This is a genomic window from Microbispora sp. CA-102843, assembly GCF_050936215.1.
Classification (GTDB): Bacteria; Actinomycetota; Actinomycetes; order Streptosporangiales; family Streptosporangiaceae; genus Microbispora.
In genome coordinates, this window is the sequence record NZ_JBNJNF010000001.1 from 8,988,018 (window position 1) to 9,042,017 (window position 54,000).

Here is a 54,000-nt window from a genome sequence, read left to right on the forward strand (position 1 = left end):
TCGGCGGGATCACCAAGATCATCGTCTATCGCAGGAGCCTTCCGGAGTGGTGAAGCCCACACGCGTGACGAACCGCATCCGCGCGCTGCGGTTCGCCCACGACGAGATGACCCAGGCCGAGCTGGCCGAACGCATCGGCGTGACCAGGCAGACCCTCATCGCCATCGAACAGGGGCGATACTCGCCGTCCCTGGAGATGGCGTTCCGGATCGCCCGCGTGTTCGGCGTTCCGCTCGACGACGTGTTCCAGTACCCCGACCTCCCGGAAGGAACGCCATGAAAGCCATCGCCCAGGACGCGTACGGCCCGGCGGACGTGCTCCGCCTGCGCGACGTCGACCGACCCTCCATCGGTGACGAGGAGGTGCTCGTCGAGGTCCGCGCCGCCGCGGTGGACCCCGGCGTGTGGGTCCTCATGACCGGCCGTCCCTACCTCATGCGCCTCGCGGGCTTCGGGCTGCGCCGGCCCAAGGTCGCGGTCCGGGGCCGTGACGTGGCCGGGGTGGTGGCGGCCGTCGGCGCCCGCGTGACCCGATTCCAGCCGGGCCAGGAGGTGTACGGCACTTGCGAGAGCGGCTCGTACGCCGAGTTCGCTAGCGCGCGGCAGAGCAGGCTAGCGCCGAAGCCGGCCGGCCTCACGTTCGAGCAGGCCGCCGCGGTGCCGGTCTCCGGCATGACGGCGTTGCAGGCCGTCCGCGACGCCCACGTGCAGCCGGAACACCGTGTGCTGGTGATCGGCGCGTCGGGGGGCGTGGGGTCGTTCGCCGTGCAGATCGCCAAGGCGTCCGGCGCGAGCGTCACCGGCGTGTGCTCGGCGGCGAAGGCCGGGCTCGTCCGCTCGCTCGGCGCCGACGAGGTCATCGACTACGCCCGCGAGGAGATCGACCGCGACGGCGCACGCTACGACGTCGTCATCGACACAGCGGGAAACCGGCCGCTGTCCCTGCTGCGGCGCGCCCTGACATCGCGCGGGACGCTGGTCATCGTCGGCGGCGGGCACACGGCATACCGCTTCACCGGGGGCATGGGACGCACGTTCCGGGCGCCACTGCTGTCGATGTTCGTCGGTCAGCGGCTGCGCCCGGTGATGAGCAGGGAGCGCGCCGAGCACCTGGAGGAACTCACGCGGCTCATCGAGTCGGGCGCCGTCACCCCCGCGATCGACCGCGCCTATCCCCTGAGCGGGGCGCCCGACGCGATCCGTCACCTCATCGAAGGACACCCCGCCGGCAAGGTCGTCGTCACAATGTGACCAGCCTCAGCGAGTCAGGGGGATCCGGCGGGCGCGGACCGTGCGGTGGCTGATCCGCCAGCCGTCGTCGCCACGCACGAGCGTGTCCTCGTAGGTCACACTGCCCGTGGTCCCGGCTGCGTCGACTCCGATGCCCTTCGAGATCGCCCGCGCCCGACCGTCGGCCGCCTCGGTCACGACGATGTTGGTGACGTGATGGGCGACGGGGTTGGCCTCGCCCAGGGCGAGCGCGGCGTCGCGCAGCGCCGCGAGCCCGACGATCACCCCGCCGCCGAGATCGCTGACGTCGTAGGCCACGTCGCACACGAACACCTCGTGCAGGCCGTCGAAATCGCCGCTGTCCGTGAGGTGGCCGTGCAAATTGATCAGGTCCGTGATGGCCGTGCGGTCATCGGCAGTCAGGGTCATGCGTCCTCCGCCGTTCCTCGAAATGGGGAGCTCCCCGATTCGAGCTGTTACCGTAAACGGGGAACTCCCCAGATAGCAAGGGACCGGATAGCAAGGGAAGGAGCGGCGGATGCCCCCGAAGGGTCCCGAGCCCGCACCGCCCGGCCGCACGCGCAGGGCGGACGCCTCACGCAACGCCGCGCTGCTGCTCGCCGCCGCGCGCGAGCTCATCGCCGGTTCAGGGCCCGACGTCGCGCTGGACGAGGTGGCGCGGCGAGCCGGGGTCGGCAACGCGACCCTGTATCGGCACTTCCCCACCCGGGCCGACCTGCTCGTCGCCGTGTACGCGGACGAGGTGGTGGAGTTGTGCCGCCAGGGCGCCGGCCTGCTGACCGACCCGTCCCCGGCCGACGCGCTCTTCTCCTGGCTGGACGCGTTCGTCGTGCACGTCGCGACGAAGCGGCCGCTCGCCCTCACGGCCACGGAAGGTCCCACCGGCCGTCGTAGCGCGTTGTTCGACCAGTGGCACACCTCGATCCGCGCCACCGCGTCGGACCTGCTGGAACGGGCGCAGGACGCCGGTGCCGTACGGCCCGAGCTCACCGTGGCCGACATGCTGGCCCTCGTCGGCGGCGCGGCGCTCACCGGAACCGACGTGGCCCACGCCCGGCGGCTCACCGCGCTCCTGCGCGGCGGCATGGAGACCGGCACCGGCATCTGAGAGCAACACCGTGTGCCGGATGCCCCGATCCGGCACACGGCGTGCGGTCAGCTCCAGGTCGCGCCCTTGAGCACTTCCGGCAGCCCCGGCGTGTTCCAGACATCGATGATCAGGATCTTGGACGAGGGCAGGAACCATTCCCGCGCGGTGAAGCTCTTCGTCCGGTGGGCGCCGTTGTTCGTCACGCACTCGTTGGGCCAGGCGACGTACTTCGCCTTGTGGCCCTTGCCGATCTGGAACAGGCCTCTCGAGCCGGCCTTGTCGCCGGGGTTCCAGCCGGTCTTGGAGTCGAACGGACAGGGCACCAGGGCGCTGAAGGGATACCACTGGTACTTGCCCGTATAGGTGAAGGAGCCGCCCCCGACCGGCACGCCGGTGAACTTCTTGGGGCCGAGCAGCCAGAACGACCGGCAGTTCGCGGCGAAGGCTTCCGGCCGCTTGCACGCGCCGGTCGCCACCACGACCTCGTCCCCCTTGCGGTGCACCTTCCAGCTCGCGGGGATCCTCAGGTTCATCCCGCGGAAGGCGAAGGTCTTCGTGCCCGAAGCCGACGAGCCGGAGAGGGTGGTCAGGGCTTCCGCCGAGGCCGCGGCGGGAGCGGCGAGGATGGCCAGCCCCGCGAGCGCGGCCACGGCGATAGATCGTTTCGTCATGGCGGGAAAGCTACCGATCTCCACTTGGGAACGACTGAGGGTTCGGTTGAGGCCGGGCGACCAGGTTGGGCCTGGCGAAAAGTGATATCACTTTGCTAGTGTCGTGCTAGACACCGAGGAGAAGACATGACAGACCTGCAGATCGCCGTCGACATGCCGGCCCCCCAGACCCACGAGCGGACGGCGCGAGCGGCCTCAGGGTGGCCGATGCTGATCCTGGCCCTGCTGTGCCTGCTGAGCCCGGCCGCGCTGATCCCGATCGGAGCCGCCCTCGCGGCCGACGGCAGCGGCGGCGCGGGAGCCGCCCTGATCGCCGCCGGGGTGCTGCTCTTCCTGGCGGCCCTCGTCGTCCTGACCGGGCTCACCGCGGTCGCGCCGGGTGAGGCGCGGGTGATCCAGCTGCTCGGCCGCTACGTGGGCACGGTCCGCACGCCCGGCCTCCGGTTCGTGGTGCCCTTCACGCAGAAGCGCCGGGTGTCGACCCGGATCCGCAATCACGAGACCGACGTCACCAAGGTCAACGACGCCGACGGCAACCCGATCGAGATGGCCGCCGTGGTGGTGTGGCAGGTCGAGGACACGGCGAAGGCCGTCTTCGAAGTCGACGACTTCGTGGAGTTCGTCGCCTTCCAGACCGAGACCGCGGTCCGTCACATCGCCGGCAGCTACCCGTACGACGGGCACGACGACATGCTGTCCCTGCGTCAGAACGCGGACGAGATCACCGGCCGCCTGTCGGCCGAGATCCAGGCCCGGGTGGCGTCGGCGGGCGTCAAGGTCATCGAGTCGCGCATCACCCGCCTGGCGTACGCTCCCGAGATCGCGCAGGCGATGCTGCGCCGCCAGCAGGCCGGAGCGGTCGTCGCGGCCCGCCAGCGGATCGTCGACGGCGCCGTCGGCATGGTCGAGGCCGCCCTGGCCCGCCTCGACGAGCACGACGTGATCGAACTCGACGAGGAGCGCAAGGCCACCATGGTCAGCAACCTGCTCGTCGTCCTGTGCGGCGACCGCGACGTGCAGCCCGTGGTGAACACCGGCTCCCTGTACCACTAGACCGTAGGCGACCGAGCAGATTGTGGCGACCGAAAGAAAGAGCATCTTGCTGCGGCTGGATCCCGCGGTGCACGACGCGCTGGCCCGCTGGGCCGGCGACGAACTGCGCAGCACCAACGCCCAGATCGAGTTCCTGCTGCGTCGGGCGCTGTCGGAGGCGGGACGGCTCCCGGGCAACGCCGGCCGCATCCCCCGGCGCGGCCGGCCCGCCAAGAAGGAGGCCCCGCCTCCGGGAGCTCCCACCACCGAGCCACCCGACGACTGAGAGGAAGGGCAGCCCCGTGGACATCCCCGGCTCGCTGACGGCTCAGCTCTACCTGCTGGCCTACGACCCCCGCAAGGAGCGGGTGGTGACGAACTACCGCTTCCCCTACCTGCTGCGCGCGGCCGCCCTCACCGACCTGCTGCTCATCGGCCGGATCACCGACGACGGAGGCAAGGTGCGCGTGGTGTCGGAGGACCCGCTCGCCGACCCGGTCCTCGACGGCCTGCTGCACCAGATCGCCCAGTCGGGACCCCGGCCATGGCGGCACTGGATCAGCAAGGACGGCCGCGCGACGGTCCGGGCGGTCCGCGACGAACTGGAGACGGGCCGCTGGGTCAGAGTCGAGCTGCGCCAGCCGTTCCTGATCTTCAACAGGAGCTGCGTCCGCGTCCGCGACACGCGCGTGGTGAAACGACTCACGACACAGGTCGCCACCGCTCTCACCGGCCCGGTCTCCCGGGTCGGGGCTCGCGAGGCGGCCCTTGTCGGCCTGGCCGCCGCGGGAGAGCTCGGGACGGTCCTCCCGAGAGCCAGACGGCGGGCGCACAAGCAGCGCATCGCCCTGCTGTCCGAACGCGGCGGCCCCACGGCGCCGGCCCTCCGCAAGGTCATCCAGCAGGCCCGCGCCGGGAGCGGCGGCTGACCTCGGGACAGACCCGCGTACGTGGCCCCGGCGCGCGTTCACCTGCCGCAGGTGCGGAGCATGTTGAGCAGGGCGACCTTCTCCGCACGGGTCACGAAGAGCCGGTAGTGGTGCTTCACGGTGATCCATGAGGTCGCGTAGCGGCACCAGTAGCCGCGGCGCGGCGGACGCCAGCTCTGCGGTCCCTGGCCTCCCTTGGCCATGTTGACGGAGTGGCTCACCACGACCAGCTCGGGACGGCTGAGGTCGTTGGCGAACGCGCGCCGCTTCGCCTGGCTCCATCTCTTGGCGCCGGAGCGCCAGGCGTACGCCAGGGGAACGACGTGGTCGACGTCGACCTGCTTCACACTCTTCAGCACCTTGCCGTCATACGGGCTGTGCCAGACGCCCTTCACGGCCTGGCACGCCCCGTTCCTCCGTACGCCCCGCCCCTGGCGGGCGAGAACCACCTCCCGTGCGTCGCACTCCCCCTTGTGGTGCGCCCATCGCGGCTGGAACCGCCGATGGCTGTAACCGCGAATCGACAACGGCTTGGCGACCTTCAGCTGCGCCAGCATGCGGCGGGCCGACGCCCCGGCACCGGCCTGCCCGCGGGCGTCGGCCGCGGCCTGCGGAGCGATCGCGACAGCGGTGATCGGGAGGACGACAAGGGAGAGTGCGGCTATGTGGAGGGTGCGATTCACGGAGATCATGGTTCCAGCCATATCAGTCTCTCCCCACCGGCCGTGACGATATGCGACGGGCGCAGGGCGATCCGCAGGTGGGAATGTCCGGCGATCGCGGGTGGTTCCAAGGCGATAGAAGTTGAACATTCAATTAGGAGGGCGGCCATGCCCGCTGTCACAGCCGACACCCTGACGCTGCCACGAGTCGCCGCACCGGATCCGGCCGTGGCGGCGCCACGCCCCGTCCGCTCGGTGACGACCGCGCCCAGCGGCTTCGAGGGCGAGGGCTTCCCCGTACGGCGCGCGTTCGCCGGAGTGCCGCAATCGATGCTGGACCCGTTCATCCACATGGACCAGATGGGCGAGGTCGAGTACGCCCCGGGCGAGCCGAAGGGCACGCCGTGGCACCCGCACCGCGGCTTCGAGACCGTCACCTACATCATCGACGGCGTCTTCGAGCACCAGGACTCCAACGGAGGCGGCGGCACCATAACCAACGGCGACACCCAATGGATGACCGCCGGGGCCGGCCTGCTGCACATCGAGAAGCCGCCGGAGCACCTGGTGGTCTCGGGCGGTCTCTTCCACGGCATCCAGCTGTGGGTGAACCTTCCTCGCGCGCACAAGTTCCACCTGCCCCGCTACCAGGACATCCGGGGACGGGAGGCGGCGCTGCTCGCCTCGGCCGACGGCGGCGCGCTGCTCCGCGTGATCGCCGGGGAACTGGACGGGCACGCCGGCCCGGGCGTCACGTTCACCCCGATCACGATGGTGCACGCGACCATCAGCCCCGGCGCCCGGCTCGACCTGCCGTGGAACCCGGAGTTCAACGCCCTCGCCTACGTCCTGGCCGGTCAGGGCACCGTGGGCGCCGAGCGGCGGCCGGTCCGCAAGGGGCAACTCGCCGTCTTCGGCTCGGGCGCGTCGCTGACCCTCGCGGCGGACACCGCCCAGCCCCAGGCCGAGCCCAATCTGGAGGTGCTGCTGCTCGGCGGGCAGCCGATCCGCGAGCCGGTCGTGCACTACGGGCCGTTCGTGATGAACACCCGCGCCGAGATCGTCCAGGCCATGGAGGACTACCAGGCGGGCCGTCTGGGCGTCATCCCCGCCGAGCGGGTTCCGCACGCCGACGGGCCCCTGACCGCAACGGACTGACACATCCGTCGAGAGGCCGGCCGAGCAGCGCGTCTACCCGCCGCTCGGCCGGCCCGAAGCGGCAGAACCACGATTCCATGCACGGCCCGGTCATTCCGTCCCGAGCCGCTCGCTGATCGTACGCAGCGCTTCGAGGAGATCGCGGGCCGACGGAGGCTGCTCCGGATCGACGAGCCACTGGGCCGCCATCCCGGCGAGCAGGGCCTGATAGAACGAGCCGACGGCCATCGCCGTGCGTTCGTCCGCGACCGGATCCAGGTTTTCGAAGATCGCCGCCAGGCCCAGCTTCGCCTGCCGGTTGGCGGCCGCGAACGCCTCGCGCAGCTCAGGGAGCCGGTCCATCTGGGCGATGAGCTCGAACTGGATCGCCCAAAGCGGCCTCAGCCTGACGAAGGACTCGATGATCCGCGTCCAGGTCGCCTCGAATCGCTGCGCGGGCGCGCCGTCGAGTGACGCGTCGGCGGCGAGAATCTGCTCGATCTCCTTTCCCCACTCCTCCATCGCCTCGATGAGGGCCGCGTCGAGCAGGGCCTTCGTCGACCTGAAGTGATAGCCGATGGCGGCGAGGCTCGTGCCGGCGGCCGCCGCGATGTCACGAGCGGTAGTGCCGGAGTATCCCTTCTCCATCAGACACCGCTTGGCTCCCGCGAGCAGATCTTCCCGGTTTCCCATGCCCAGAGCTTAGCCGATGTCAGCACAAACGTCTTGGACATCCGTGCTAGACAGATGACTGAGACGCTTGTACAGTCCAGGGCATGGCGAACATCCTGATCTCCGGCGGAAGCGTCGCCGGACTGACGCTGGCTTTCTGGCTCCGCGAGCGCGGCTTCGCGGTGACCGTCGTGGAACGCGCGCCCTCACTGCGGGACGGCGGCTACAAGATCGACGTTCGGGGCGCGGCACTCGACGTCGTCGCCCGCATGGGCCTGCTGGACGAGGTGCGGCGGCACAGCACGGACATGCAGGTCGCACGCTTCGTCGACGCAGGCGGCAGGCAGATCGGCACGATGAGCGCGCAGCTGTTCGGCGGCCGCGAGGGTGACGACGTCGAGATCATGCGCGGTGACCTCGCCCGGCTCCTGCACGCGGCGACCGGAGACGGCGTCCAGTACGTCTTCGACGACTCCATCACGGCCCTGCGGGAGACCCCCGAAGGCGTGCACGCCACCTTCGCGAACGGCTCCCCGCGTACGTTCGACCTGGTGGTGGGCGCCGACGGCCTGCACTCCAACGTGCGCGCGCTGGCCTTCGGCGAGGAGTCCCGGTTCGTCCACGACCTCGGGCACCACATCTCGATCTTCACGGTGCCGAACCATCTCCACCTGGACCGCACGGAGATGATGTTTCCGGCCCCGGGCAGAAGCGCCGGGATGTACAGCACCGGGCGCGGCGATGACGCCAAGGCGATGTTCCTCTTCTCCTCGCCGCCGCTGGAGTACGACCGGCGGGACGCCGCCCAGCAGAAGAAGCTGCTCGCCGACGTCTTCTCCGGCCAGGGCTGGGAGGTCCCGCGCCTCCTCGACGCCATGGGGGACGCGCCGGACTTCTACCTGGATTCCATCAGCCAGGTGCGCATGGACCGCTGGTCGTCGGGCCGGGTGGCACTCGTGGGCGACGCCGCCTACGCGGCCTCACCCGCGTCCGGTCAGGGCACCAGCCTGGCCCTGGTCGGCGCCTACGTTCTCGCGGGCTGCCTCGCCGAGGCGGCGGGAGACCACGCCGCCGGGTTCGCCGCGTACGAGCGCGAGATGCGGCACTTCGCCGAGGAGAACCAGAAGCTCGCGGCGAACAACCTCAAGGGCATGGTGCTGAAGTCCAAGGCGCAGATCCGGTTCCAGATGCTGATGTTGCGGCTGATGCCGCATCTGCCGGGGAAGAACCGCATGATCGAGCGGATCACCGAGCCGATCCACAAGGCCGCGACCGCGATCACGATCAGGGATTACCGAACGCCGGCCTCGTAGCCACCAGGCGAGGGAGAAGTCTCCGCGCAGGTGTCAGTCGTCGACTGTCCTCGCGCCACGTCAACCTCGCGGGCCGAACTGGCAACATTCCGGAGTTCCCCGGCATCTCACACAGCATGAGATTTCGTACGGCTCTCGCGACGCTTCTCCTGACCGCCGTTCCGCTGAGCGGACAGCCCGCCGCGGCCGCCGCGCCGGTCACGATCGCGTACGCCCAGCGAACGCAGACCTGGGAACTGGTGCTGACCAACGGAGACGTGGTGAAGGTGCCCGAAGCCCTCGCCGTGGCGCCCCGCGACGCGGTCAACGCCGGGACACGGGCGGCGTTCCTGATCAGCGGGGACGGCCGGCACTTCTTCTACTTCCGCAAGTCGGATGGGCTGTTCGTCGAGCGAACGCTGCACGGCAGGGAAAAAGCGATGAAGAGCATCACGGCGTACACGATCGGCGAGGAGTGGCCGTCGGTGTCGGACGACGGCGGTTACGTCGTCACCGGGACCTCGGCGCCGAGTCTGGGGGTCTTCGTGGACCTGCGGAAAGGCAAGACGTTGCGGCGGCCCGGAGGGACGGACGACTGGAACATCGCGGGGTTCAGCCCGGACAGCAAGCGGCTGCTGCTGCAAGCGGTGGACGGGGGCCGGGTGACGGTGTTCGACCGAGGGCTGCGCACCCGGTTGCGGTCGAAGACGCGGCTGTGGACGATCGCCCTGGCGAACGACTACGTGACGGCGGCGGTGAGTGTCGGCCCATGGCCCAAGTCTCGCAAGCTGCGCCTGGTCAACCTGCGCACCGGCCACACGAGCGGCACCGTGACCGTGCGGTTGCCCCGCGGGCAGTACGTCGACGACCTCGACTTCGACAAGGCGGGACGCCTGATCGTCCGGTCGAAGACCAAGACGGGGGTGGCGGTCTACCGGGTCTCAAAGGCGACCGGCAAGGCGACGACGCTACGGACCATCACCAGGCCTGACGCGGAGGTTTGGGTACTCCCCGGGGACACCGAATACGAGCGGTGGACGGAGAAGAGCAGTCGATGAGGTGGCGAGTCCGGCCCTCCTCCACCGGCGACGCGTGAACGGATCCCCTCCGCCAGACGTCCTATCCGTGAGCGGGAGGGGAGCATCGTGCGTACCGTATTCGTCTCGGTGGCGGCGCTCGGGCTGGCGTGCATGCCGGCCGTGGCGGCCTCCGGTGTGACCCAGCAGGGCCGCCAGGCCGGGGAGACCGCGCCGGTGTGGCGGCTGACCAGGGTGAACACACTGCCCGGCGACGACGTCCTCAACGACGTGACGGTCCTGGGCAACGGGTCGGTGTGGGCGGCCGGTCACCGGGTCGTGAACGGCAGGCAGCGGGGCCTGGTCCAGTGGTTCGACGGCGGATCCTGGAAGGCCATCCCGGGCAGCCCGCCGTACGAGCTGAAGGCCGTGGCGGCCACCTCGAACAAGGACGTATGGGTCTTCGGCCCGGGGAAGGCCGCTCGGTGGAACGGCCGCGCGTGGACCACCGTCTCGCTCGGCAGCGGCTTCTCCGCGACGGACGCCGACGGAACGGGTGCGAAGGACGTGTGGGCGGTCGCCGAGTCCTCGGCCTCGGCCAGGCACTGGACCGGGTCCTCGTGGAAGAGCGTCCGGCTGCCGGCCCGCGCCGCCGCCGTCGACGCGTACAAGGCCGCCGACGTCTGGGCGGCGGGGACCAAGGGCGATCGTGCCGCGATCATGCGGTGGAACGGAAGGTCCTGGGCGCTGGTGCCCACGCCCGCGATCAAGCTTCCCGCTCCTGACGCCGCCGCGGTCCTCAACGACATCGCCGTCGTGAGCCCCGGCAACGTGTGGGCCGTCGGCGGCGTCACCTGGGAGGGCGCCGACGACGAGGGTGACGACGTGACCTACAGCCGCACCCTGGTCATGCGCTGGAACGGCAGCTCGTGGACCGCCTCGGTCGGCACCGTCAACGCACAGCCGTACACGGAGGTGGAGCCCGACGGCAAGGGTGGCGTGTGGGTCGTGCAGAGCAACTGGAACTCCACCCTGTGGCACGTCACGGGTTCGACGTGGCGGAGCACCCCGATCCCTCGGAAGACCGGCACCGACGCCGTCCTGTTCTCGATCGCGCGCAGGCCCGGGACGGCGACGCTGTGGGGTGCGGGATTCACGGTGCCGCAGGGCGACCCCGACGACCCCTCGGCCAACGGCACGTTCTGGCGTACGGGGTGACCACCCGACCTCGCCCCGCCGTGAACCGGTGGCGCGGTCGCCGTTCGCTCGTACCGACTGAGACGTGGCCGAGGGCAGAGAGGTGAGCAGGCGGCGGAGCGAGTCCCTCATCCCACGGGGCGCCCTGACGCTGGGTCTCGCGGCCGCCGTCTTCGGATCGGCGTGCTCGGCCGGATCCCGGACCGCACCACCGCAGACGCGGACAGGTTCTTCCACCCCGTCAGCCATCCTCCCGACCGCCTACCAGGGAGCGGAATGGCGCCGCATCAACCCGATCGACGCCGGTTTCGATCGCGCCCGGTTAGACAAGATCGCTCTCGATGCCGGAAAGAGAGGCGCGAACTGCCTGGTCGTGATCCGGCACGGGCGGCTCGTGGCCGACTGGTACTGGAACGGCACCGACGCGACCACCAGCCAGGAGGTCTTCTCCGCGACCAAGTCCTACTCCAGCACTCTGATCGGCATCGCCGAAGCGGAGGGCGGACTTTCCGTCGATGACAAGGTGTCTGAGTACGTCCCCGAGTGGGTGGGCACCTCCTCCGAAAACGTCACGATCAAGGACATCCTGAGCAACGTCTCCGGTCGGCACTGGGATTTCGACACCGACTACCGTCGCCTCGTCCGGGCAGCCGATCGTACGGGCTTCGCCGTCGGCCTTGCCCAGGACGCGGCCCGCGGAGACGTCTGGGCATACAACAACTCCGCCATCCAGACGCTCGACGCCGTGCTCACGAAGGCGACCGGGCGGAGTCCCGCGGCATACGCGCAGGAAAGACTGTTCGGCCTCATCGGCATGAGCCGCTCGAGGATGACCCGCGACGGAGCCGGCAACACCAACATGTTCTCCGGCCTGAACTCCACCTGCGAGGACATGGCCCGCTTCGGCTACCTCTTCCTCCGCGAAGGCAACTGGCAAGGGAAGCAGATCGTCCCCCGTCGGTGGGTCGAGGCGGCGACCGGCCGGCCGTCGCAGAAGGTGAACGCCGCCTACGGCTACCTGTGGTGGGTGAACGCCCGCGGTCCCGTCGTCGACGACCCGCTGAAGCCCAGTACGCGAGAGCAGAGTTCCACCGCCCCACATCGGCGCCTGGTCGACGGCGCACCTCACGACATGTACTGGGCACTGGGCTTCGGCGGCCAGGTCATCCAGGTCGATCCCGGCTCGGACACGGTCGTCGTACGGCTCGGACGGAACGTCCCGGAAGCCCGATACGGACCCGCCGACGCCTCCGAAGTGGTGACCACCGCCCTCGTGAAGCCGTAGGGAGATCACCCGCGGCGGTTGGGATCGACCGGGGTGCGCCGAGGGAAGCCACCCCACGCGAGCCGTTCGCGGACTGTACGCCCGCGCCTTGGCGGCCCGGGAAGCGCTCGGCCCGTGTGACGAGCACCACATCTTCCCTGCGCGGAGACGCTCTGACCTGCGGCTTTTAACTTTTGACCCTTTTTAGGTGATCCTTACCGTTATGGCGCCCTTTGCGACAATATGGGGCAACTTGGTAGTTTCCTTGCCCTACGGCGGGGTCCCCGTGACGCCGCCGTCGCGAACCCGGTCCGGCCGTGTTCGAGAAGGACATCCACAGTCACCGTCGCCATGTCCTCTCCGCCCCCCTGGGCGCCGGTGATGCCGAATCCGTGCAGCAAGGAGGCCCGGAGCCGGGGAACCAATCGACCTTCGACGAAGGTCTGGGGTGAATCGGCGCGCCAGCGCCGTAGGGCGACTTCCCCGCCCGAATCCGTCAGCTAACCCGGTAGGCGCAAGCGGAAGACCCTAGGGAGAGATCCCCTGTCTACCAACTCCACCACTCTGCTCCGCATTGCCTGCGTCACAATCAGTAGCGCCGCTCTCACTGCCTCTGTAGGAGCATTGAGCGCACTCCCCGCGGCCGCCGCGACGGGAAAGGTGACAGCCCCACCCCTCGCCTCGACGGTCATCCCGCCGGAGCCCCCCGTTACGGTGACCACCCCGTACAACGGCGAGGCCCCCGCGGCGTCCACGGCGGATGACTCCGCGAACACGAAGCTCACCAAGTCCGCTCTCCAGCAGGAGAAGGCCGAGCACGCCATCGAGGTGGCGAAGAAGCACCTCGGCGATCCGTACGTGTGGGGTGCCACGGGCCCACGGGCATTCGACTGCTCCGGGCTGGTCCAGTTCGCCTGGCGCAAGGCCGGCGTCAAGCTCCCGCGGACGACGTGGTCCATGCTCAGCGCCGTCAAGAAGAGGGTCTCCCTGGCGCATCTCAAGCCTGGCGACCTCATCTTCACCAGTGGCGGCGGGCACGTGGGCATGTACATGGGGCACAAGAAGGTGATCAGCGCTCCCCACAGCGGCGCGGTGGTCAGTGTCGACAAGCTCAACGGTTACTGGAGGAGCAGCTTCCTCACCGCCGTGCGCCCCGGCGTCTGACTCTGAGCCATGGAGACATCCTCGGCGGAGATGTCCTGACGCCTGCCAGCGCCAGGGGCATCTCCGCCGGGTCCGGCCGGTTCGCCGGACCCTGACGGACTACGCGTCCTCCGCGATGAGGCGCTGGAGCAGGGCCAGCAGGGTCCCGCGGTCCGCGTCCGACAAGGCGGTGTAGCACCTGGCGAGCACCTCGTCGGCGACCTTGTGCCCGGCGTCCAGGATCTGCTCGCCGGAGGGGGTGAGATGGTGCTCGATGCGCCGGCCGCGCCCGGGCCTGCGCTCGATCCATCCCTGGGCCACCAGCCGACCGGCGAGGGTTCCGAATGCCTGCTCGGACTGGAAGGTCGCCGCGGCCAGCTCCCGGGCCGACGCCCCGGGAGAGCGGCTGATCGCCCGGAGGGCATCCCACTGGGCCAGCGTCGCGCCGATCGCCGACAGCCCGCCCTCGAGGGCCCGGTGCTGCCGATACTGGGCCTGCTTGACCGCTCGTCCGAGTACTTGCAGATCGCCATGCACGGCATGAGTTTAGTGCAAGACTAAGGTAGTTTAAATAAACATCCTTAGTTATGCTGCGTCCATGAACACCATCCCGCTCTATGACGACCTGTCCCTCGCCGTGTCGGAGGCCGGAACCGGCAGACCGGCCCTGATCCTGCACGGCGGCGGCGGCCCCGCCACGGTCTCCGGGCTCGCCCAGCACCTTGCCCGGACGACACACACCATCACGCCTGCGCACCCCGGCTGGGACGGCACCCACCGCCCCCCATGGCTCACCGGCATAGACGACCTCGCGCTGGCCTACCTGCACTGCCTGCATCGCCTGCGACTGCGCGACGTCCTCGTCGTCGGTTCCTCCCTCGGCGGCTGGACCGCCGCCGAGATGGCCGTACGCGACACCGCGGGGATCATCACCGGGCTGGTGCTGGTCGACGCCGTCGGCGTGCACATCCCCGGGGAGCCGATCCGCGACTTCTTCTCCCTCGACGCCCGCGGCGTCGCCGAGTACGCCTGGCACGACTCGCAGCGTTTCTACGCCGACCCGGCCGGCATCCCCGCCGACCAACTCGCGCGCCGGGCAGCCGACATGGCCACCATGCGCACGCTGGCGAACGACCCCTACATGCACGACCCCAAGCTGCTCCGCCGGCTGAGACACGTCGACGTACCCGCTCTCCTGCTGTGGGGAGAAAGCGACCGGATCGTCACCCCCGCCTACGGAGCCGCCTACGCCGACGCCTTCGGGAACGGCCGGCTGCAGGTGATCCCGGAAGCCGGCCATCTGCCGCACATCGAACAGCCGGCGGCCACCTTCGCCGCGATCGACCACTATCTGCACGCAGCCGCGGCCGATTCCCCGGGGATCGCGGTGGGCGGCCGCGAGTAGGGGCGCTTCAGCCAACGACTGTGCCCGGCGCGGGCGGGACCCTGCGGGCGGAGGCCGCGAGCCGGTCCGCGAGCGCGACGACAAGGCCGCGGAGCTCGTCCGGTCGCTCGATGACGAACGGCAGGTCGAGCGACGCGAGCACCGGAGGCAACCAGTCGAGCCGCTCCGCTCGCAACTCGACGCGGAGCCAGCCCTCGGTCTCGGGATCCGCGCCTCCCACGGACGGGGACTCCTCCACAGTCGCGACGCCGGCGGGAAGCCGGGCGCGGATCTGCTCGACCGTCCCCTGGATCCGCAGGACCACTTCATGCCGGTACGGAGCCTTGGCGAACCCTGACAAGACGTGCTGCGCCGCGTCGAGCCCGGCGGGCGGCTCGAACGAACCGGGCAGGGTCCTCGCGTCCGCGATGCGATCCAGCCGGAAGGTCCGATCCTCGCCGATCTCGGGATCCTCACCCGTGACGTACCACCGGCCCGAATGGGCGACGAGCCCGTACGGATGCAGCGTGCGTTCGCTGCGCCGGCCGTCGGCGGCGGTGTATCTGATCGAAATCGGCCGGCGATGGCGCACCGCGTCGGCGACGGACAGCAGGACCGTGGTCTCCGGGGCGGCGAACTCGCCGGGCGGAGCCGTGAAGGCGAGGGATTCGAGCACGGTGTCGAGCCTGCGAGCGAGCCGCTCGGGCAGGACCCGCCGGATCTTGGCCGCCGCCGTCTCACTCGCCGTGCCCGTCGCCGTCATCAACCCTGCCCGGCGTCCGGCGACCAGGCCGAGCAGCACGGCGAGCGCTTCGTCGTCGCTCAGCATGAGCGGAGGCATGCGGTATCCGGGAGCGAGCCGGTACCCGCCGTAGCGGCCGCGCACCGACTCGACGGGCACGTCGAGGTCGATCAGATGGTCCACGTATCGCCGCACGGTGCGCTCGTCGACGCCGAGCCGGTCGGCGAGTTCGGCCATCGTCCGAATACCGCCCGACTGCAGGAGCTCCAACAGCGTGAGCACGCGATGAGTAGGTCGAGCCACGTCACACAATTTAGTGAGAATACTGGGCGGTTTCTGTCCGGTATCCGTCCTAGTGTGCCGCTGGAGAACGACCCCACGCACCAGGGAGATCACCATGGACTTCGTATCGATCCGCATCATCACGGGCGACGTCGCGCGCCTCGTCGGCTTCTACGAGCGAGCCACGGGAGTGCGGGCCAGTTGGTCCAGCGAGGACTTCGCCGAGCTCAGGACCACCTCCGCCACCCTCGCGATCGGCAGCACCCGCACCGTCCCGCTCTTCGCACCTGGCGCCGCCCGTCCGGCCGACAACCGCACCGTGATCGTCGAGTTCCTCGTCGACGACGTGGACCGCGTGCATCAGAACCTGGTCGGCTTCGTCGAGGAGTTCGTCACAGAGCCCACCACGATGCCTTGGGGCAACCGATCGCTCCTGTTCCGCGACCCCGACGGCAACCTCGTCAACTTCTTCACCCCCGTCAGCCCGGCCGCCATCGAGAAGTTCGCCCGCTGACGACAACGCGGCCAGGCGCCTCTGGATGGGAGCTCCGGGACTCCAGCGATCTCGGTGCTCCCACTGCCCGCGCTCTCTCCAGAGACCGGCCCTCACCCGATCGCGGCGCGTAGAACTGCGGGCTTCGCCGGCAACAAGGCCCACCGAGCAGAAGACGCCGGTGCCGCCGAGCGCGTATCCGTGTGACCCACAGGTCCGCCGGAAGGACAGGGACAACTCAGCGTTCGTAGAGGTACCACCCACTGGGTGTCTGCTCGCAGTAGTACCAGTCCCCGGAGTGCCCTTCCGTCTCGGCTCTCGTTTCCTCGAAGTAACCTTCCACGGCACTGCAGAAGAGCCTGCCGTACTCACTGTTCGGGAAGCTGCTGATCAGCGTTGCCGCCTGTGCGGGGACGGCGAGCAGGCCGGCGCTGGAGGCGACGACGGCCGCGACGACGGCGATGCGCATTCTGATTTTCACGGTTCGACTCCCATCGATCGGGTGCTGGGGGCGGATCCGGAGCCCACGGCGAGTTGATGTCGTACCGCCGACGGTAGGGTCGGCGGCGGAGGGCTCCCTGGATCTTCTGAACCTGGGTTTGGCATGCCCACCAAGAGGCTGTGGTTCTGCGCTATGGCGGCAGCCTGAAGGCGCAGGGGTCGTTCCGTGGTCGACGGCTTGGGGTGGAGCGCGGACCTCGGTGAACGTTTCAGCGGTGTTGCAGGAAATCGTTTTGGCGAGCTTGGCGGCTCCGTACGCCGAGGACGCGTCGTAGCGGCACTCGGACATCAGGTCGTCGAAGTCGGCCGGGCGGCCTTGTGGCCGATGGAACTGAGCGAGACGGCCCGGGACCACCTGGTGGAGCGCGTGATCATCGGAAGCAGCAGCCCGGTGAGCGTGAAGCGGGCCGAGCATGTCCGTCCCGATGTGTTCCACGGGTTCATGGCCGAAGACGCCAGGAGGAGGACATCGGAGGTGAGCATTCCGGGAACCTTGGGTGTGGTGGAGCCGCCATCGCGGCGCGGTGGTAATGCAAACTTCAATCATGGGCAACGAGCGGGCGGCAGCCCGGGAGCTCGGAATGTTCCTACGCTCTCGGCGCGAGAGGACGACTCCGCAGGACCTCGGGCTGGAGCCCGGCCCGAGGCGGAAGGTCGAGGGACTTCGGCGCGAGGAGGTCGCTGCTCTGGCCGGGCTGAGCACCGACTACTACCAACGCCTGGAACAGGGCAGGAACGTGCGTCCCTCCGACGCGACACTGGACTCGATCGCCGACGCGCTCGGTCTGGACGAGGTGGAACGACGTCACCTGATGAGGCTGGCGCAGTTGGCGCGCAGGCCACGACTGCCGGCCCCTCGTGCAGCGGACCGGGTGCCGAGGAACACCAGGCTGCTGCTGGCGGCGATAGACCTGCCGGCGTTCGTGGCCACCCGGCACCTCGACATGCTCGCATGGAACAATCTGGCCGCGGCGCTGCTGGGCGATCCCCGCGAGCTTCCGCCGGACCGGCGCAACGTGCTCCTCACGCTGTTTCATGAGGAGGAGTTCCGGCTGCGGTGCCCGGGCTGGGAAGCCATGGCGTTGGACTACATCGGCATACTGCGTGCCGCCGTCTCCACCGATCCCGATCATCCACGGGCGGTCGCGGTCGTGAGTGAACTGAGCATCAGCAGCCCGGAGTTCCGTCGGCTGTGGGCACGGCACGACGTCAGGGAAGTCGTCCACGGCACCAAGACCATCCGGCACCCGCGCGTCGGTGACATCGCCGTTGAATGGGACGCCTATCCGCTGCAGCCCCCACCCGGACCACTGATGATCGTGTTCACCCCCAAGGCCGGGCATGAGGAGCGGCTACGCCTCCTGAAAGTCATCGCAGACGCCGGCGAGGACCGTGAGCCAGAGCCTCACGCCGCACCCTCACCTGCCTCGCACCTCGCCGACGCGGCAGGCGACCGGTACCGCCGAGGCCGCAGTAGCCGTTTGGCACCTTGAAGACGTATTGCTGGTGGTAGTCGTATCGCTGAGGCAATGATTCAGCCCCTACACCCCGTACGAGGCGGACTTTCTAGCGGCATCGCCCCGGCCCAGGTGAAAGTCGATCAGGAATCCGTGGCCGTCGGCGTCTTGGCCGGCTCATTTGGATCACGTGTCGGCTTGACCACCGGCTGGCCGGGGTCCCCCGGCTTGACCGCCGGCGGGTCGCCCAGCGGCTTCGACGCCACATCGTCGGCGGGCGGAGCGCTGACCGTCACAGGGATACCGTAGTCACCGATGTCCATGACGTTGCGGTGGCCGTTGTCGGCGAAGGTGACCTCCAACCGCCGAACCCGGCCCTGGTCGTCCACATCCACCGTGCCCGAGGCTGCTGCGGGCTCGCCCCTGGCGGCTGGGCTTTGCCGGCCTTCCAGGGAGAAGGCGAACCGCTGCCCGTTCCAACCGGGGCCGGAGGCCGGGCCGTCCTCACGGACGTCAGTGGCCGAGCGGAGTCGCTGGAGGGCCGCCTGCGGATCCTGCGGGGCGAGCTTCACCAGGAGGACGGCCGCGGGCGCGCTGTCCAGTCCCGTGTTGCCACCCGACCGGACGCGCCACTTCGTCTCGCCGCGCGGCTTCACGTACGTCTGGTCGCCGACGAACCGGGTCTCGGACGCGTCCCCCTCCTCCGTCATGACGCCCATGTGGCGGACGGGATCAAAGGCGCCCTCCCACGTCCTGCCGCCAGCTTCGATGTGGATGCGGAACCTCGGCCGCCGCCCTCGTCTCTCGCACATCACCCGGGCCCGGGAGATCGGGAAGATCAGCGCGCGGGATCTCACGCCGCCACCGGGCCCGCCACCAGGATCGATGGGTGTTCACCAGGATGCGCCGCAGGTAGGCGTCCGGGTCGCTGCTGGTGTCCAGCCGGTGCCACACCCTGGACAACTTGCCGAGGCCGGACTGCACCAAATCCTGAGCCGTGTGCCAATCTCCCGTGAGCAGCACCGCCGTTTTCAGATGGTGGTCACCCCGGCGCCGCACGAATTCCACGAAATCCGCGTCCACCCGGTCTCCTCTCGTCGGGAACCCCCCCCCCCGACACTCCCTGAGGTCCACCCCAGGTTGACGAGAAGCCCGCGATTTCCGCGAGGACGGCGGTGACCACCCGGGCAAGGGGACCTTCGTGGCCACCACAGCGAACGAGACCCCGGAGCAGGCCTGACACTGGCCCCGGCCTACAGGGGTCTCGAAGAATCAGCGGTTTGCGTTACGTAGCCGAAAGAGGCGCGTACGGACAGCAGGAGCTACCTCACGGCCTGACGCCTTCGGGGAATCCGGTCCAGCGTAGGTCGGGTGGGAGGTGGCTCATGTCGTTGAACATCACGATCGTGGGCGGCAGGCCGTTGCGGTACTCGATGACCGTCAGTGCGGTGTTGGCGCTGTTCAACCCGAGCCACCGGGATGGCGGCGCGTCCAGTGCGTGCCGCACCAGCCACGCGAGCGGGTAGGCGTGCGTCACCAGGACCTCGTGTGTGTCGGGCTGGGCCCCTTTCGCGGTTGTGTCGGGGGCCTTCGCGAACCGGGCGACCAGGGCCTCGGCCAGCCTCTGGCCCGAGGCCGCCTCGGTGTCGTCGTAGCCGTCGAAGAAGCCGGCCCAGGACGGGGGCGTTTCGGCCGCGCTGGGAACGTAGGGCACGTGGTCGACGAGTTCGGCGGCCTCGGTTACGGGCACGTTCGGTAGATGACGGGCGAGTTCGTGCGCGCTTGCTACGGCACGTGGTAGCGGAGAGTGCCACACGGCGTCGACCGGTACGCCGGCGAGCCGTTCGCCCAGCAGGCCTGCCTGCCGGCGCCCGGTGGCGGTGAGTTCCCCAAACGCGTCGGCCGCGCCGTGGCGTGCAAGGTAGAGGCGTCGAGTTGTCATGCGTAGTTAGGGTCGGGGTCCCGTGCAGGCCCGTTTCCCGTCTCCTTTTGGTCGGTACGTGTGAGTTCGGCGGCGGGGCGCTTGGATGGAGTCGGCTTGGCGGTGCGCGGCCAGGCGGTGCGATCATCGTCAGCGAACGAGGCGGGGGCCATGCCGTTGCGGCTGCCGGCACTGTTGCCACGTCGGCGGCGTGCGATTCTGGCAATGACTCCCGGCCGGGGACGGAAGCGATCAATCACGCGTTTGTCGCCGTGACGGTGCCGGTGGTGCCGTCGATGGTGATGACGGTGTCGTCGCGGAGCCTGCTCGTCGCGTTCGGGATGCCGAGGACGGCGGGAATGGCGTGCTCTCGAGCGACGATCGCGGCGTGGGAGAGCACGCCTCCGGTTTCGGTGACGACGCCGGCGGCGATGCGCAGCAGCGGCGTCCAAGCAGGGTCGGTGAAGGGGCAGACGAGGATGTCGCCCGGGCGCACGCGCGCGAAGTCGCCGAAACCACGGACGATCCTCGCGGTGCCGGTCACGGTCCCGTGGCTGCCCGGCGTTCCGGTGAGTGTGGCGGCTGTGATGTCCGAGGCGCCGGAAGGAGATGCCGGTGGTGGGGGTGCGGCGGTGACCGGCCGTGCTTGCAGAATCCACGTGCGGCCGTCGGCGATCGCCCACTCGATGTCCTGCGGGCCACCGAGTACGGCAGCAATCTGTTTGCCCAGCTTGGCCAGCTGCGTGGCGGTCGCGTCGTCGACCGTCGGCTGGTTCCGGGTAGCGGTCGGCACGTCGCGGATGACGAGCTGCGTGCCGTGCCGGTCAAGGCGCTTCTGTTTGTCTGCGACGGTGCGGGTGACTGCGCCGTCCTCGGAAACGCGGTAGGCGTCAGGGGTGACCTTGCCCTCGACGATGCTGGGGCCGAGGCCCCAGGACGCCTCGATCCGGGTCGCGTCGTTCGGGTCCGCGGGTGTGAACATGACCCCGGATACCTCGGCGTCCAGATGGCGTTGGACGATGACGGCCATCAAAAGATCGTCGGACGGTTGGTCGTCACGGCCGGAGGCAGCCCGGTAGGCGATGGCACGCGGGGAGAACAGCGAGGCCCAGCAGGCACGTACGGCCTTGGCGACCTCACTGACTCCGTGCACGGCGAGGAAGCTCTCATGCTGACCGGCCGCCGATGCCTGACCGGTGTCTTCCTTTGCTGCCGATGATCTCACCGCCACGGGCGGATCGCCGAGCTTGTCGAGCGCGCGTCCCAGCGCATCGATCACGGCGGCGTGGACCGGGCGGGCCTCAATCGCCTGCCGCGCCGCATCAACATCGTCCGACTCGCCGGCGAACCGCCCGAGGTCCAGGTCGTGGACAGCGGCGAGGTAGGCGGCGAACGAGACGACGAAGCCGTCAGGAACCGGCAGACCCGCACGGAGCAACGCGCCGAGTGCGCCGGCCTTGCCCCCGCAGGTATCGGCGACAGCCTCCATGAGGGGTACGATCATCCACTCCGCCCTTCAACAGAAGATTGACAACAATTTGTTGATTGTGCATCCTGAGACGCATGCGACGCAAGGACGACATCGCTCACAGGGAGCACGCTGACCACGTCCAAGCCCAGCGTGAGCGGGACGCGCGTGAGCGTCTTCTGGACCTGGGCGCGGATGCGCTCGACGCCCGTCCGTGGCGACCCCCGCCCGTCCCGCCGTCGGCGGTCGACCTTGTGCAGTTCGCCGTCTGGCGCAACGCCGACCTGGACCCGGAGGACATCCTGAGCGCGCTCGCCCTCTTGCCCGCCGCACGAGCCGAGGTCGAAGGACTCGAATCCGCCCTGCTGTTCATCGCCCGGAGCGCAGGTCTGACCTGGGCGCAGATGGCGCACGTGATGGGGTTCAACTCCCCGCAGGCGTGCCAGCAGCACTACACCCGCCTGGCGGCGCGACAGGAGGCCGGCTCGTGACGCGCGACTCTCCGCCCGGCCTCCTGGTCCTGCACGCCGTGCGCATCACCGGGTTCGCGGACACCCCGGTGATCGCTCATCGGTACGGGCTCGATGCGGCCACGACGAAAGAGATGCTGCGCGACGCCGAGACACGTGGCTGGGTTGAGCACACCGCCTTCGCCGGCGCCGGAGGCTGGTCGTTGACCGAACCGGGCCGGGCCGAGAACGAGCGCCGGCTCGCGGCCGAGCTCACACTCGCCGACGCCGCCGACGAGGTCCGAGACGTCTACCGCAGGTTCCTCCCGCTGAACGCTCTCCTGCTACAAGCCTGCACCGACTGGCAACTCCGGCCCACCGCCGGCGATCGGCTCGCCGTCAACGACCACTCCGATCCCGCCTGGGACGCCGGAGTGCTCCATGAGCTCGCCTGCGTCGACCGGGCACTCACGCCACTCGCGGACCGGCTCGGTCGCGTCCTCACGCGGTTCCGCGGATATGACACACGATTCACCACAGCTCTGGCGCGCGCCCGAGCCGGGGAGGGCGCCTGGGTCGACCGCACCGACGTGGACTCCTGCCATCGTGTCTGGTTCGAGCTCCACGAAGACCTCATCGCCACGCTCGGCCTCGACCGGCACGCGGAACCCTGACCCGCCATCCCGGCGAAGAAGGCGAACAACGCCGCATTCGCGGAAGGCATCCAGCCGGCTCTGCCGTTGCAGGGCCCCGATGCCCAGGTCGTTCCTCCGGCAAGAGGGTTCCACCTTGGCCCCGGCTCCCCTACAGGTGGCGACGGCAGACGGGACAGCAGCTAAAGAGAGGCGTGCAGGGCAGTGCAAGCACCCTGCTGCATCCACTCGTCAGAAGAGATCTTCAGGCCCGTCGGACACCATGCCGAAGGGTCACCTGCGTTGACAGCAGTACCGCCGAGGCCGCAGTAGCCGCTGGGGTTACGGAACAGGTACTGCTGGTGGACTTCGCGGCTAGCGTGGCCTGGAGCGGAAGTCAGCCCAGAGGTCGACCGCCTGCTGCAAGTCGAGGGCGGCGACGTCCTCGCGAGACATACCGACGGTGTAGAACTGGCCAGTGTCTGCAAGGACTTCGAGCATCGGGATGTGAAGACCCCCTCCGGGCGTCACTGGATCCCCACCACATTGCGCCGCCGGTGATGATCGCCTTGACGGGGTCGCCGATCTGCTCGGCGGGGATCCACTGCCGCGAGCCGATCAGCGCGGCTTGCAACCGGGACTCGACCCTGACGAACTCCGACGCCAGTGCGCTCATCAGTTCCTCGAGGTCCCCCTGCACCCGCGCTGCCTCGACGATCAGGGCAGCAGCCGCTCCCAATCTTGTAATTTTCACACACATGATCATGAGTGGCTGCTCTCGTTGTGCCGCATTCCCGGCACAAGATCGATCAGAGTGGGGCGCATTGTCCCAGCTCACCCTGCAAATGGCGGCTGCCGTATTAGCCATGCTCCATCATGAGGACAACAGTCGCCAGATTCTTGTGGCCAATTGGTCAATATCGCCCTGTATCGATTCGGGCTAAATCAATGTTGATCGATCACCTGCCCGTCCCGCATAAGGAGAAGCATGCGAAAAGCCACTTCGCTCCGCCGGCTCGGCCTCGTCTCAGTGGTGGTGGCGGTCGGCCTAACCACCTCGCCCGTGGCCGCACACGCTGACGGCTATAACGTTCCCCGCAGCGCCACTGCTCTGGGGGCAGGCAGCACCGCAGCGGCCGGGTACGCGTTGGCCGAACAGCGGGCCCGGCAGGCCGTCCTCGCGGACGGCCACGACTGCACCCCTGGCACGTATAACACGTATCCGACCTATATTTCGCCGGGCGGCGGCACCTGGGCCTACCGGTCCACCCACGACGCGATGTGCGTCGACTGATCAAGGTTCAACAGATCGGCCCCCGCCGAGGTTGCCCGCCATGGTGGAGCCCAGCGCCAGCAGGCCCAAAACGCTAAATCCACCCCGATTGAGCCCCAGGCTCAACGCCGTGGTCATTTGCACCCTGCGAGTCATCCCGCCCATGTCACCTCCTCTCGCTGCAGGCTGGCGTACAAGACCCGACGAAGGAGCTTGCAGATCGCTTGGGGTCCCCCTCATGTCCGTCTACGCGTGGAACAGTCGCGGCGGTGGCCCCCGCTTCATGAAGTTCGGCAAGCACGTCCGGTACAAGGTCGCCGACGTGGAAGCGTGGGAGCACGAGCACTACGTGGAGCAGGCGAACTGACGACAGCGCAGGCGCCATCGTCGTCCCCCACCAGCACAGAAGGGCCCGGCACCGATCACGGTGCCGAGCCCTTCTGTTCCGGTTCCGTTCCGGTTGACGTTGCATCACCGATTCCTGGGGATGGGAGATTTCCATCGGGAAAATCGAAGACGGAGAGGAGCCTGCGGGCGCCGCAGCGCGCTAAGAGCTGCTAACGCAATGAGTTGAGGCGCCGCCAGCAGATCAGGGCGCAGCCGAGGCTGAGGAAGGCCTGGTGGATGTCCACGCGGACCTCCCAGCGGATCCGAAGTCGTCGGAAGTGATGCAGCAGAGCGAAGGCCTGCTCGACAACCCAGCTCTGTTTGCCCAGGCCAGAGCCATGCTCGGTGCCCCGGCGGGCGATCAGCGGGCGGACGCCCAACGCCCGGACGAGCCTGCGGTACTTGTCGTGGTCGTAGCCCCGGTCTCCCAGCACCACATCGGGCCGTCGCCGGGCCAGCCACGCTTACCCCGCACAGGCGGGATGGCCTCCAGCAGCGGCACCAACTGGGTGACATCGTTGCGGTTGCCGCCGGTCACGATGACGGCGAGAGGGATGCCATTGGCGTCGGTGATCAGGTGGTGCTTGCTGCCTGACCGACCTCGGTCGACAGGGCTCGGGCCGGTCTGCGCCCCCCTTTAGCGCTCTGACGTGGGAGGAGTCCACGGCAGCGCGGGAGAAGTCGAGTGCGTCGGCTGCCCGGAGGCGATCGAGCAGTGTCTCGTGCAGGCGTTGCCAGACCCCGGTCTTCTGCCATTCGGCCAGGCGTCGCCAGCAGGTCATGCCCGAGCCGTAGCCCAGCTCCTGCGGCAGGTGCTCCCAGGCGATCCCGGTGTGCAGGACGAACAGGATGCCCTGCAAGACCAGGCGGTCATCCAGGCGTTTCCGCCCCGGGTGGCGGATCCGGCGCTGGTGTTTCGGCAGCAACGGCTCGATGACCGCCCATAACTCGTCGCTGACCTCCCACGGCTTGTGCCGCGCCACTTGTCACCCCTCTCGCCTTGTTACAGCGAGAGATCAAACCACAACGGAGATCATTCTGTTAGGCGCTCTAAGCGTCCGTTGACCCGGCCAAGCTGCACTACCTCTCTGCATGACCGCGGCGGGCTCGGTCTTGCACCGAGCCCGCCGCTCCAGCTCCACCCGGTCCTTGATCGCGCTCCCTGATGAGGCTCACATACGCCTTCGCGTCGAACGTCAGGAACACCCGAGCCGGACCCGCGTCACGCCATCAGCGCTGCAGTGTCAGCACACCCGGCCGGTAGGGCAGAAGGCCGTAGTCGCCGCCGGAGCTGGGGCTACGTCCCTGGTAGAGCAACTGCAGATTGCAGGGGTCAACGGTCTTGGTCTGATCGGGGTTGCTGCGAACCAGATCGCCGTGGCTGATGTCGTTGGTCCAGGTGGCGCCGCTGTTGGCCTTGCCGGCGAAGGGATTGCTCTCGGTCGCGGCCTGCGGCGTCCACGAACCGTCCAGACTGGTGGCCGTGAACGAGCGGAAGTAGCGACCCTGCGAGCCGATCGCCTCGACGAGCATGAGGTACTTGTTCTGGCCCTGGAGCTTGTAGACCTCAACCCCTTCGAACAGGTTGTTCGTCGTGTCGCTCATGACCACCGTCGATGTCGAGCCAAAACTGCCGGGGAAATTCCCGATAGGCATACTGGCCCGGTAGATCTTGCCGTTGTCCCCGGCGAAGAACAGATACATGTTCGTGCTGTCACCGATGAGTGTCTGGTCGATGGGTCCTGTTCCGGAGCCGGAGATGCTTCCGGAGAAGAGCACCTGCTGCGATGACCAGCCATTCGGATTAGTGGGGTCGCTCGACGTCCTGTAGGAGAAAGCGGTCCCGCCCCACTGGTAGGCCAGCACCCAGATGTTCTTCGGGGCGAAGTAGAAAAGCGTAGGCGCGACAGTGGAGAAAGACATCGTGTTCTGGCCGGCCGAGGCCATGTCGGACCAGTTCGTGAAGAGGCCGAAGTTCATCGAACCCCAGCTCGTTCCCGTGTCGTGCGTCGTCGCATAGACGAGATGCTTGCCGTTGTAGACGACGTTGGTGAAGTCCTTGAGCGAGACCCACCCCGACTTCGGGTTCGCCAGCGGGCCCGTCGATGTCCAGCGGTACGACGACGGAAGAGCGCACGTGCCGGTTGGCGTCGGCGTCGGGCTCGGGCCGCCTCCGGGGGTGCTCCACTTCTGGTTGCTCTGCCCGTTGCAGGTCCACAGTTGGACGAGGGTCCCGTTGGCCGTGCCGAGTCCAGTCACGTCCAGGCACAGACCCGACTGCGTCCCCCTGATGGAGCCGTCGGCGTTCTGCTGCCACTTCTGGTTGGCCTGGCCGTTGCAGGACCAGATGACCACCTTCGTGCCCGGCGAGGTCCCCTGGCCGTAGGCGTCCACACACCGCGTGCCGCCGAACGTGCGCAACTCACCCGCGGAGGTGAATTCGAACGCCTGGTTCGCCTGACCGCTGCAGTCCCAGATCTGCAGGCTCGTGCCCAGCGCGTCGGTGTTGCCCGCCACATCCAGACACCGCCCCGACGCCGCACTGACCAGCGGCGCCACCGCCGCCGACGCCGGCACCGACCACGTCACGGCGGCCGCCATGACCGTCGTCAGCACCGCGGCCAGCGTCGCCACGAGGCGCACGCCGACACCGGCCGGCGAACGATGCCGACCGCTCCTCACACGAATGGGGGGTGAATCCATTGTTTCGTTCTCCTTGGGGTGAAGGCGTGGCGAAACGGGCCACACCAGGGAAACCGCAGTGGTCTCACGGGGCCGGGCAGGGATAGTCGGCCGATCGGGACGGATCCCTAAGCTCTGCCGCCAAAAGGTCGACGGGCTCGCGAATCGTTTCCGTACGGCCCGGTTCGTTGTCGTTCGTGTGCGGAGCTCGAGACCCGCCGCATCCTTTGAGACCTCGCCCCCGGCAAGGGCGGTGGAAAGGTCGATGGTGGCCGCGGTGACGAGTCCGCCCCCCATCACCCGGCGCGCCACCGTACATATCACGCTGCTCGAGGGGCGAAAGCGCGGTTGCGCCGATCGCCGGCTGGACCGCGGTGGGCCGTCACCGCGAATTTGGTAGCGCTAACATTCATGTCGGCACCCTTGGCTCCTCTCCCTCGGCTGCTTGGAGGTGATGGTGCAGCGGAACAAATACGACCGGGCGAGGCCGCGTCAAGAGTTCGGCCACTCCCGATGTCGACCATGCCTAGATACCGCTAAGGTGGGCGCGCAGCCGCGGACCGCCTCCGATCATGGAGATCCTCCTTCCCAGGCCGCCGTGTTAACGCTCACATTTTCGCGACGCGAGGAGCCGCGTCCACAGGTGTCGATGCCGGTGGTAATGGCGGATCAAACTAGGACTCACTGGGTTGCGTCAAGAGAAGGATCGAGAGCTCCGTGGCGCTTCAACCTTCTGGAACGCACCCATCTGGCATTACCCGCCCGGCCCCCACCGTGTGCGAGACGGCTCGTGATGAAACTTTCAACCGAGCGCGCGCTGACGCCGGTGGCAACCTTGCCAAGTCATTGGCCATCCCACTCCCGGCGAGCAGGGAACTTCCAGGCCACGGATGCTGACCACCGCCGCCACCTGCTGATGCCGACGGGTCACCACGAGATCGGTTCCACGCTCGGCGTCCGCGACCCACGCTCGGCTCGACGACCAAGGTCCTTTACCGCAGCCTATGAAATCTCCGGCTCCGGGCAGATCGGCGCCCACATTCGGCACCATGGAGTTCCACGACGAGGGCTGCGCCGACATCCACGATCCCCTCGACGAGCCCGCGCTTCCATGGCATCTCACTGCGCTACAGGGGCCGGCAGACAAAACGGGCGACCTCGTCGCCGGAGGCGCATAGCCATCAACGATGAAAGTTTCATCGCGGCGTCAACGGCAGCCGCGGTATCGTCCCCGGTCAAAACTGAAGGAATGGACGGGTTACAGGCGATGGACTCTCGAGGAGAAGGCGAGATTCTTGACAGATCTCATGACTTCATATTTGCTCCGCTTCACCACCACTTCCAGTCGCCCGGTAGAGAGGAGCACTTAGCCGCCCCCGTCACTGTTATCGCTAACATGTCCTCGGCTCCACTGCCAGGTGGAACTGATTGGGATCGGGAGAGCCCGGCACAAGCCGCCTTCATCTGGTGTTCACCAGATCAGAATCCGCATTCCGAGATTCCCACGTTCTCCATCGGAACCGCCGAGGAGAGAACGCGGCAGCGCATGTTAACGCTAACGGGCACTGAAATCACCTTGCTCTTCTGCAGCGGGGAAGGGGCAAGCGCGCACACGCCGACGATGGTCGGTCGCCGCGCCGCTCCGGGTCGACTGACTGACGGTGGGCTCATTCAGCTTTCGAATCCGTCCGGGGAGGGTGCTCGGTCGGCATGCACATGTCGGCTGCGGACGCTCCACCAGATGGAGGAAACAAAATGGCTTTCCTATCGACGCGCGTCCATTTTCGAACGGCAAAGGGAGTTGCGTGAAGTTGAGAAAGAGATCCATCTTTACCACTATCGCGGTCGCCGCGCTTCTCGTCCTGGCTACGGGACGCATGGCACTCAGCGACAGCCTCGGCGTAACCATGTCGTCCTCGACTAGCGCCGTCGCAGCGGCAACCGCCGGCTGCGGCAAGGCCCCGACACTGAGAAGCGGTACACAGACGATTACGAGCAGCGGCAAGAATCGCACCTGGATCCTGAGGATTCCCGACAACTACGACAACAACCGCCCCTACCGGTTGATCTTCGCGTTCCACTGGTTGAACGGCACCGCCGACCTTGTGGACACGGGCGGATCAGACGGAGCCGTCTGGTCCTACTATGGACTCAAGCAACTTTCGAACAACAGCACTATCTTCGTCGCACCCCAGGGCATCAACAATGGCTGGGGCAATACCAACGGTGAAGACCTGACCTTCGTCGACGACATGATGGGGCGGATCGAGGGCGATCTTTGTGTCGACACGACGCAGCGCTTCGCCCTGGGGTGGAGCTACGGCGGCGCGATGAGCTTCGCGGTCGCGTGTGCCCGGCCGACGATCTTCCGTGCGGTCGCGGTCTACTCGGGCGCGCAGCTCAGCGGGTGCAGCGGCGGCACTCAGCCGGTCGCATACATGGGAATTCACGGCATCCATGACTCGGTGCTCAACATCTCCCAGGGCCGGTCGCTGCGTGACAGGTTCGTCACGAACAACGGCTGCACCCCCATGAACCCGCGGGAGCCTGCGCAGGGCAGCCTGACGCACATCATCACCGCCTACTCGGGGTGCCGGGCCGGGTACCCGGTCGTGTGGGCCGCGTTCGACGGAGATCACACCCCCTCTCCAAACGATGGGTCCACCTCTACCAGCGGTGCCAGGACCTGGACTTCGGGAGAGGTGTGGAAGTTCTTCACACAGTTCCAGTCCGGTCCGTCGACGTCTCCCTCTCCCTCACCTTCGCCCTCCCCGTCCCCGTCCCCGTCCCCGTCGTCATCGCCTTCTCCGTCGCCCAGCGGCGGATCGGGCGCCTGCCGCGTCAGCGCCACCGTCAACGCCTGGAACAACGGCCTGACCGAGGACATCACCATCACCAACACCGGCTCCTCCGCCGTCAACGGCTGGTCGCTGGCCTTCACCCTCCCCAGCGGACAGACCATCACCAACGGGTGGAACGCCACCTACTCACCGAGCAGCGGCCAGGTCACGGCGAAGAACGTCAGCTACAACGGGTCGCTGGCACCCGGAACCTCCACCCAGATCGGCTTCCAGGCCACCCACACCGGCAACGCCGCCAAGCCCACCTCGTTCACCTTCAACGGAAGCCCCTGCACCATCGCCTGATCCACAAGAATCACCGGGGGTGGCGCCCGACCAGACTCCACCCCCGGGCCCTCCCCGGCGTATAAGGCCCGCTCCCTCCAGAAGCCGCAGATCAACTGGCTCGTGAGAGGTCCTCCTCCCCCGCCAAAATGGTCAGAGGTAGCAAAGGGTCAGTTGCTATCGGCTGATCTTGCCGACGTGAACGACCTGTATCCGCTCGTGACCTGCCGTCAGGGAGGTCACGAGCGGCACGTCGGATGTGACGATCACGACAGGACCCTCTTGAGCCAATGCCGTAGCCGCGACCATGGCGTCGACAGCTCGATCAGGGGGCATTCCCGCCGCCCCGATCAGCTTGCCGGCCCGTTCCCCGATCTCGCGAGTGACCGGTTCGACCACCACACCACCGAGAACACGATGCACCCCCGCGTCACCTGGGGTGCCTCTCAGCGCTTCGGCCAAAATGGCGGCGGACGTGAGAACACGCCGTCCATCCAGGTGCGCGGCGTGAAGCCGGACATACATCGCCCTATCGGTCGCCGCCGGCGAAAGACCTTCGTTGTCGAGAACGAGGGCACCGTGCTCGCGCGGGCGTATCCGCTTCCGCTGCTTCACGCGCTCGGCCACTCTGCCCGTGCCGCCGCCAACTCCTCATCCGTCACCGGGCCATGGATCTCTCGAAGATCTGCCACCAGATCCCCCAGCCGGTCACGCTCCAGTTGACGAACCAGCGCATGGGTGACGTACGCCGAGACGTTGCCCTGTCCGGCCCGGGCCCGCAGTTCGGCGGCGACGTCCGCAGGCACGGTGATGCTCATCTTGTCGGTCCTCAATGGCTCACCCATGCGCCAATCCTCCCAATGGGAGGATCGCACTGCCCAGGTATCGCCAGGTGTCACCGCAGTAGACGAGTTGGCCAACACGAGCGGCCTCCTGCTGCGGCCCAGTCGGCACGGCCAAGGCCCATGGCCTGCTAATCCTCAGAGGAGGTTGTCAGGCCGACGGGGCAGGAGACGCTGGTGCCGCCGATGCCGCAGTAGCCGTTCGGCACCTTAAAGAGGTATTGCTGGTGGCAGCGGTTCTCTTCGGGCAACAATTCGCCGCTAGCGTGACTTGGACCGGAAGTCAGCCCAAAGGTCGACCGCCTGCTGCAAGTCGAGGGCGGCGACGTCCGCGCGCGACATACCGACGGTGTAGATCAAACGATCCGCGAGCCAATCCGGCACCGGCTCCCTGGGGGGCGGTTGCTCGATGCGGATGTGATCGGCCAGCGCGCCCAGGCGTTCGATGATCTGCCCAAGCTGCACCACCTCGGGACGCCCCTTGCCGGCGGCACGGACCCTGGCTGTGGCCTCGGCGTAGACCTCACCATCGGCTCTTTCGCCCACAGCCCATACTTCGCAGATCTCGATCGACTTGTCGTCCGTGATTCGATAGACGACCCGCCAGGTGTTACGTCCTACCACGAGCTTGCGAAAGCCGGTCAGCTCCCCGCCCAGTGGATAGCCGGCCTCCGGATTCTCCAACAGCACAAGGATCTTTTTGAGCACCTTGGGCGCGGCGTCCGGACCGATTCGCCGCAGGTCATCGACCGCCGGGGCGGTGAAGACGACGTCAGACACGGGCTACTCGTCGTCCGGCAGCGCGGCCAGCGACTCCCGCGTGTGCCCGAAAGCGGAGAGCACGTCATCGAGCGAGACACGCTCTCCGGTGTCGGTGACCGAGCGTGCGAGCACGAGCGCCAAGTCCCGGAGATCGGCGGCGGCCTCCTCCAACTCTTCCAGGCGCCGGATGCTGACAACCGCCGCCACCGGCTGATGCCGACGGGTCACCACCAGATCAGTCCCACGCTCAGCGTCAGCGACGAGACGCGCCACCCCACGCTGAGCCGCTTCTGTGACACTCAACTCGGCAGCTTCATGCAGCACGGTCATACCACTACTGTACAGCAATCTGTATAGAGAATGCAGGAGACGCCCGATTCCGCCAAGGCGATCACATACGTCAGCAGCGCGGATCCGATCTCATCGTTGCCCCTCGTCATCCTCCCAAGGGGCAACGACTCACGATCCTGCCAGGTGACTGATCAGGCTTCGCCGGCGGTCAGGCCCACGGGGCAGGAGACGCCGGTGCCGCCGAGGCCGCGATGACATGGGTACTCTTCGCGCCTGAGCCGATCCGGCGAGAAGACCGAGAACCAAACCATTCCCGCCGGCATCCAACTCATCATGATCAGCGTGACACTCTCCTTGCTGCTGGCGTTGTCCCCGGCGGCCGCGATCGAGATACCGAAGAACTTCCTGATCAGCGAGCGCGACGCACGCAGGCACCTGAGCCCCGCTGAAGCAGAAGAAAAGGGCTATAAGATCAGCGACAAACTCACCGAGCCGTTGGAGCTGAACCCGTGCGGGCACCGGCGTGCCGTCGATCGTGATCGGGCGGCAGCCCGCACGATCACGCAGTGGACCAGCGCACCTGGTGGCTCCTCCGAACAGCTCGTCATCTACAAGAGCCCCCGGGCCGCCCATTCCGCGTTCACCCGTCTGCGCGCCGAGGCCAAGCGGTGCGCGCGCAAGGGCGACCCGTCGGCACCCGAACTCGAGATCCGTTGGCGGACGAGTAAGGCCAAGGCGGGCGACGAGTCCATAGGCATGGGTTATCAGACCTGGCAGGACGGCAGTATGAACGAGACGATCACGGGCATCGTCGCGCGCAGGGGCAGCGCCTTGATGATCTACACGACCACCGAGGGAATCTACGACCCCGGCCGGCTGACCAAAAACGCCAGGAAGATGGCCACCAAGGTGTGTAAGTTGCCCGGCGTCTGCTGAAGGCGGGCGACGGCCGAAGCCCTCCTCGCCCGGGGATCAGCGGAATCCGCTGGGCGAGGAGCCGGGTCGTTCCGCGGGACGACCCGGCCGGCGATTCCGGCGTGACACGGTCACGGCAGCAGGCGATCGACGGTGGCGTGGCGCCCCCTCAGACCTCGGCGGCTCCTGCTCCGGTCATCGACGCGGTCCTGGGGTGCACTCGTAGTACCTGGCTAGGCCCGGTCTTCCGCGGCGACGGAGCCCGCGGAGTAATGGGTGCACGGGCTCGCTACGAGGAGACGCTACTGAGAGTCACCAGCCCGGCGGTAGATCGTTCGGTCTGCGAGTCCACCACCATCGGGTCTCGGTCCTCTCAGAAAGAGGCCTCCAGTACTGCCCCAGCTCTGCACCGCCATCTTCATACGTCACCGCTCGGTAGCGCTCGTCGAGCCGATCCAGGGCACGGCGCAACATGGCCCGTAGCTTCCCACTCAATACCTCGCAGTACTCTTCCAGCCCATCCCGCACGGTGAGGTCATTGAGGTACTCGTAGACCATGTAAAAGTCCTGCTCAGGCCACTCCTGTTCCATGTCGTAGATCAGTGATTCCCACAGCCTCAATGACGACAGAACGCCATAGGCGGGTTCCTCGGCCCGGGCAGCGTATTCGGGTGCCATCCCCTCCTTCTCCTCCACCAGCCGTTGGAGATCCAGGACGGCGAGCTCCTGACGCTCCTCGGGAGTAAGACCCGCGGCCAACGCCTCCGTCTCACTCCCGCGCCGGGTACGTCGAGCCACTAGTTCCCATCTCCGGAAGTCAGTGGCCACCGATAAGCCTCGGTTGCCTCGATCGGCCAGTTACGAGGTCGAGGGGTCGACCGCTACTCCTCGAAGCACTTCGACTGGAACAAGAGCGTTGACCGCGCGACTGAGCTTGACGTCGGTCGTAAGCAACGGCAGTTGTCGCTCCAACGCGGCCTGCACAAACAATGCGTCGGACATGCGCAGCGAATAGTCGACTGCCAGGCTGGCCGCTCGCTGGACACGATCGACGACGAACCACCGGAGGAACACTCCAGTGTCGACGACGTATCCGTCAGTCACGCAGCTCGTCCCGCAGGCTTTGCAGCTCCTCATCCACACCGGTCACGCCGCTCATCCGCTCCTGAACCGCGGCCAGGGTCGCAAGGACGGCCTTTCGAGAGGTGTGACCGGGGACGCTGCCGCGGACCAGCGCGAGCACTCGCCCGACCTGCTCCTCCGGCAGTTCGTCGATCAGGTGATGAAGCTCTTCACGCTGCACGCTCACAGGACGAGTCTAAGTGTCACCGTCAGAGATCACCGGGAGACCTGCAAAGCCTGTCAGGCTTCGCCGGCGGTCAGGCCCACGGGGCAGGAGACGCCGGTGCCGCCGATGCCGCAGTAGCCGTTCGGCACCTTAAAGAGGTGTTGCTGGTGGTAGACCTTCGCTTCGAGCAATAATTCTTGCGGAGGTCGCCTTGCCTGAGCCATCCCCCATCCCCGTCGTCTCCTACGCTCGCATCTCCGCCGACGTCAGGCGGGACGAACACGGAGTCCAGGACCAGCACAAGCTCAACCGGGAGACCGCAGCCCGGTACGGCTGGACCGTCGTCCACGAGTTCACGGACAATGACAAGTCCGCTGCGAAGGCCGATGTCGTCCGCGACGACTTCGAGGCCATGTTGAAGGTGCTCCGCTCGGGCGAGCTTCCGGACGGCGCGGAGGTGCGAGGCGTCGTGATCGTGGCTGAGGATCGCCTCGCTCGACGTCCAGGTGACTACGAGCGCTTCGTTGAAGCGATCACCTACCAGGACGGCCGCGTCTTCGCGGATGCGCGGGGTCAGAAGGATCTCTACAGCGAAGACACCGAAAGCATGGGCCTGTTCGGCGCGGTCATCTCCAAGATGGAAGTGCGGAAGATGCAGCGCCGCATGCGCCGCTCCCACCGGGCACGGGCCGAGCAGGGACTCCCCGTCGGCGGAACGCGTCCCTTCGGCTGGCTGCCCGATCGCTTGACCCTTGATCCGGAAGAGGCGCCTCTCGTACGTCAGGCGATCCTCGACCTCGTCGCCGGCCGATCGCTCAACTCCATCGTGAACCAGTGGCAGCGGGATGGGGTTAAGACCTCCCTGGGCAACCTCTGGACTCCCCGCTCCCTGAAGATCACGGTCACCAACCCTCGTGTCTGCGGCTGGCGTGAGATGAACGGCGAGTTGATACGAGACTCCGAGGGCAACCCGGTGGTCGGGCAGTGGCAGCCGATCGTGTCGCCTGAACAGTGGATGGCGGTCAAGTCCATCTTCGACGCGCGCAAGGGTCACCTCGTCTACCGGGACGGCCGACTCGGCCCGATCCTTCCGCGAGACTTCAAGGAGCCCCGCCACCTGCTCACCGGGTTCCTCCGGTGTGGCCGGACCCAACCCGACGGCACTCTGTGCAATGCGTCCCTCCGAGTCACGCACCAGAAGCACTGCGTGCAGCACATCTACATCTGTCCCGCCAAGACGGTGGGCGGCTGCGGAGGTCTGGGCAGACGCGGGGACATGGTTGACCTCTACATCTCGGAAGCGGTCCTCGCGAAACTCGAAGAGGTGCAGTTGTCCTCTTCTACAGGTCCTACCGAATGGCCTGGCCAACAGGATTACGAAGACGCCAAGGTGCGGCTCGAAGAGCTACGCAGCCAATGGACGGCTGGGAATATCAGCAATGAATTGTTCTTCACGGCGGCTCCTGACCTAGAGAAGCGCATTTCCCGCCTTCGCGCCGACGCTCAGAGCTTCGCAGCGACGGCTCAACGACGACAGGCCCGCTCCGCTACCGACGTGGCCGAGATACGGCGGCGGTGGTTCCTGTCGGAGAGTGAGGGCGGTCTACCGCTCTCGTTGAAGCGGTCCTACATCCGGGAGGCGCTGCATGCGGTGATCATCTACCCGAGCGGTAAGGGGCGCAGGCGCTTCGATCCCGACCTTCTTGAACTGGTCTGGCGTGAGGACTGAGGACACGAGAACGCCCAAGACGTCCAGGACGTCTTGCAGTCGGCGGTAGCTCCCCGGCCTTACCGTCAGGCGACAACTCGCTCCCCCATTTCCCATAGCAGCCGGACGTCTACGGACGCCGCTGGACGCCAGCGGACGCCCTGGGACGCCGTCATGGACGTGACGCGAATTCCGGCTGCGGAACTGACCGGTACGCATACGCGTCCTACTGGGGTAGAACAGAACTGCAAGAAGTCACCGTCTCCCTGACGGAATGACATAGGCGAGAAGCTACGCGACCCATTTTCCGGCGTGCATGAGATCCGGGCGGCAAACAAAATAACCAACGCCGTACCGCTGGAGGGACCCGGCCCAGCGGCAGGCGTCACGCCCTTTCACTTTCTGGTCGCACACTCCCAGGTTCTCTCGCTGACGTGCCCGTGTTCGGCCGTTCGGCTGCTGGCTCACGGTGCGCGGCGTCTGTTCCGCATGCGCGGCGGTGGCTCCACCCGCGAGGAAAGGAGCCCAGCTGACCACACCGACCCCCATGTCTGCCCAGGAGTGGGGCAGACGCAAAGCCGCCGAGTCTCCTCGTTGGTCTGCCGACAAGTGGCACCGGGTGGCCACCGTTCTCGGTGCCGTGCTGGCCGACGAACCTGGCCGCACCGAGCCCGCCGATGAGGAGAGCGGGCGGGATGCCGCGTGAGCGAACTCCCTCCCCTCTCCCCCGATGTCCTCGCCGCTGCCCAGCGCGCCGCCATGCCGGACTTCGCCCGGTGGCAGGAGATGGTGCGCGCGACGGGCGGCTGCGCCCAGCCGATCCGGCTGCAAGGCCGACGGATCACCTTCGATGCCGGGCTGGAAGTGCTGGACGTCTACCGGACGGCCGACGAACCGACCGGGTACCTGCTGACCGCGTGCGGCAACCGTCGCGCGTCCCGGTGCCCGGCCTGCTCGGAGGTCTACCGGGACGACACCTATCACCTGATCCTGTCCGGCCTGCGCGGCGGCAAGGGGCTGCCCGAGGACGTGAGCGCCCATCCTCGGGTGTTCGCCACGTTCACGGCCCCCTCGTTCGGCGCGGTCCACGCGCGCCGGGTGAAGGGGGACAAGGTGCTGCCGTGTCGTCCTCGGCGAGACAACCCGGTGTGCGAGCACGGCAGGCCGGAAGGCTGCGGGGTCCGCCATGCCGACGATGACCCCCAGGTCGGGCAGCCGATCTGCGTGGACTGCTACGACTACCGGGGCGCGGTCCTGTGGAACGCGCACGCCGGTGAGCTGTGGCGGCGCTTCACTCAAGCTCTGCCCGCGACGCTCGCCCGGCACCTCGGCGTCTCGCGGGCCGAGCTTCGTCGGCGGCTGCGGCTGTCGTACGCCAAGGTGGCCGAGTATCAGGCGCGGGGCCTGGTCCACTTCCACGCGGTGATCCGTCTCGACGGCCCGAATGGTCCGTCGGATCGTCCACCGGACTGGGCAACGGTGCCGGTGCTCCAGGAGGCGATTCGGGAAACCGCGGCTGCGGTCTCGGTTCCCGTGCCGGACGATGACCCGTCGTTCGTCGGCCGGTGGGGAACGCAACTGGACGTGGACCCCATCTACGTCGCGACGGGGTTGGAGGGCATCGCGGATCAGCGGGTGGCGGCCTACATCGCGAAGTACGCGACGAAGGGGGCCGAGTCCGCCGGGACCGTGGACCGGCCGATCCGGGAGGTCGCCGACGTCGCACGGCTCGACGTCACCGAGCACGCCCGGCGCATGATCTACACCTGCTTCGCCCTGGCGAACGATCCGGCCTACCGGCTGATCCCGCTGCGGCAGTGGGCGCACATGCTCGGCTACCGGGGCCACTTCTCGACCAAGAGCCGTCACTACTCGACCACGCTCGGCGCGCTGCGCCAGGTGCGGGCCGATCACCAGGCCGAGCGGGCTCGGGAACGGCGCGGCCTGCCTGATCCTGCCGAGCGGAAGACGGTGACGGTTGGTGAGTGGCGTTTCGCCGGAAGCGGCTACCGGCACGGCGAACACCTGTGGGCTGAGATGATCCAGCAACGCGTCGCCACAGCGCGCCGGATCGCGCGTGAGCGGGAAGAATCGGCCTGACCTTGCCGGATGTGAGTCCGGGAGTGGTGCGGCCGGCGCAATGCCGTAGGCACCCGAAGGGCCGCGAAGCGGTTGGGCCGGCGGCGCCACCGGGGAGGCTACTGCCCTCGGCTTGTCGGCTCTACGCTTGGTGCGCCTTCCATCGTCTCGCTGACAACCGATAGAAGGCTGAAGGCCCCCCGACTCGTTCGGGGGCCTTCACTCATCTTCGGTGTCTCTCCTGGGCGGGCCGCCGGTCTCGGGGTCGGCGACGAAGGTGCCTTTGCCGAGAACGGTGTAGACGTCTCCTGCTTTGAGCAGTTCGTTGATGACGCGGCGTGCGGTGCCCTTGGCGATGCCGAACTCTTCGGCCATGCGGGGTTCGCCAGGGATGGGGTGGCCCACCTGGTATTCGCCCGTCCGGATACGGCGTCGTATCTCTTCGAGGACGGCTTCCCATTTGAGCTGGTCAGGCCGGAACTCGATCACGGGCTCAAGAGTAGGAACGAAAGCGTTCCATGTCGTTACCACAGGTACCTAGAGGTACCTAGGAGAAGGGCTAGGTAGGACTAGGAAGGTTGGCGTACGCTCAACCCGTCAGCGAGACAGATGGGAGAGCCATGCGTCAGAACACGATCAGCAACCAGACCGCCGACCAGCAGGCGGGCATCCTGGCCGCCCTCAGCGACCTACTCCGATCCCAAGAGGTCCGTACCCGGCTCATCAGCCACATCACCCTGCGGATGACCGGGCTCCCAGCCTGGGACCCGGCAGTCTCGGAGCTGGACATCTACGGCCTCGGCGGACAGGTCGCGACGGTCACCATCGACCAGAAGCACAAGCCGCGCCGCTTCCTGATCAAGCTACCGAAGTCCGGGACCGTCGTTCCGCTGTCCACCGTCGACCAACCGCAGTCCGCCGTCCGCCGGATCGCCGGCTGGGCCAACGGCGGGACACTGTAAGGCAGCGGTACTGATGGCGGCCTCCATCCCGCACCTGGACGAGTGCCTGAGCCCGCACTGGGAGATGCGCCAAAAAGATCACGTGAAACTCGTCTGGCATGAGCCGTTCGAAGGGGTCCGGCGGGTGCGGGCGCTCGCGTGGACGTGCGACTGCCGAGCCGTCGTCTACGAACTGCTCCAGGCCGGTGGGCAGGCGTTCATCCGCAAGACCACCCAGACCGAACCCACACCGGAGGTCGAAGAGACACGCCGCTGGTCGATCGAGGAGGCGCGCAGGGTGTGGAATGCCCTACTCCTCGGCGAGATGCGATAGATGGTCCAGCCTTCACGCGGCCCCGCTCACCTCGGGCGGGGCCGCACGCGTACTTACGTCCCGCGCCACTCCTCCCCCGCCCCCGATAGCTGCCGACATCAGTGGCCCGACCGAGGTGTCAATGCCGTCTTCGCGTGTCCGTCCGCCAACGACCTGCACCGCAACCCCACACCCAACCCGCACAGACGGCGTTGACACCGACCAAGGGCCACGAACAATCGAGCAGCGGGGGCGGTAGAGGTCGGAGGTGCCCATCTAGAGAGACAGCCAGGCGTCATGAGATGCACGGTCTTCCGAATCGTTATAGCCGTAAAATCCCCGACCATGACTACCAATCGGACCGTGTCGTTCGATGTCGACGTCAGCTACCGTCAGATCTACCTCGCCGACCTCGCCGACGACATGTGGGCTCCGGAAACCTTCCTAGATGACCATCCCGAGCACCCTGTGGGCATCATTCGGGTAAAGGACGGTAAAGGTCTCCTGGTCACGGGCCTGCACACGGGGACGGTCGGCTTCTCGGTGACCGTGTCGGACCGCGATCCAGAGCCGGACGTCAACGAGTACGAGGACATCGTGGAAATCAGCTTCCACACCCAATCAGGACGAATCTTCCTTATCGAGTGGGGAGGCGAGGGATTTCACAAGCTACCCGACTTGTCGTCGGGCCCGGGCTGGTACCGATTGCGGTATCACGCCGTCCACATGGACCGGGCCACAGAAGCGGACTGCTCGACGGATGCCGTCATCGATCGTTATCTGCTGCAGATCTGGCCACAAAATGAGTCCATCCCCCAAGTAGTCAAGAGCACGAGTCGCACGCTCACCTACTGGCGCAATGCGAAGTGACGTCCCAACGTAGGACAGGACCGATTTCCGTGCCGATGGGCGACCTCGCCGAGGAGTGAAGGCGTGGATACGCAGCCAGGACCTGACTCTGGCGGAGGCCGGGAGGACCTCGACATGATAAGGCGCGTAACCGATGCCGACTCGACACGCCGTCCGACCTGGACGTCGACGTAGCGGAGGTGCAACCGGTCATCTCGCGCAGCAGTGCCACTGCCGCGAGCGGCAGCCGCCGCTGCAGCTCGTCCAGATGCGGCACCGATCCTCGCAGGTCAGAGGTCATGACGTCGCCATCCTTCCTGGTCGGGAGCGGCGCAGCCGTCAGGGTCGGCCTTTCCGAGCCATGCATCGCTCCAGCACTTGGGCTCGATCGCCAGGATGAAAAAGGTTAACTAAATGGCTTTCCTGTACGCTGCGCGCGGCCCGAGTCGCTGGCGGCCGGGACCGGCCCCCAGGCCGCATGCCCGGCCGCCGAGCGGACGCAGAGCCGCGCGGCGGCGCGGAGCGCCGTCGCCTTGACCCTGTAGTGAAGGTTCTCGCCGAAGATGGCTCTGGCCCTCGGCCGACACCGGGCTTGCCGGGCGGCCAAGGGCCAGGATCAGTCAGTTACCGCAGGTCAGGCCTCTCCAGAGGTCAAGCCGATCGGACAGGCGACTCCCGTGCCTCCGATCCCGCAGTAGCCGTTAATGTTGCGGAAAAGGTACTGCTGGTGATAATCCTCGGCGAAGTAGAACTCGCCGGCGGGGGCGATCTCGGTGGTGATCTCGCCGTACCCGGCCTGGGTGAGCACCTCCTGGTACGCGTCCCGGGACGTCACGGCCGCCTTGGCCTGCTCCGGGCCGTGGGTGTAGACGGCCGACCGGTACTGCGTGCCGACGTCGTTGCCCTGGCGCATGCCCTGTGTGGGGTCGTGGGCCTCCCAGAACACCTTCAGGAGCTCCTCGTACGACACCTCGGCCGGGTCGAAGACCACCCGGACGACCTCGGTGTGTCCGGTCAGGCCGGTGCAGACCTCCTCGTACGTAGGGTTCGGCGTGTAGCCGCCCGCGTAGCCCACGGCGGTCGAGACGACCCCGGGGGTCTGCCAGAACTTGCGCTCGGCACCCCAGAAACAGCCCAGCCCGAACTCGGCGATCTCGGTACCCTCGGGATACGGCGGAGCCAGCGGCCCACCGAGGACCTGGTGGCGGGTGGCCACCGGCATGACCTCGGCACGGCCCGGCAGGGCGTCCGCGGGGTCCACCATCGTCGTCTTGTCTGTGCCGAACAGCCAGCCCATCACGAACCTTCCTTCCGCTCTGCCATCACCAACCAGACGCCGGGCGGCCTTGTTCCTTACATAAGCGCCTCTAAATCTCAGGCATAGAGACCCTTATTTGTGCTGAATCTAGGTAAGCAGCAAATATAGGCTTCATGCCTGATACGCGCCGCGGTGTCCTATATGGCGTCGCCGCCTACACGATGTGGGGTCTGTTCCCTCTCTACTGGCCTCTGCTCAAGCCGTCCGGCGCCGTGGAGATCCTCGCCCACCGGATGGTCTGGTCGCTGGTCGTGGTGATCACGGTCCTCGCCGTACGCCGCCACTGGTCGTGGATCCGCACGATGACGCGCCGCCAGATGATCCTCCTCGCCCTCGCGGCCGTCACGGTCTCGGTCAACTGGGGCGTCTACATCTACGCCGTCAACGCCGGCCACGTGGTGGAAAGCGCGCTCGGCTACTTCATCAATCCGCTGGTCAGCGTGCTGTTCGGAGTACTGATCTTCCGTGAGCGGCTGCGTCCGTGGCAGTGGTTCGCCGTCGGGCTGGGCACGCTCGCGGTCCTCATCCTGACGCTCGGCTACGGGCGCCTCCCCTGGATCGCCCTCGTGCTCGCCGTGAGCTTCGGCACGTACGGCCTGATCAAGAAGGCGGCGGGGGTGGGCAGCGCGGAGAGCCTGACCATCGAGACGCTCGTGCTGCTGGTGCCTGCCCTGGGCTATGTGCTCGTCCTGCAGGCGAACGACACCGGCACCTTCGGCGGTCACGGTCTCGGTCACACGCTGCTGCTGATGGCGGCCGGCCTCATCACCGCGGTGCCGCTGATGCTCTTCACGGCCGCCGCGCTGCGGGTTCCGCTCACCGTCCTCGGCCTGCTCCAGTACATCGCCCCGGTGCTCCAGTTCCTGTGCGGGGTGCTGATCGCCCACGAGACGATGCCCGCCAGCCGGTGGGCCGGGTTCGTGGTCGTCTGGCTCGCGCTGAGCGTCTTCACCTGGGACAGCGTCCGCTCCGCCCGTACGTCCCGGCAGGAACGCGCGGCCGCGCTCGAGACCGTCTAGTACGCCTCCCGGAGTACGGCGTCCGCCTCCGGCGGGAGGACGACGGGACCGGCGGGAACGGCGAGGATCGGCGGCATGAGCAAGGAATTCCGCTTCGGGATCGTCGCCGGCCTGGCCGCCGACGCCGCCGCGTGGACGGCGACGGCCCGCCATGCCGAGGACCTCGGCTACTCGACCCTGCTCGTCCCCGACACGCTGGGGACGCTGCCGCCGCTGCTCGCGATGACCGCCGCGGCCACCGTCACGACGACGCTGCGCGTGGGCACGTTCGTGCTGGCCGCGCCCTACCGCAATCCCCCGCAGCTCGCGCACGAGCTCGCCGGGCTCGACTTCCTGTCCGGCGGACGGCTGGAGGTCGGCGTGGGGGCCGGCCGTCCCGCCGCCGAGGACGAGGCCCGGGCGCTCGGCATGCCGTACGGCACGGCGGGCGAGCGCGTCGCGCTGGTCCGGTCGGTGATCGGCGAGGTGCGGGCGGCCTTCGCCAGGAGCAGGACCACCGTGCAACGCCAGGGGCCGCCCGTCCTGGTCGCCGGGGCCGGTCCCCGCATGCTGACGCTGGCCGCGCAGGAGGCGGACATCGTCGCGCTCGCCGTCCCGGCCGACACGCCGGAGGAGGGCCTGCGCGGGCCCGTCGGCACGCTGCGGGAGTTGGCCGGGGCGAGATTCGACGACATCGAGCTGAGCATGAACCTGCTCCAGATCGGCGACGAGCCGCCCCCGTGGGTGCCCGAAGGGTTGCGCACCACCTCGGCCGACGCCGTCTCCGTGCTGCGCGGCTCGCCCCGCGAGATGGCCGACACGCTGCTGCGCCGCCGAGACGAGTTGGGCCTCTCCTACATCACCGTCAACGGCTTCTTCGCCGACGCCCTCGCCCCCGTCGTCGAACTCCTCGCCGGCCGCTGAAGTCACCGTGTGGCCGAAAGGCGTGACCGGGTGCGGGCAGGCGCCCCCGAGGGCAACTCGGCGAGGATGTCGGCGAGCGTGACCCCGGTGAGGCTGCTCCGCCACGCACGGTGCGCCTCGGCCATCTTCTCGGCGAGGACGCAGATGCGCAGGCAGTCCTCGGGAGGCAGCGCCCCCCGTCCCTGCTGGCGGATCTCGCGGCACTCGTACGGCGAGGAGGCGCCGTCGACGGCCTCGACGATCTGCAGCAACGTGATGTCGGAAGCCGCCCGCGCGAGCCGGAATCCGCCTCTCGGGCCCGTCATCGCGGCCAGCACACCGGCTCTGACGAGCGCCTGCAACTGCTTGGCCAGGTAGGGCGCCGGAACGTCGTAATACTCCGCGAGCTGTGCCGCCGACGCGGTGGCTCCCGGCTCGAGCTGCGCCAGCGTGGTGGCGCAGTGCAACACCCACTCGGTGCTCGCAGGCAGCTTCATGCCCTCCAGTGTATTGGAGACTTTGCGGATCTATTTTGTCCGAGATAGCATCCGAGGCGTCTAGCGAAGGAGAGATCATGCGAATCGCAGTCGCCGGCGCCACCGGGAACATCGGGTCGCTCACCGTCGCCGCTCTCGAACGGGACGGGCACGACGTCGTACGCGTCAGCCGTTCCCTCGGCGTGGACCTGCTGACGGGCGAGGGGCTCGACAAGGCCCTGGACGGCGTCGAGGCGGTCGTCGACGCGACGAACGGGCCGGCGAACGACCCGGACACAGTGGTGGAGTACTTCGGCACGACCACCAGGAACCTGCTGGCCGCCGAGGAGCGGGCGGGCGTCCGCCACCACGTGCTGCTCTCGATCATCGGCATCCACCGGGTGGAGGGCAACGCCCACTACGCCGGCAAGCGGGAGCAGGAGCGCCTGGTGTCCGCCGGTTCTGTGCCGTGGACGATCGTCCCGGTCGCGCAGTTCCACGACTTCGCCGAGATGATAGCGGGCTGGACCGAACAGGACGGCGTCGCCGTGATCCCACCGCTGCTGGTGCAGCCGATCGCGCCCGCGGACGTGGCCGGCGTCCTCGCCGAGATCGCTGTGGGCGAGCCACGGGGGCGCTACGCCGACGTGGCCGGTCCCGAGCCGCAGGACCTCGTCGACATGGCCCGGCGCACCTACGCGGCCCGCGGCCGGACGGTCAAGCTCGTGCCGACCTGGTCGGGAATCTTCGGCACAGCGATGGCCGGCGACGTGCTGCTGCCCGGGGAGGGCGCCCGCATCGCGCCGACCACCTTCGACGAGTGGCTGGCGGCCCAGCGCTAGAGCGCGCTGCCCGCGTCTATTTCAGCTCGGCCCACTGCCAGACGGGGACCTTTCGGCCGCCGGGATGCGGACGCCGCCGGCCGGGTGATCCTCACCCGGCCAATGGTCCCCTACGAGATGGTCAGCCCGTGCGCTCGACGACGTAGTCGCACAGGGCGACGAGGGCCGTACGGGCGGGGATGTCGGGCAGGCCGGAGAGGGCCTCCTTGGCCCTGTCGGTCCAGCGGATGAGCTCCTCGCGGGCCTGGTCCATGGCCCGGTTGGCCCGCAGCAGCGTCAGCGCCTCGTCGACGTCGTCCTCGGCGACGGGCCCCGACAGCAGGGTGCGCAGCCGGGCGTCGGCGGGGTCGCCGGAGGCCAGGGCATACAGCACGGGGAGCGTGCGGACGCCCTCGCGCAGGTCGGTGCCGGGGGTCTTGCCCGAGTCGGCCGTGGGCGCGGCCACGTCGATGAGATCGTCGCCGAGTTGCCAGGCCACGCCGATCGCCTCGCAGGCGTCGGTCAGGCGCTCGACCACGTCGGCGGGAGCGCCGGCGAGCATGGCACCGAAGCGGCCCGAGGTGGCGATGAGGGAGCCGGTCTTGTCGGCCAGCACGCTGATGTAGTGGGCGATCGCGTCGCGGCCCTCGGCGGGCCCGATCGTCTCGCGGATCTGGCCGCGCACCAGGCGGGAGAACGTACGCGCCTGGATCCGGATGAGCTCGCTGCCGAGGTCGGCGAGGATCTCCGACGCCTGGGCGAACAGGTAGTCGCCGGTGAGGATGGCCACGGTGTTGTCCCACCGGGCGTTGGCGGACGGGGAGCCCCGGCGCACCGGGGCCTCGTCCATCACGTCGTCGTGGTAGAGCGTGGCCAGGTGGGTCAGCTCGATGACGACGGCCCCGGACACGACGCCCGGGGCGTCCGGGTTGCCGAACTGGGCGGCCAGCAGCACGAGCATCGCCCGGAACCGCTTGCCGCCCGCCTCGATGAGGTGCCTGGACGTCTCGGTGACGAAGGCGTCCTCACTCTCGACCGACGAGCGCAGCAGCTTCTCCACCGCCGCGAGCCCGTTGCCGAGGTCGTCGGCCAGCCGCTCGTCGACGAGAGGAATGTCCACAACGGGCGGCGCGGCCATACGGAGATCTCCTATCGGACGAACAGGGACTGTGCAGCCGTGTGCGCGAGGTCCAGCACGGGCTGGGGGTACACCCCGAGAACTACCGTAGCCAATGCCGCGATACCGACCACAGCCGCGGTGCCCCGCGACGGCAGCACGACGGACGGGCCGTCGGCGGCCGGGTCGCTGAAGAACATCAGCACGATCACACGGACGTAGAAGAACGCGGCGACGGCCGAGGCCACCACACCAATAATGACCAGCGGCATGGCGCCGTTGGCGACGGCCGCCTGGAAGACCGCGTACTTCCCGAAGAACCCGCTGGTCAGCGGGATGCCGGCGAAGGCCAGCAGGAAGAACGCGAACGTCCCGGCCAGCAACGGCGAACGCTTGCCCAGCCCGGCCCACCGGGACAGGTGCCACGCCTCGCCGCCCGCGTCGCGCACCATCGTGACGATGGCGAACGCGCCGACCGTGGTGAAACCATACGCCACCAGGTAGAACAGCAGGCCGGACAGGGCCGAGGTGTTCTCCGCCTGGGTGCGGCCGGTGGCGACGACACCGATGAGCAGGAAGCCGCCGTGCGCGATCGACGAGTAGGCGAGCATCCGCTTGATGTCGGTCTGCGTGATCGCGAGGATCGCGCCGACCACCATCGTGAGAATCGCCACGCCGTAGAGCACCGGACGCCAGTCCCAGTCGAGACCGCCGAGGCCGACCCAGAACACCCGCATCAGCGCGCCGAAGGCGGCCACCAGGGTTCCGGAGGCCATCAGCGCGGTGATGGGCGTGGGCGCGCCCTGGTAGACGTCCGGCTTCCACGCCTGGAACGGCGCGGCGCCGATCTTGAACAGCAGGCCGACGCCGAGCATGGCCGCGCCGATGTAGAGCAGCGTGTCCTGGCCGCCGACCGTCCCCAGCGCCTGGTTGATCTTCGCGAGGTCGATCGATCCGGCGTAGCCGTAGATCAGGGCCGTGCCGTACAGGAAGAAGGCCGAGGAGAACGCGCCGAGCAGGAAGTACTTGACCGCGGCCTCCTGCGACAGCAGGCGGCGGCGCCGGGCCAGGCCGCACAGCAGGTACAGCGGCAGCGACATGACCTCGAGGGCGACGAACGCCACGAGCAGGTCGTTGGCCGCCGGGAACAGCAGCATGCCGCCGACCGCGAACAGCAGCAGCGGGTAGACCTCGGTGTGCGCGGCGCGCTCGACGAGCGACTGCTCCTCCTCGGCCGAGCCGGGCACGGCCGCCGCGGAACCGACGAAGTGCTCCTCGTCCTTGATGAGCAGCACGCTCACGAAGGCGAGGATGAGGATCGTGCCCCAGATGAACAGGGCCGGGCCGTCCACGGCCACCGCGCCCATCGCGGCGGGCTTGGTGGGCACACCCTTGATCGCCTGCCAGACGGCCAGCGCGAACGCGCCGGCCAGCGACAGCAGCGTGAGCGGCAGGTGGATCGCCGAGCGCAGGTAGCGCGGGGCGAATGCCTCCACCAGCACTCCGACGATCGCCGCGCCGAAGACGACGAGCACCGGCGCCAGGAGGGCGTACTCGATACTCGGCGCCTGAATGGTGCCGTTCACTACTGGCCCTCCTGAGCAACGGGTACGGCCGGCTTCGGGTCCGTGACGGAGACACTGGACAGCGTGTCCTTCACGGCGGGATTGATCACGTCGAGCAGCGGCTTGGGATAGAAGCCGAACACCAGCAGCAGCGCGACGAGCGGCGCCACCACCCACTTCTCCCTGGCGTTGAGGTCGGGCAGCGACTTGACCGACTCGGCCGTCGGGCCGTTCATCGTCCGCTGGTACATCCACAGGATGTAGATCGCGGCGAGGATGACGCCGACCGTCGCGATCACGGCCGGGACGACGTAGCGCTGGTAGGTGCCGGTCAGCACCATGAACTCGCTGACGAACGTGCTGAGACCGGGCAGCGAGAGGCTGGACAGACCGGCCACCAGGAACGTACCGGCGAGGATCGGGGCCACCTTCTGCACACCGCCGTAGTCGGCGATGAACTGCGAGCCCCTGCGGTAGATGAGGAAGCCCGCGATCAGGAACAGCGCGCCGGTCGAGAAGCCGTGGTTGACCATGTAGAGCGTTGCGCCCGAGCCCGCGCTGGTGGTCATCGCGAACACGCCCATCGCGATGAAGCCGAAGTGCGACACCGAGGTGTACGCGATGAGCCGCTTCATGTCGGTCTGCCCGATGGCCACGATCGCGCCGTACACGATGCCGATCACCGACAGCGTGATGACCAGCGGCGTGAAGAACTTCGCGGCGTCGGGGAAGAGCTCGAGGCAGAAGCGCAGCATGCCGTACGTGCCGACCTTGTCCAGCACGCCGACCAGCAGGACGGCGGCGCCGGCCGGGGCCTGCGCGGCGGCGTCCGGCAGCCAGGTGTGGAACGGCCACAGCGGCGCCTTGATCGCGAAGGCGATGAAGAAGCCGAGGAACAGCCACTTCTGCGTCGTCACGTCCTGGATGGTGCCGACCAGGTCGGTGAACATGAACGTGCCCTTGCCGGCGATCGAGTAGAGCGCGATCACCGCCACCAGCATCAGGAGCCCGCCGAACAGCGAGTACAGCAGGAACTTCACGGCCGCGTACGACCGCTGCGCCCCGCCGTACGACCCGATCATGAAGTACATCGGGATCAGCATGGCTTCGAAGAAGACGTAGAAGAGGAAGACGTCGGTCGCCGCGAAGACGCCGATCATCATGGCCTCGAGCACGAGCAGCAGCGAGAAGTACGTCCGGACCGAGCGCTTGCCGGCCTCGGCGTCATGCCAGGAGGCGAGCACCACGATCGGCACGAGGATCACCGACAGCAGGATCAGCACCAGGGCGATGCCGTCCACGGCGACGCCGTAGTGGACGCCGAACGCGGGAATCCAGTCGTACGTCTCGGCGAACTGGAACTTGTCGCCGTTCGGGCTGAACTGGACCGCCATGGCGACGGTCAGCGCCAGCACGATCAGCGACACCACGAGGGTGAACTGCTTGGCGAGCTTGTCGTTGCGGACAAGGGTCACGCCCAGCGCGCCGAGTACGGACACGCCCATCAGGGTTGAAAGCCAGGGCATCACAGGTTCCCTACGACGAGCCAGGCACCGGCCAGGATGGCGGCGCCCAGGAATATCGACAGCGCGTACGAGCGGACGAACCCGGTCTGGACCCTGCGCAGACGCCCGGACGTGCCGCCGATGCCGGCGGCCAGTCCGTTCACGAGGCCGTCGACGCCGCGGTTGTCGAAGAACACGGCCAAGCGGGTCAGCCACTGGCCGGGGCGCATGAACAGCGCCTCGTTCAGGGCGTCGCCGTACAGGTCACGACGGGCGAAGGTGGTGAGGAACGAGGCGCGCGGGGCCACCGCGGGCACCTCGGCCCTGCCGTACTTGACCCAGGCGAGGGCCGCGCCGACCGCGACGAGCGCGAGCGTGACCAGACCGGTGAGGCTGAACGGGTGGAACGACGGCATCTCCTCCGGCGCGCCGACGGCCGGCGAGAGGAAGGTCATGAACCGGTTGCCCAGGATCAGGAACGCGCCCAGCCCGATCGAGCCGACCGACAGGATGATCAGCGGCCAGGTCATGACGGCGGGCGACTCGTGCGGGTGGGCCGTGGGCTCCCAGCGCTTGGTGCCGAAGAACGTCATGAACACCAGACGCGACATGTAGAAGCCGGTGATGCCCGCGCCGAGCACGGCCAGCCAGCCGAGGATCGCGTTGTGCTCCATCGCGGTCTCGATGATGCCGTCCTTGGTGAAGTAGCCGGACAGCAGCGGGAACCCGATGATCGCCAGGTAGCCGATGAGGAACGTCACGAACGTGATCGGCATGACCTTGCGCAGCGCGCCGTACTTGCGCATGTCGACCTCGTCGTTCATGGCGTGCATGACCGAGCCGGCGCCGAGGAACATGTCGGCCTTGAAGAAGCCGTGCGTGATCAGGTGGGCGATCGCGAAGGCGTAGCCCGCCGGGCCGATGCCCGCGGCGAGCACCATGTAGCCGATCTGCGACATCGTCGAACCGGCCAGCGCCTTCTTGATGTCGTCCTTGGCGGTACCGATGATCGCACCGGCGAGCAGCGTCGCGACGCCGACGATCGTCACCACGAGCTGCGCGACCTCGGCGCCCTGGAAGATCGGGCCGGACCGGACGATCAGGTAGACGCCGGCGGTGACCATGGTCGCGGCGTGGATGAGGGCCGAGACCGGGGTCGGGCCCTCCATCGCGTCGAGGAGCCAGGACTGCAGCGGGAGCTGCGCCGACTTACCGCAGGCGCCGACCAGCAGCAGCAGGCCGATCGCGGTGAGCGTGCCCGAGGACGCCTTGGAGGCGTTCGCGAGAACGTCGTTGAAGGCCAGCGTGTGGAACGTCGCGAAGATCGTGAAGATGCCGATCAGCAGGCCGAAGTCGCCGACGCGGTTGACGATGAACGCCTTCTTGGCCGCGGTCGCCGCCGAGGGCTTGTGCTGCCAGAACCCGATCAGCAGGTACGACGCGAGACCGACGCCCTCCCAGCCGACGAACAGGGCCACGTAGTTGTCGGCCAGCACCAGCAGGAGCATCGCCGCGACGAACAGGTTGAGGTAGGCGAAGAACCGCCGCCTGTTCGGGTCGTGCGCCATGTAGCCGATCGAGTAGATGTGGATCAGCGAACCCACACCGGTGATCAGCAGGCAGAACGAGATCGAGAGCGGGTCGACCAGCAGCCCCACCTTCGCCAGGCCCGGGATGAAGTCGTACAGCTCGATCCCGCGGCGGCGCTCGCCGGGGGCGAAGCCGAGCAGCTGCGCGAACGACAGCGCCGCCACCACGAAGGACGCGACGGCCATGAGCACGCCCAGCAGGTGGCCGAACTTGTCGGTCCTCCGGCCGCCAAGCAGGAGGACCGCCGCTCCCACCAGGGGCAGAGCGATCATGAGCCAGGCTGCTCCGATCGCTCCGCCGGAGTGCTGGATGATCTCAGCGGGTTCCACGGCCACCTCTTAGTACTTCAGCAGGCTGACGTCGTCGACCGACGCGGACCTGCGGGTTCGGAAGATCGTCACGATGATGGCCAGGCCGATGACCACCTCGGCGGCGGCCACGATCATCACGAAGAACGCGATGAGCTGGCCGTCGAGGTTGCCGTTCTGCCGGGCGAAGGTGACGAACGCCAGGTTGCAGGCGTTGAGCATGAGCTCGACGCACATGAACACCACGATGGCGTTGCGCCGTACGAGCACGCCGACGCCGCCGATGGCGAACAGCAGCGCGGAGAGCACCAGGTAGTGCGTGGTCACTTGCCGTCCTCCTCGCTCAGGGACTCCCTCACGGACTCACCGCGCGGGCGGACGACCCGGCCTGCCACGACGCCCTCTTCGACGCCGTCCTCGGGCATCGGCTCGGTGTCGGGGCCGCCGTCCCTGGCCTCCTCGGCCAGGGTGGGCGTGCTGTGCCCATTGGGATGCCCGTCGGCGCGCCGCTGCGCGGCCTCCTCCTGCTCCAGCACGTGGGCGACCTCCGGGGGCAGGATGCCCTTGGACTCCTCGTACCGGGCGATGTACCGGTTGACCGACAGCGGCGAGACGGAACCGTCGGGCAGCAGCGCCGGCATGTCGATGGCGTTGTGCCGGGCGTAGGTGCCGGGGCCGGGCAGCGGCGCCGGGTTCTTGCCCGTCTTGCCGAAGGTGACGAAGCGCTCCCGGGACAGGTCCTTCTGGGTCGGCTTGGCCTCGGCGCGCTCCCGGTGCGCGAGCACCATCGCGCCGAGCGCGGCGGTGATCAGCAGCGCCGAGGTCACCTCGAAGGCGAACACGTGGCGCGTGAAGATCAGCTCGGCCAGGGAGGGCACGTTGCCCGCCTGCGTGGCCGCCGCCAGGCCCTTGGGCGAGCCGACGACCGCGTTGCCGATGCCGAGGGCGAGCAGCACGGCGAAGCCGAGCCCACCCACGACGGCCCAGAACCGCTGTCCCCTGATCGTCTCCACGAGGGAGTCCGACGAGTCCACGCCCACGAGCATGAGCACGAACAGGAACAGCATCATGACCGCGCCGGTGTAGACGATGATCTGCACCGTCGCCAGGAACGGAGCGTCCTGGACCGCGTACAGCACCGCCAGCGAGATCATGACGACGCCGAGCATGAGGGCCGAGTAGACGGCCCTGCGGCTGAAGACGAGTCCGAGTGCGGCGATCACCGAGACGACCGCGAGCACCCAGAACGTGATGGACTCACCCATTGCTTCGACCCAACCGGTAGTAGTCCTCCTCGGTCTCGCCGAGGCGCATCGGGTGGGGCGGCTGCTCCATGCCCGGTCCCAGCGGTGCGAGGAGCATCTCCTTGGTGTAGATCAGCGACTCGCGGCTGGAGTCGGCGAGCTCGTACTCGTTGGTCATCGTGAGCGCCCGGGTGGGGCACGCCTCGATGCACAGCCCGCAGAGGATGCAGCGCAGGTAGTTGATCTGGTAGATGCGGCCGTACCGCTCACCCGGCGAGAAACGCTCCTCGTCGGTGTTGTCACCGCCCTCGACGAAGATGGCGTCCGCCGGACAGGCCCAGGCGCACAGCTCGCAGCCGACGCACTTCTCCAGGCCGTCGGGCCACCGGTTCAGCTGGTGCCGCCCGTGGAAGCGCGGCGCGGTGGGCCGCTTCTCCTCCGGATATTGGGCGGTTACCGGCTTCTTGAACATGTGGTGGAAGGTGACGCCGAATCCCTTGATCGGGTTCAGCCAATCAGTTGCTCCCACTGGTCACCTCCTTGGCGGCGTCGGAATTGAGACGCGCGGCGGGCACGACTCCGTGGTAGTGCGGGGCGTCGAGCGGCGGCACCGGGAACCCGCCCGCCGTCGGCTCCTCGCGCAGCTGCTCGAACTCCTCCTCGACCCGGGCGGCCTTGGCCTCCCTGCGGCGCTGGTTGACCGTGTCGAACCGTAGCCAGATCGCGAAGGCGCCGATGATGACGACGGCGCCGATGCCCATGACGATCGCCCGGTCGGCGTCCGGCAGGCGCAGCGCCTTGAACGTGGCGGCCATCAGGATCCAGCCCAGGTTGAGCGGGATCAGCACCTTCCACCCGAAGGCCATCAGCTGGTCGTAGCGCACCCGCGGCAGCGAGGCGCGGACCCAGACGAAGAAGCCGAACGCGATGACCAGCTTGATGAAGAACCACAGCATCGGCCACCAGCCGGAGTTCGCGCCGTCCCACAGGGAGATCGGCCACGGGGCCCGCCAGCCGCCGAAGAACAGCGTGATAGCAATCGCCGAGACCGTGAACATGTTCACGTACTCGGCGAGCATGAACATCGCGAACTTCAGCGAGGAGGAGTACTCGGTGTGGAAGCCGCCGACCAGCTCGCCCTCGCCCTCGGGGAGGTCGAAGGGCACGCGGTTCGTCTCGCCCAGCATCGTGATCGCGTAGATCAGGAAGGACGGCAGCAGCGAGACCACGTACCAGGACGGCGTCGGGATGGACAGCCCGCCGATGTCCCAGGTGCCGCCGCCCGCCTGCTTCGCCACGATCTCCGAGGTGGACAGCGTGCCCGCCTGGAGGAACACCGCGACGAACGACAGGCCCATCGCGATCTCGTACGACACGACCTGGGCGGCCGAGCGCAGGCCGCCCAGCACGGCGTACGGCGAGCGGGAGCCCCACCCGGCGAGCACGACGCCGTAGACGCCGATCGAGGCGGTGGCCAGGACCAGCAGGACCGCGACCGGCAGGTCGGTGAGCTGCAGCGGCGTCTTGTGGCCGAACATCCACACCATCGGCCCGAACGGCACGACGGAGAAGGCCAGGAAGGCCGGGACGGCGATGATGACCGGGGCCAGGAAGTAGATCACCTTGTCCACGGTGCGTGGCATGATGTCTTCCTTCAGGCCCATCTTCAGGCCGTCGGCCACCGTCTGCAGCAGGCCGAACTTACCGGCCCGGTTGGGGCCGTAGCGGTGCTGCATGCGCGAGATGAGCTTGCGCTCTGTCCACACACCCATCAGCACGCCCAGCATCAGGAACACGAAGATGACGACGGCCTTGATGATGGTGATCCACAGAGGATCGTGGCCGAAGTCGGTCAGCGTGGGTCCGGGGTTGTTCACGAGACGCTCCCGATCTTTACGACGTCTCCGGCGACCGCGCGCAGGTCGCGCGTGACCGACAGGCCGGCGGAGTTGGACGGCACCCACACGACACGGTCGGGCAGGTCCGCGACGCGCACCGGCACGACCACGTCGGCG

The 54,000-nt window shown here is 68.0% G+C and carries 61 protein-coding genes, 1 pseudogene and 1 riboswitch (2 of these 63 running past the window's edge); of the genes and pseudogenes, 30 read left to right on the forward strand and 32 right to left on the reverse strand.

Features of this window, described 5'->3' with window-relative positions; all coding sequences use genetic code 11:
• The 3 genes in view from ACQEVJ_RS41785 to ACQEVJ_RS41795 are tightly spaced (each overlapping or abutting the next) and all read left to right on the forward strand, a layout consistent with a single transcriptional unit that may run on beyond the window.
• On the forward strand, positions 1-53 hold the 3' end of the coding sequence (locus tag ACQEVJ_RS41785) for a hypothetical protein (RefSeq protein ID WP_433110512.1). Its footprint begins 376 nt before the window's first position; 53 of the gene's 429 nt are visible here — the last part of the coding sequence; its start codon lies off the left edge, out of view; its stop codon occupies positions 51-53.
• Entirely contained in the window at positions 47-280 is a 234-nt protein-coding gene (locus ACQEVJ_RS41790) for a helix-turn-helix transcriptional regulator (protein WP_357054419.1), read from the forward strand. The genes ACQEVJ_RS41785 and ACQEVJ_RS41790 overlap by 7 nt, the downstream gene beginning before the upstream one ends.
• The gene (locus tag ACQEVJ_RS41795; protein WP_433110514.1) at positions 277-1,251 is read left to right on the forward strand and encodes an NAD(P)-dependent alcohol dehydrogenase; all 975 of its coding nucleotides are present in this window, start codon (positions 277-279) and stop codon (positions 1,249-1,251) included. Before ACQEVJ_RS41790 ends, ACQEVJ_RS41795 begins: the two co-directional genes overlap by 4 nt.
• 6 nt (positions 1,252-1,257) lie before the next feature.
• Here the strand turns inward: ACQEVJ_RS41795 and ACQEVJ_RS41800 are convergent, their stop codons facing one another.
• Complete coding sequence (locus ACQEVJ_RS41800) at positions 1,258-1,659, reverse strand: nuclear transport factor 2 family protein (protein WP_433110516.1); 402 nt, start codon at positions 1,657-1,659, stop codon at positions 1,258-1,260.
• A gap of 109 nt (positions 1,660-1,768) precedes the next feature.
• Here ACQEVJ_RS41800 and ACQEVJ_RS41805 point away from each other — a divergent pair, with 109 nt between their 5' ends.
• Positions 1,769-2,359: a TetR/AcrR family transcriptional regulator gene (locus tag ACQEVJ_RS41805; protein ID WP_433110518.1), complete on the forward strand. Its 591-nt coding sequence runs from the start codon at positions 1,769-1,771 to the stop codon at positions 2,357-2,359.
• A gap of 47 nt (positions 2,360-2,406) precedes the next feature.
• Here ACQEVJ_RS41805 and ACQEVJ_RS41810 read toward each other — a convergent pair whose 3' ends face one another.
• The gene (locus tag ACQEVJ_RS41810) at positions 2,407-3,012 is read right to left on the reverse strand and encodes a hypothetical protein (protein WP_433110521.1); all 606 of its coding nucleotides are present in this window, start codon (positions 3,010-3,012) and stop codon (positions 2,407-2,409) included.
• 126 nt (positions 3,013-3,138) lie between these two features.
• Between ACQEVJ_RS41810 and ACQEVJ_RS41815 the strand changes: the two genes are divergently transcribed.
• From ACQEVJ_RS41815 to ACQEVJ_RS41825, 3 genes are read left to right on the forward strand one after another with little or no spacing between them, the layout of a single operon-like run.
• Positions 3,139-4,065 (forward strand): SPFH domain-containing protein, encoded by a 927-nt coding sequence (locus ACQEVJ_RS41815; RefSeq protein WP_433110523.1) that lies wholly within the window; start codon positions 3,139-3,141, stop codon positions 4,063-4,065.
• A gap of 22 nt (positions 4,066-4,087) precedes the next feature.
• Positions 4,088-4,330, forward strand: a complete 243-nt coding sequence (locus ACQEVJ_RS41820) for a hypothetical protein (RefSeq protein ID WP_433110525.1) — start codon at positions 4,088-4,090, stop codon at positions 4,328-4,330.
• A 16-nt stretch (positions 4,331-4,346) separates the two neighbouring features.
• The gene (locus tag ACQEVJ_RS41825) at positions 4,347-4,973 is read left to right on the forward strand and encodes a GOLPH3/VPS74 family protein (protein WP_433110527.1); all 627 of its coding nucleotides are present in this window, start codon (positions 4,347-4,349) and stop codon (positions 4,971-4,973) included.
• A gap of 38 nt (positions 4,974-5,011) precedes the next feature.
• Here the strand turns inward: ACQEVJ_RS41825 and ACQEVJ_RS41830 are convergent, their stop codons facing one another.
• Positions 5,012-5,665, reverse strand: a complete 654-nt coding sequence (locus tag ACQEVJ_RS41830; protein ID WP_433110529.1) for an HNH endonuclease family protein — start codon at positions 5,663-5,665, stop codon at positions 5,012-5,014.
• Between the two features lie 138 nt (positions 5,666-5,803).
• Here ACQEVJ_RS41830 and ACQEVJ_RS41835 point away from each other — a divergent pair, with 138 nt between their 5' ends.
• The gene (locus ACQEVJ_RS41835) at positions 5,804-6,793 is read left to right on the forward strand and encodes a pirin family protein (RefSeq protein WP_433110531.1); all 990 of its coding nucleotides are present in this window, start codon (positions 5,804-5,806) and stop codon (positions 6,791-6,793) included.
• Positions 6,794-6,883: 90 nt separating this feature from the next.
• Here ACQEVJ_RS41835 and ACQEVJ_RS41840 read toward each other — a convergent pair whose 3' ends face one another.
• The gene (locus ACQEVJ_RS41840) at positions 6,884-7,465 is read right to left on the reverse strand and encodes a TetR/AcrR family transcriptional regulator (RefSeq protein ID WP_433110533.1); all 582 of its coding nucleotides are present in this window, start codon (positions 7,463-7,465) and stop codon (positions 6,884-6,886) included.
• Positions 7,466-7,548: 83 nt separating this feature from the next.
• On the opposite strand from ACQEVJ_RS41840, the gene ACQEVJ_RS41845 reads away from it, so the two are divergent.
• From ACQEVJ_RS41845 to ACQEVJ_RS41865, 5 genes are all read left to right on the forward strand, one after another.
• Positions 7,549-8,757, forward strand: coding sequence for an FAD-dependent monooxygenase (locus ACQEVJ_RS41845; RefSeq protein WP_433110535.1), 1,209 nt, complete (start codon positions 7,549-7,551; stop codon positions 8,755-8,757).
• 116 nt (positions 8,758-8,873) lie between these two features.
• Entirely contained in the window at positions 8,874-9,794 is a 921-nt protein-coding gene (locus ACQEVJ_RS41850) for a hypothetical protein (protein WP_433110537.1), read from the forward strand.
• Between the two features lie 87 nt (positions 9,795-9,881).
• Positions 9,882-10,970 carry a hypothetical protein gene (locus tag ACQEVJ_RS41855; RefSeq protein ID WP_433110539.1) on the forward strand — a complete coding sequence of 363 codons (1,089 nt, stop codon included), beginning with the start codon at positions 9,882-9,884 and terminating at the stop codon, positions 10,968-10,970.
• 64 nt (positions 10,971-11,034) lie between these two features.
• On the forward strand, positions 11,035-12,234 hold the full coding sequence (locus tag ACQEVJ_RS41860) for a serine hydrolase domain-containing protein (RefSeq protein ID WP_433110541.1): 1,200 nt from the start codon (positions 11,035-11,037) through the stop codon (positions 12,232-12,234).
• 351 nt (positions 12,235-12,585) lie between these two features.
• A riboswitch (cyclic di-AMP (ydaO/yuaA leader) is annotated at positions 12,586-12,743 on the forward strand.
• A gap of 94 nt (positions 12,744-12,837) precedes the next feature.
• Entirely contained in the window at positions 12,838-13,377 is a 540-nt protein-coding gene (locus ACQEVJ_RS41865; protein WP_433110543.1) for a C40 family peptidase, read from the forward strand.
• A 99-nt stretch (positions 13,378-13,476) separates the two neighbouring features.
• Here ACQEVJ_RS41865 and ACQEVJ_RS41870 read toward each other — a convergent pair whose 3' ends face one another.
• Positions 13,477-13,893, reverse strand: coding sequence for a MarR family winged helix-turn-helix transcriptional regulator (locus ACQEVJ_RS41870; protein WP_433110545.1), 417 nt, complete (start codon positions 13,891-13,893; stop codon positions 13,477-13,479).
• Positions 13,894-13,954: 61 nt separating this feature from the next.
• Here ACQEVJ_RS41870 and ACQEVJ_RS41875 point away from each other — a divergent pair, with 61 nt between their 5' ends.
• Positions 13,955-14,761 carry an alpha/beta fold hydrolase gene (locus tag ACQEVJ_RS41875; RefSeq protein WP_433110547.1) on the forward strand — a complete coding sequence of 269 codons (807 nt, stop codon included), beginning with the start codon at positions 13,955-13,957 and terminating at the stop codon, positions 14,759-14,761.
• A gap of 7 nt (positions 14,762-14,768) precedes the next feature.
• Here the strand turns inward: ACQEVJ_RS41875 and ACQEVJ_RS41880 are convergent, their stop codons facing one another.
• A complete protein-coding gene (locus ACQEVJ_RS41880) occupies positions 14,769-15,764 on the reverse strand; it encodes a helix-turn-helix transcriptional regulator (protein WP_433110549.1) in 996 nt (331 codons plus the stop codon).
• A gap of 115 nt (positions 15,765-15,879) precedes the next feature.
• Here ACQEVJ_RS41880 and ACQEVJ_RS41885 point away from each other — a divergent pair, with 115 nt between their 5' ends.
• Positions 15,880-16,278 (forward strand): VOC family protein, encoded by a 399-nt coding sequence (locus tag ACQEVJ_RS41885; RefSeq protein ID WP_433110551.1) that lies wholly within the window; start codon positions 15,880-15,882, stop codon positions 16,276-16,278.
• A gap of 217 nt (positions 16,279-16,495) precedes the next feature.
• On the opposite strand, the gene ACQEVJ_RS41890 is transcribed toward ACQEVJ_RS41885, so the two are convergent.
• Positions 16,496-16,738, reverse strand: coding sequence for a hypothetical protein (locus ACQEVJ_RS41890; protein WP_433110553.1), 243 nt, complete (start codon positions 16,736-16,738; stop codon positions 16,496-16,498).
• Between the two features lie 565 nt (positions 16,739-17,303).
• On the opposite strand from ACQEVJ_RS41890, the gene ACQEVJ_RS41895 reads away from it, so the two are divergent.
• Complete coding sequence (locus tag ACQEVJ_RS41895) at positions 17,304-18,251, forward strand: helix-turn-helix transcriptional regulator (protein WP_433110555.1); 948 nt, start codon at positions 17,304-17,306, stop codon at positions 18,249-18,251.
• Between the two features lie 107 nt (positions 18,252-18,358).
• Here ACQEVJ_RS41895 and ACQEVJ_RS41900 read toward each other — a convergent pair whose 3' ends face one another.
• From ACQEVJ_RS41900 to ACQEVJ_RS41915, 4 genes are all read right to left on the reverse strand, one after another.
• Positions 18,359-18,934, reverse strand: coding sequence for a hypothetical protein (locus ACQEVJ_RS41900; protein ID WP_433110557.1), 576 nt, complete (start codon positions 18,932-18,934; stop codon positions 18,359-18,361).
• A gap of 13 nt (positions 18,935-18,947) precedes the next feature.
• Positions 18,948-19,298 carry a sigma factor gene (locus ACQEVJ_RS41905; RefSeq protein WP_433110559.1) on the reverse strand — a complete coding sequence of 117 codons (351 nt, stop codon included), beginning with the start codon at positions 19,296-19,298 and terminating at the stop codon, positions 18,948-18,950.
• Between the two features lie 244 nt (positions 19,299-19,542).
• Entirely contained in the window at positions 19,543-20,157 is a 615-nt protein-coding gene (locus ACQEVJ_RS41910) for a histidine phosphatase family protein (protein WP_433110561.1), read from the reverse strand.
• A 235-nt stretch (positions 20,158-20,392) separates the two neighbouring features.
• Entirely contained in the window at positions 20,393-21,640 is a 1,248-nt protein-coding gene (locus ACQEVJ_RS41915) for a PEP/pyruvate-binding domain-containing protein (RefSeq protein WP_433110563.1), read from the reverse strand.
• A 59-nt stretch (positions 21,641-21,699) separates the two neighbouring features.
• Here ACQEVJ_RS41915 and ACQEVJ_RS41920 point away from each other — a divergent pair, with 59 nt between their 5' ends.
• From ACQEVJ_RS41920 to ACQEVJ_RS41935, 4 genes are all read left to right on the forward strand, one after another.
• The gene (locus ACQEVJ_RS41920) at positions 21,700-22,095 is read left to right on the forward strand and encodes a DNA-binding protein (RefSeq protein WP_433110565.1); all 396 of its coding nucleotides are present in this window, start codon (positions 21,700-21,702) and stop codon (positions 22,093-22,095) included.
• Entirely contained in the window at positions 22,092-22,727 is a 636-nt protein-coding gene (locus ACQEVJ_RS41925; protein WP_433110567.1) for a transcriptional regulator, read from the forward strand. The genes ACQEVJ_RS41920 and ACQEVJ_RS41925 overlap by 4 nt, the downstream gene beginning before the upstream one ends.
• Positions 22,728-23,673: 946 nt before the next feature.
• Complete coding sequence (locus ACQEVJ_RS41930; RefSeq protein ID WP_433110569.1) at positions 23,674-23,979, forward strand: hypothetical protein; 306 nt, start codon at positions 23,674-23,676, stop codon at positions 23,977-23,979.
• A 217-nt stretch (positions 23,980-24,196) separates the two neighbouring features.
• Positions 24,197-24,325: a hypothetical protein gene (locus tag ACQEVJ_RS41935; protein ID WP_433110571.1), complete on the forward strand. Its 129-nt coding sequence runs from the start codon at positions 24,197-24,199 to the stop codon at positions 24,323-24,325.
• 190 nt (positions 24,326-24,515) lie between these two features.
• Here ACQEVJ_RS41935 and ACQEVJ_RS41940 read toward each other — a convergent pair.
• Positions 24,516-25,328, reverse strand: a pseudogene (locus tag ACQEVJ_RS41940) (IS5 family transposase).
• A 247-nt stretch (positions 25,329-25,575) separates the two neighbouring features.
• On the reverse strand, positions 25,576-27,048 hold the full coding sequence (locus tag ACQEVJ_RS41945) for a non-reducing end alpha-L-arabinofuranosidase family hydrolase (protein WP_433110573.1): 1,473 nt from the start codon (positions 27,046-27,048) through the stop codon (positions 25,576-25,578).
• A 1,784-nt stretch (positions 27,049-28,832) separates the two neighbouring features.
• On the opposite strand from ACQEVJ_RS41945, the gene ACQEVJ_RS41950 reads away from it, so the two are divergent.
• Positions 28,833-30,173, forward strand: coding sequence for a cellulose binding domain-containing protein (locus tag ACQEVJ_RS41950; protein ID WP_433110575.1), 1,341 nt, complete (start codon positions 28,833-28,835; stop codon positions 30,171-30,173).
• 156 nt (positions 30,174-30,329) lie between these two features.
• Here the strand turns inward: ACQEVJ_RS41950 and ACQEVJ_RS41955 are convergent, their stop codons facing one another.
• The 4 genes from ACQEVJ_RS41955 to ACQEVJ_RS41970 form a co-directional block, all read right to left on the reverse strand.
• The gene (locus ACQEVJ_RS41955) at positions 30,330-30,767 is read right to left on the reverse strand and encodes a type II toxin-antitoxin system VapC family toxin (RefSeq protein WP_433110577.1); all 438 of its coding nucleotides are present in this window, start codon (positions 30,765-30,767) and stop codon (positions 30,330-30,332) included.
• Complete coding sequence (locus tag ACQEVJ_RS41960; RefSeq protein WP_433110579.1) at positions 30,764-30,997, reverse strand: CopG family transcriptional regulator; 234 nt, start codon at positions 30,995-30,997, stop codon at positions 30,764-30,766. The genes ACQEVJ_RS41955 and ACQEVJ_RS41960 overlap by 4 nt, the downstream gene beginning before the upstream one ends.
• 258 nt (positions 30,998-31,255) lie before the next feature.
• Positions 31,256-31,774: a type II toxin-antitoxin system RelE family toxin gene (locus ACQEVJ_RS41965; RefSeq protein WP_433110581.1), complete on the reverse strand. Its 519-nt coding sequence runs from the start codon at positions 31,772-31,774 to the stop codon at positions 31,256-31,258.
• Positions 31,775-31,777: 3 nt separating this feature from the next.
• On the reverse strand, positions 31,778-32,086 hold the full coding sequence (locus tag ACQEVJ_RS41970) for a type II toxin-antitoxin system prevent-host-death family antitoxin (protein ID WP_433110583.1): 309 nt from the start codon (positions 32,084-32,086) through the stop codon (positions 31,778-31,780).
• 294 nt (positions 32,087-32,380) lie between these two features.
• Here ACQEVJ_RS41970 and ACQEVJ_RS41975 point away from each other — a divergent pair, with 294 nt between their 5' ends.
• Entirely contained in the window at positions 32,381-32,983 is a 603-nt protein-coding gene (locus ACQEVJ_RS41975) for a hypothetical protein (RefSeq protein ID WP_433110585.1), read from the forward strand.
• Positions 32,984-33,274: 291 nt separating this feature from the next.
• Here ACQEVJ_RS41975 and ACQEVJ_RS41980 read toward each other — a convergent pair whose 3' ends face one another.
• From ACQEVJ_RS41980 to ACQEVJ_RS41990, 3 genes are read right to left on the reverse strand one after another with little or no spacing between them, the layout of a single operon-like run.
• Positions 33,275-33,790: a hypothetical protein gene (locus ACQEVJ_RS41980; protein ID WP_433110587.1), complete on the reverse strand. Its 516-nt coding sequence runs from the start codon at positions 33,788-33,790 to the stop codon at positions 33,275-33,277.
• 30 nt (positions 33,791-33,820) lie between these two features.
• A complete protein-coding gene (locus tag ACQEVJ_RS41985; protein WP_433110589.1) occupies positions 33,821-34,066 on the reverse strand; it encodes a hypothetical protein in 246 nt (81 codons plus the stop codon).
• Positions 34,059-34,271 carry a hypothetical protein gene (locus ACQEVJ_RS41990; protein WP_433110591.1) on the reverse strand — a complete coding sequence of 71 codons (213 nt, stop codon included), beginning with the start codon at positions 34,269-34,271 and terminating at the stop codon, positions 34,059-34,061. The genes ACQEVJ_RS41985 and ACQEVJ_RS41990 overlap by 8 nt, the downstream gene beginning before the upstream one ends.
• Before the next feature lie 190 nt (positions 34,272-34,461).
• Between ACQEVJ_RS41990 and ACQEVJ_RS41995 the strand changes: the two genes are divergently transcribed.
• Positions 34,462-35,979: a recombinase family protein gene (locus tag ACQEVJ_RS41995; RefSeq protein ID WP_433110593.1), complete on the forward strand. Its 1,518-nt coding sequence runs from the start codon at positions 34,462-34,464 to the stop codon at positions 35,977-35,979.
• Between the two features lie 681 nt (positions 35,980-36,660).
• Positions 36,661-38,058 carry a replication initiator gene (locus tag ACQEVJ_RS42000; protein WP_433110595.1) on the forward strand — a complete coding sequence of 466 codons (1,398 nt, stop codon included), beginning with the start codon at positions 36,661-36,663 and terminating at the stop codon, positions 38,056-38,058.
• Positions 38,059-38,256: 198 nt separating this feature from the next.
• On the opposite strand, the gene ACQEVJ_RS42005 is transcribed toward ACQEVJ_RS42000, so the two are convergent.
• A complete protein-coding gene (locus tag ACQEVJ_RS42005) occupies positions 38,257-38,526 on the reverse strand; it encodes a GntR family transcriptional regulator (protein ID WP_076437814.1) in 270 nt (89 codons plus the stop codon).
• A 131-nt stretch (positions 38,527-38,657) separates the two neighbouring features.
• On the opposite strand from ACQEVJ_RS42005, the gene ACQEVJ_RS42010 reads away from it, so the two are divergent.
• The 3 genes from ACQEVJ_RS42010 to ACQEVJ_RS42020 all read left to right on the forward strand — a co-directional run bounded on the left by ACQEVJ_RS42010 (position 38,658) and on the right by ACQEVJ_RS42020 (position 40,161).
• Complete coding sequence (locus ACQEVJ_RS42010) at positions 38,658-38,999, forward strand: hypothetical protein (protein WP_433110597.1); 342 nt, start codon at positions 38,658-38,660, stop codon at positions 38,997-38,999.
• 13 nt (positions 39,000-39,012) lie between these two features.
• The gene (locus tag ACQEVJ_RS42015) at positions 39,013-39,312 is read left to right on the forward strand and encodes a hypothetical protein (RefSeq protein ID WP_433110599.1); all 300 of its coding nucleotides are present in this window, start codon (positions 39,013-39,015) and stop codon (positions 39,310-39,312) included.
• A 324-nt stretch (positions 39,313-39,636) separates the two neighbouring features.
• Positions 39,637-40,161: a hypothetical protein gene (locus ACQEVJ_RS42020; RefSeq protein ID WP_433110601.1), complete on the forward strand. Its 525-nt coding sequence runs from the start codon at positions 39,637-39,639 to the stop codon at positions 40,159-40,161.
• 613 nt (positions 40,162-40,774) lie between these two features.
• Here ACQEVJ_RS42020 and msrA read toward each other — a convergent pair.
• The gene (msrA, locus tag ACQEVJ_RS42025; protein ID WP_433113246.1) at positions 40,775-41,437 is read right to left on the reverse strand and encodes a peptide-methionine (S)-S-oxide reductase MsrA; all 663 of its coding nucleotides are present in this window, start codon (positions 41,435-41,437) and stop codon (positions 40,775-40,777) included.
• 134 nt (positions 41,438-41,571) lie between these two features.
• Here msrA and rarD point away from each other — a divergent pair, with 134 nt between their 5' ends.
• Both rarD and ACQEVJ_RS42035 read left to right on the forward strand, forming a co-directional pair.
• The gene (gene rarD, locus ACQEVJ_RS42030) at positions 41,572-42,477 is read left to right on the forward strand and encodes an EamA family transporter RarD (protein ID WP_433110603.1); all 906 of its coding nucleotides are present in this window, start codon (positions 41,572-41,574) and stop codon (positions 42,475-42,477) included.
• A gap of 75 nt (positions 42,478-42,552) precedes the next feature.
• Positions 42,553-43,380, forward strand: a complete 828-nt coding sequence (locus tag ACQEVJ_RS42035) for a TIGR03621 family F420-dependent LLM class oxidoreductase (RefSeq protein ID WP_433110605.1) — start codon at positions 42,553-42,555, stop codon at positions 43,378-43,380.
• 2 nt (positions 43,381-43,382) lie between these two features.
• Here ACQEVJ_RS42035 and ACQEVJ_RS42040 read toward each other — a convergent pair whose 3' ends face one another.
• Positions 43,383-43,856 carry an RrF2 family transcriptional regulator gene (locus tag ACQEVJ_RS42040; protein WP_433110607.1) on the reverse strand — a complete coding sequence of 158 codons (474 nt, stop codon included), beginning with the start codon at positions 43,854-43,856 and terminating at the stop codon, positions 43,383-43,385.
• Positions 43,857-43,933: 77 nt separating this feature from the next.
• Here ACQEVJ_RS42040 and ACQEVJ_RS42045 point away from each other — a divergent pair, with 77 nt between their 5' ends.
• Positions 43,934-44,677 (forward strand): SDR family oxidoreductase, encoded by a 744-nt coding sequence (locus ACQEVJ_RS42045; protein ID WP_433110609.1) that lies wholly within the window; start codon positions 43,934-43,936, stop codon positions 44,675-44,677.
• A gap of 121 nt (positions 44,678-44,798) precedes the next feature.
• Here the strand turns inward: ACQEVJ_RS42045 and ACQEVJ_RS42050 are convergent, their stop codons facing one another.
• The 9 genes from ACQEVJ_RS42050 to ACQEVJ_RS42090 form a co-directional block, all read right to left on the reverse strand.
• Positions 44,799-45,794: a polyprenyl synthetase family protein gene (locus ACQEVJ_RS42050; RefSeq protein ID WP_433110611.1), complete on the reverse strand. Its 996-nt coding sequence runs from the start codon at positions 45,792-45,794 to the stop codon at positions 44,799-44,801.
• An 11-nt stretch (positions 45,795-45,805) separates the two neighbouring features.
• The gene (gene nuoN, locus ACQEVJ_RS42055; RefSeq protein WP_433110613.1) at positions 45,806-47,359 is read right to left on the reverse strand and encodes an NADH-quinone oxidoreductase subunit NuoN; all 1,554 of its coding nucleotides are present in this window, start codon (positions 47,357-47,359) and stop codon (positions 45,806-45,808) included.
• Positions 47,359-48,864, reverse strand: a complete 1,506-nt coding sequence (locus ACQEVJ_RS42060; RefSeq protein WP_433110615.1) for an NADH-quinone oxidoreductase subunit M — start codon at positions 48,862-48,864, stop codon at positions 47,359-47,361. Before ACQEVJ_RS42060 ends, nuoN begins: the two co-directional genes overlap by 1 nt.
• Positions 48,864-50,705 carry an NADH-quinone oxidoreductase subunit L gene (gene nuoL / locus ACQEVJ_RS42065; RefSeq protein WP_433110617.1) on the reverse strand — a complete coding sequence of 614 codons (1,842 nt, stop codon included), beginning with the start codon at positions 50,703-50,705 and terminating at the stop codon, positions 48,864-48,866. Before nuoL ends, ACQEVJ_RS42060 begins: the two co-directional genes overlap by 1 nt.
• 66 nt (positions 50,706-50,771) lie before the next feature.
• The gene (gene nuoK / locus ACQEVJ_RS42070; RefSeq protein WP_030506864.1) at positions 50,772-51,068 is read right to left on the reverse strand and encodes an NADH-quinone oxidoreductase subunit NuoK; all 297 of its coding nucleotides are present in this window, start codon (positions 51,066-51,068) and stop codon (positions 50,772-50,774) included.
• Positions 51,065-52,006 (reverse strand): NADH-quinone oxidoreductase subunit J, encoded by a 942-nt coding sequence (locus ACQEVJ_RS42075; RefSeq protein ID WP_433110620.1) that lies wholly within the window; start codon positions 52,004-52,006, stop codon positions 51,065-51,067. The genes nuoK and ACQEVJ_RS42075 overlap by 4 nt, the downstream gene beginning before the upstream one ends.
• The gene (nuoI, locus tag ACQEVJ_RS42080) at positions 51,999-52,514 is read right to left on the reverse strand and encodes an NADH-quinone oxidoreductase subunit NuoI (RefSeq protein ID WP_433110622.1); all 516 of its coding nucleotides are present in this window, start codon (positions 52,512-52,514) and stop codon (positions 51,999-52,001) included. The genes ACQEVJ_RS42075 and nuoI overlap by 8 nt, the downstream gene beginning before the upstream one ends.
• Positions 52,501-53,862 (reverse strand): NADH-quinone oxidoreductase subunit NuoH, encoded by a 1,362-nt coding sequence (gene nuoH / locus ACQEVJ_RS42085; protein ID WP_433110624.1) that lies wholly within the window; start codon positions 53,860-53,862, stop codon positions 52,501-52,503. The genes nuoI and nuoH overlap by 14 nt, the downstream gene beginning before the upstream one ends.
• A protein-coding gene (locus ACQEVJ_RS42090) for an NADH-quinone oxidoreductase subunit G (RefSeq protein ID WP_433110626.1) crosses the window boundary here: on the reverse strand, positions 53,859-54,000 show its end. It continues 2,255 nt past the right edge of the window; only the last 142 of its 2,397 coding nucleotides appear in the window; its start codon lies off the right edge, out of view; it ends in the stop codon at positions 53,859-53,861. Before ACQEVJ_RS42090 ends, nuoH begins: the two co-directional genes overlap by 4 nt.

What these genes read in the sequence shown, in the direction of transcription:
- ACQEVJ_RS41910 (WP_433110561.1), bottom strand. Translation starts at nt 20,157, where the DNA reads ATGACAACTCGACGCCTCTACCTTGCACGCCACGGCGCGGCCGACGCG.
- ACQEVJ_RS42060 (WP_433110615.1), bottom strand. Translation starts at nt 48,864, where the DNA reads ATGCCCTGGCTTTCAACCCTGATGGGCGTGTCCGTACTCGGCGCGCTG.
- ACQEVJ_RS41800 (WP_433110516.1), bottom strand. Translation starts at nt 1,659, where the DNA reads ATGACCCTGACTGCCGATGACCGCACGGCCATCACGGACCTGATCAAT.
- ACQEVJ_RS41885 (WP_433110551.1), top strand. Translation starts at nt 15,880, where the DNA reads ATGGACTTCGTATCGATCCGCATCATCACGGGCGACGTCGCGCGCCTC.
- ACQEVJ_RS42050 (WP_433110611.1), bottom strand. Translation starts at nt 45,794, where the DNA reads ATGGCCGCGCCGCCCGTTGTGGACATTCCTCTCGTCGACGAGCGGCTG.
- ACQEVJ_RS41835 (WP_433110531.1), top strand. Translation starts at nt 5,804, where the DNA reads ATGCCCGCTGTCACAGCCGACACCCTGACGCTGCCACGAGTCGCCGCA.
- ACQEVJ_RS41915 (WP_433110563.1), bottom strand. Translation starts at nt 21,640, where the DNA reads ATGATCGTACCCCTCATGGAGGCTGTCGCCGATACCTGCGGGGGCAAG.
- ACQEVJ_RS41975 (WP_433110585.1), top strand. Translation starts at nt 32,381, where the DNA reads ATGATCAGCGTGACACTCTCCTTGCTGCTGGCGTTGTCCCCGGCGGCC.
- nuoL (WP_433110617.1), bottom strand. Translation starts at nt 50,705, where the DNA reads ATGATCGCTCTGCCCCTGGTGGGAGCGGCGGTCCTCCTGCTTGGCGGC.
- ACQEVJ_RS41850 (WP_433110537.1), top strand. Translation starts at nt 8,874, where the DNA reads ATGAGATTTCGTACGGCTCTCGCGACGCTTCTCCTGACCGCCGTTCCG.
- ACQEVJ_RS41840 (WP_433110533.1), bottom strand. Translation starts at nt 7,465, where the DNA reads ATGGGAAACCGGGAAGATCTGCTCGCGGGAGCCAAGCGGTGTCTGATG.
- ACQEVJ_RS42045 (WP_433110609.1), top strand. Translation starts at nt 43,934, where the DNA reads ATGCGAATCGCAGTCGCCGGCGCCACCGGGAACATCGGGTCGCTCACC.
- ACQEVJ_RS41900 (WP_433110557.1), bottom strand. Translation starts at nt 18,934, where the DNA reads ATGGGCGTCATGACGGAGGAGGGGGACGCGTCCGAGACCCGGTTCGTC.
- msrA (WP_433113246.1), bottom strand. Translation starts at nt 41,437, where the DNA reads ATGGGCTGGCTGTTCGGCACAGACAAGACGACGATGGTGGACCCCGCG.
- ACQEVJ_RS41960 (WP_433110579.1), bottom strand. Translation starts at nt 30,997, where the DNA reads ATGGGTGAGCCATTGAGGACCGACAAGATGAGCATCACCGTGCCTGCG.
- ACQEVJ_RS41795 (WP_433110514.1), top strand. Translation starts at nt 277, where the DNA reads ATGAAAGCCATCGCCCAGGACGCGTACGGCCCGGCGGACGTGCTCCGC.
- ACQEVJ_RS42035 (WP_433110605.1), top strand. Translation starts at nt 42,553, where the DNA reads ATGAGCAAGGAATTCCGCTTCGGGATCGTCGCCGGCCTGGCCGCCGAC.
- ACQEVJ_RS42020 (WP_433110601.1), top strand. Translation starts at nt 39,637, where the DNA reads ATGACTACCAATCGGACCGTGTCGTTCGATGTCGACGTCAGCTACCGT.
- ACQEVJ_RS41895 (WP_433110555.1), top strand. Translation starts at nt 17,304, where the DNA reads ATGGGCAACGAGCGGGCGGCAGCCCGGGAGCTCGGAATGTTCCTACGC.
- ACQEVJ_RS42010 (WP_433110597.1), top strand. Translation starts at nt 38,658, where the DNA reads ATGCGTCAGAACACGATCAGCAACCAGACCGCCGACCAGCAGGCGGGC.
- ACQEVJ_RS42015 (WP_433110599.1), top strand. Translation starts at nt 39,013, where the DNA reads ATGGCGGCCTCCATCCCGCACCTGGACGAGTGCCTGAGCCCGCACTGG.
- rarD (WP_433110603.1), top strand. Translation starts at nt 41,572, where the DNA reads ATGCCTGATACGCGCCGCGGTGTCCTATATGGCGTCGCCGCCTACACG.
- ACQEVJ_RS41920 (WP_433110565.1), top strand. Translation starts at nt 21,700, where the DNA reads ATGCGACGCAAGGACGACATCGCTCACAGGGAGCACGCTGACCACGTC.
- ACQEVJ_RS41805 (WP_433110518.1), top strand. Translation starts at nt 1,769, where the DNA reads ATGCCCCCGAAGGGTCCCGAGCCCGCACCGCCCGGCCGCACGCGCAGG.
- ACQEVJ_RS41930 (WP_433110569.1), top strand. Translation starts at nt 23,674, where the DNA reads ATGCGAAAAGCCACTTCGCTCCGCCGGCTCGGCCTCGTCTCAGTGGTG.
- ACQEVJ_RS41810 (WP_433110521.1), bottom strand. Translation starts at nt 3,012, where the DNA reads ATGACGAAACGATCTATCGCCGTGGCCGCGCTCGCGGGGCTGGCCATC.
- ACQEVJ_RS41815 (WP_433110523.1), top strand. Translation starts at nt 3,139, where the DNA reads ATGACAGACCTGCAGATCGCCGTCGACATGCCGGCCCCCCAGACCCAC.
- ACQEVJ_RS41935 (WP_433110571.1), top strand. Translation starts at nt 24,197, where the DNA reads ATGTCCGTCTACGCGTGGAACAGTCGCGGCGGTGGCCCCCGCTTCATG.
- ACQEVJ_RS42075 (WP_433110620.1), bottom strand. Translation starts at nt 52,006, where the DNA reads ATGGGTGAGTCCATCACGTTCTGGGTGCTCGCGGTCGTCTCGGTGATC.
- ACQEVJ_RS41970 (WP_433110583.1), bottom strand. Translation starts at nt 32,086, where the DNA reads ATGACCGTGCTGCATGAAGCTGCCGAGTTGAGTGTCACAGAAGCGGCT.
- ACQEVJ_RS41830 (WP_433110529.1), bottom strand. Translation starts at nt 5,665, where the DNA reads ATGATCTCCGTGAATCGCACCCTCCACATAGCCGCACTCTCCCTTGTC.
- ACQEVJ_RS41945 (WP_433110573.1), bottom strand. Translation starts at nt 27,048, where the DNA reads ATGGATTCACCCCCCATTCGTGTGAGGAGCGGTCGGCATCGTTCGCCG.
- ACQEVJ_RS41845 (WP_433110535.1), top strand. Translation starts at nt 7,549, where the DNA reads ATGGCGAACATCCTGATCTCCGGCGGAAGCGTCGCCGGACTGACGCTG.
- ACQEVJ_RS42040 (WP_433110607.1), bottom strand. Translation starts at nt 43,856, where the DNA reads ATGAAGCTGCCTGCGAGCACCGAGTGGGTGTTGCACTGCGCCACCACG.
- ACQEVJ_RS41875 (WP_433110547.1), top strand. Translation starts at nt 13,955, where the DNA reads ATGAACACCATCCCGCTCTATGACGACCTGTCCCTCGCCGTGTCGGAG.